At 30.6% G+C, this 57,671-nt stretch carries 47 protein-coding genes and 1 CRISPR repeat array (2 of these 48 cut by a window edge); of the genes, 16 read left to right on the top strand and 31 right to left on the bottom strand.

What is annotated here, in order from left to right; genetic code table 11:
* Nucleotides 1–345 carry the 3' portion of a hypothetical protein gene (locus V9L05_RS18505; protein ID WP_338813366.1) on the top strand. It extends 144 nt beyond the left edge of the window, so 345 of the gene's 489 nt are visible here — the last part of the coding sequence; its start codon lies off the left edge, out of view; the stop codon is at nt 343–345.
* Here V9L05_RS18505 and V9L05_RS18500 read toward each other — a convergent pair.
* The gene (locus V9L05_RS18500) at nt 310–1,134 is read right to left on the bottom strand and encodes an IS5 family transposase (RefSeq protein WP_338812380.1); all 825 of its coding nucleotides are present in this window, start codon (nt 1,132–1,134) and stop codon (nt 310–312) included. The genes V9L05_RS18505 and V9L05_RS18500 overlap by 36 nt on opposite strands.
* 193 nt (nt 1,135–1,327) lie before the next feature.
* Between V9L05_RS18500 and V9L05_RS18495 the strand changes: the two genes are divergently transcribed.
* The 9 genes from V9L05_RS18495 (at nt 1,328) to V9L05_RS18455 (ending at nt 12,659) form a co-directional block, all read left to right on the top strand.
* Nucleotides 1,328–2,872: a hypothetical protein gene (locus V9L05_RS18495; RefSeq protein WP_338813365.1), complete on the top strand. Its 1,545-nt coding sequence runs from the start codon at nt 1,328–1,330 to the stop codon at nt 2,870–2,872.
* Between the two features lie 145 nt (nt 2,873–3,017).
* On the top strand, nt 3,018–3,941 hold the full coding sequence (locus V9L05_RS18490; protein WP_338813363.1) for a type I CRISPR-associated protein Cas7: 924 nt from the start codon (nt 3,018–3,020) through the stop codon (nt 3,939–3,941).
* A gap of 86 nt (nt 3,942–4,027) precedes the next feature.
* A complete protein-coding gene (gene cas5b, locus V9L05_RS18485) occupies nt 4,028–4,813 on the top strand; it encodes a type I-B CRISPR-associated protein Cas5b (RefSeq protein WP_338813362.1) in 786 nt (261 codons plus the stop codon).
* Complete coding sequence (gene cas3 / locus V9L05_RS18480; protein ID WP_338813361.1) at nt 4,785–7,637, top strand: CRISPR-associated helicase Cas3'; 2,853 nt, start codon at nt 4,785–4,787, stop codon at nt 7,635–7,637. The genes cas5b and cas3 overlap by 29 nt, the downstream gene beginning before the upstream one ends.
* 130 nt (nt 7,638–7,767) lie before the next feature.
* A complete protein-coding gene (cas4, locus tag V9L05_RS18475; RefSeq protein ID WP_338813360.1) occupies nt 7,768–8,292 on the top strand; it encodes a CRISPR-associated protein Cas4 in 525 nt (174 codons plus the stop codon).
* Between the two features lie 185 nt (nt 8,293–8,477).
* On the top strand, nt 8,478–9,566 hold the full coding sequence (locus V9L05_RS18470) for an IS4 family transposase (protein ID WP_338811925.1): 1,089 nt from the start codon (nt 8,478–8,480) through the stop codon (nt 9,564–9,566).
* Between the two features lie 73 nt (nt 9,567–9,639).
* A complete protein-coding gene (cas1b, locus tag V9L05_RS18465) occupies nt 9,640–10,653 on the top strand; it encodes a type I-B CRISPR-associated endonuclease Cas1b (RefSeq protein WP_338813358.1) in 1,014 nt (337 codons plus the stop codon).
* Between the two features lie 78 nt (nt 10,654–10,731).
* The gene (gene cas2, locus V9L05_RS18460) at nt 10,732–10,995 is read left to right on the top strand and encodes a CRISPR-associated endonuclease Cas2 (RefSeq protein ID WP_338813357.1); all 264 of its coding nucleotides are present in this window, start codon (nt 10,732–10,734) and stop codon (nt 10,993–10,995) included.
* 263 nt (nt 10,996–11,258) lie between these two features.
* Nucleotides 11,259–11,948: direct repeats of the CRISPR family, unit length 30 nt; unit sequence CTATTAATCGAATCCATTTGGGATTGAAAC.
* Nucleotides 11,949–12,182: 234 nt separating this feature from the next.
* Entirely contained in the window at nt 12,183–12,659 is a 477-nt protein-coding gene (locus V9L05_RS18455) for a cytochrome c (RefSeq protein ID WP_338791914.1), read from the top strand.
* Between the two features lie 208 nt (nt 12,660–12,867).
* Here V9L05_RS18455 and V9L05_RS18450 read toward each other — a convergent pair whose 3' ends face one another.
* The 5 genes from V9L05_RS18450 to V9L05_RS18430 all read right to left on the bottom strand — a co-directional run bounded on the left by V9L05_RS18450 (nt 12,868) and on the right by V9L05_RS18430 (nt 17,269).
* Nucleotides 12,868–13,068, bottom strand: coding sequence for a hypothetical protein (locus tag V9L05_RS18450; protein ID WP_338791915.1), 201 nt, complete (start codon nt 13,066–13,068; stop codon nt 12,868–12,870).
* Nucleotides 13,069–13,464: 396 nt separating this feature from the next.
* Nucleotides 13,465–15,135 (bottom strand): IS1182 family transposase, encoded by a 1,671-nt coding sequence (locus V9L05_RS18445; RefSeq protein WP_338812234.1) that lies wholly within the window; start codon nt 15,133–15,135, stop codon nt 13,465–13,467.
* Between the two features lie 256 nt (nt 15,136–15,391).
* Complete coding sequence (locus V9L05_RS18440; RefSeq protein WP_338813354.1) at nt 15,392–15,616, bottom strand: hypothetical protein; 225 nt, start codon at nt 15,614–15,616, stop codon at nt 15,392–15,394.
* Between the two features lie 29 nt (nt 15,617–15,645).
* On the bottom strand, nt 15,646–16,905 hold the full coding sequence (locus V9L05_RS18435; RefSeq protein WP_338813351.1) for a DNA/RNA non-specific endonuclease: 1,260 nt from the start codon (nt 16,903–16,905) through the stop codon (nt 15,646–15,648).
* Nucleotides 16,906–16,981: 76 nt separating this feature from the next.
* Nucleotides 16,982–17,269: a hypothetical protein gene (locus V9L05_RS18430; RefSeq protein WP_338813350.1), complete on the bottom strand. Its 288-nt coding sequence runs from the start codon at nt 17,267–17,269 to the stop codon at nt 16,982–16,984.
* A gap of 477 nt (nt 17,270–17,746) precedes the next feature.
* Here V9L05_RS18430 and V9L05_RS18425 point away from each other — a divergent pair, with 477 nt between their 5' ends.
* Nucleotides 17,747–21,607: a T9SS type A sorting domain-containing protein gene (locus V9L05_RS18425; RefSeq protein ID WP_338813348.1), complete on the top strand. Its 3,861-nt coding sequence runs from the start codon at nt 17,747–17,749 to the stop codon at nt 21,605–21,607.
* Between the two features lie 283 nt (nt 21,608–21,890).
* On the opposite strand, the gene V9L05_RS18420 is transcribed toward V9L05_RS18425, so the two are convergent.
* The 18 genes from V9L05_RS18420 to V9L05_RS18335 form a co-directional block, all read right to left on the bottom strand.
* Complete coding sequence (locus V9L05_RS18420; protein WP_338813346.1) at nt 21,891–22,814, bottom strand: DJ-1/PfpI family protein; 924 nt, start codon at nt 22,812–22,814, stop codon at nt 21,891–21,893.
* A 221-nt stretch (nt 22,815–23,035) separates the two neighbouring features.
* Entirely contained in the window at nt 23,036–24,043 is a 1,008-nt protein-coding gene (locus tag V9L05_RS18415) for a DJ-1/PfpI family protein (RefSeq protein ID WP_338813344.1), read from the bottom strand.
* Nucleotides 24,021–24,527, bottom strand: coding sequence for a hypothetical protein (locus V9L05_RS18410; RefSeq protein ID WP_338813342.1), 507 nt, complete (start codon nt 24,525–24,527; stop codon nt 24,021–24,023). Before V9L05_RS18410 ends, V9L05_RS18415 begins: the two co-directional genes overlap by 23 nt.
* Nucleotides 24,528–24,901: 374 nt before the next feature.
* Nucleotides 24,902–25,303 carry a GFA family protein gene (locus tag V9L05_RS18405; protein ID WP_338813340.1) on the bottom strand — a complete coding sequence of 134 codons (402 nt, stop codon included), beginning with the start codon at nt 25,301–25,303 and terminating at the stop codon, nt 24,902–24,904.
* Nucleotides 25,304–25,499: 196 nt separating this feature from the next.
* A complete protein-coding gene (locus V9L05_RS18400; RefSeq protein WP_338813338.1) occupies nt 25,500–26,543 on the bottom strand; it encodes a serine hydrolase domain-containing protein in 1,044 nt (347 codons plus the stop codon).
* A gap of 708 nt (nt 26,544–27,251) precedes the next feature.
* Complete coding sequence (locus tag V9L05_RS18395) at nt 27,252–27,716, bottom strand: hypothetical protein (RefSeq protein ID WP_338813336.1); 465 nt, start codon at nt 27,714–27,716, stop codon at nt 27,252–27,254.
* A gap of 84 nt (nt 27,717–27,800) precedes the next feature.
* Nucleotides 27,801–28,121, bottom strand: coding sequence for a hypothetical protein (locus V9L05_RS18390; RefSeq protein ID WP_338813334.1), 321 nt, complete (start codon nt 28,119–28,121; stop codon nt 27,801–27,803).
* A 137-nt stretch (nt 28,122–28,258) separates the two neighbouring features.
* Entirely contained in the window at nt 28,259–28,516 is a 258-nt protein-coding gene (locus V9L05_RS18385; RefSeq protein ID WP_338813332.1) for a hypothetical protein, read from the bottom strand.
* Nucleotides 28,517–28,756: 240 nt separating this feature from the next.
* Nucleotides 28,757–29,098 (bottom strand): hypothetical protein, encoded by a 342-nt coding sequence (locus V9L05_RS18380; protein ID WP_338813330.1) that lies wholly within the window; start codon nt 29,096–29,098, stop codon nt 28,757–28,759.
* Nucleotides 29,099–29,225: 127 nt separating this feature from the next.
* Nucleotides 29,226–30,278 carry a hypothetical protein gene (locus V9L05_RS18375; protein ID WP_338813328.1) on the bottom strand — a complete coding sequence of 351 codons (1,053 nt, stop codon included), beginning with the start codon at nt 30,276–30,278 and terminating at the stop codon, nt 29,226–29,228.
* Nucleotides 30,279–30,303: 25 nt separating this feature from the next.
* On the bottom strand, nt 30,304–32,061 hold the full coding sequence (locus V9L05_RS18370; protein WP_338813326.1) for a hypothetical protein: 1,758 nt from the start codon (nt 32,059–32,061) through the stop codon (nt 30,304–30,306).
* A gap of 28 nt (nt 32,062–32,089) precedes the next feature.
* Nucleotides 32,090–32,785 carry a type VI secretion system tube protein TssD gene (gene tssD, locus V9L05_RS18365; RefSeq protein ID WP_338813324.1) on the bottom strand — a complete coding sequence of 232 codons (696 nt, stop codon included), beginning with the start codon at nt 32,783–32,785 and terminating at the stop codon, nt 32,090–32,092.
* A 333-nt stretch (nt 32,786–33,118) separates the two neighbouring features.
* A complete protein-coding gene (locus V9L05_RS18360; RefSeq protein ID WP_338813322.1) occupies nt 33,119–33,340 on the bottom strand; it encodes a hypothetical protein in 222 nt (73 codons plus the stop codon).
* Between the two features lie 299 nt (nt 33,341–33,639).
* The gene (locus tag V9L05_RS18355; protein WP_338813321.1) at nt 33,640–34,017 is read right to left on the bottom strand and encodes a hypothetical protein; all 378 of its coding nucleotides are present in this window, start codon (nt 34,015–34,017) and stop codon (nt 33,640–33,642) included.
* A 20-nt stretch (nt 34,018–34,037) separates the two neighbouring features.
* Nucleotides 34,038–34,640 (bottom strand): hypothetical protein, encoded by a 603-nt coding sequence (locus tag V9L05_RS18350; RefSeq protein WP_338813320.1) that lies wholly within the window; start codon nt 34,638–34,640, stop codon nt 34,038–34,040.
* A 227-nt stretch (nt 34,641–34,867) separates the two neighbouring features.
* Nucleotides 34,868–35,551 carry a hypothetical protein gene (locus V9L05_RS18345; protein WP_338813318.1) on the bottom strand — a complete coding sequence of 228 codons (684 nt, stop codon included), beginning with the start codon at nt 35,549–35,551 and terminating at the stop codon, nt 34,868–34,870.
* 306 nt (nt 35,552–35,857) lie between these two features.
* Nucleotides 35,858–36,256 (bottom strand): hypothetical protein, encoded by a 399-nt coding sequence (locus V9L05_RS18340; protein WP_338813316.1) that lies wholly within the window; start codon nt 36,254–36,256, stop codon nt 35,858–35,860.
* 28 nt (nt 36,257–36,284) lie between these two features.
* Entirely contained in the window at nt 36,285–37,322 is a 1,038-nt protein-coding gene (locus tag V9L05_RS18335) for a patatin-like phospholipase family protein (RefSeq protein ID WP_338813315.1), read from the bottom strand.
* Nucleotides 37,323–38,554: 1,232 nt separating this feature from the next.
* Here V9L05_RS18335 and V9L05_RS18330 point away from each other — a divergent pair.
* From V9L05_RS18330 to V9L05_RS18315, 4 genes are all read left to right on the top strand, one after another.
* The gene (locus V9L05_RS18330; protein ID WP_338813313.1) at nt 38,555–40,306 is read left to right on the top strand and encodes a phage baseplate assembly protein V; all 1,752 of its coding nucleotides are present in this window, start codon (nt 38,555–38,557) and stop codon (nt 40,304–40,306) included.
* 18 nt (nt 40,307–40,324) lie between these two features.
* A complete protein-coding gene (locus tag V9L05_RS18325) occupies nt 40,325–41,338 on the top strand; it encodes a hypothetical protein (RefSeq protein WP_338813311.1) in 1,014 nt (337 codons plus the stop codon).
* A gap of 19 nt (nt 41,339–41,357) precedes the next feature.
* Nucleotides 41,358–42,833 carry a PAAR-like protein gene (locus V9L05_RS18320; protein WP_338813309.1) on the top strand — a complete coding sequence of 492 codons (1,476 nt, stop codon included), beginning with the start codon at nt 41,358–41,360 and terminating at the stop codon, nt 42,831–42,833.
* A gap of 241 nt (nt 42,834–43,074) precedes the next feature.
* Nucleotides 43,075–43,368 carry a hypothetical protein gene (locus tag V9L05_RS18315; RefSeq protein WP_338813307.1) on the top strand — a complete coding sequence of 98 codons (294 nt, stop codon included), beginning with the start codon at nt 43,075–43,077 and terminating at the stop codon, nt 43,366–43,368.
* A gap of 599 nt (nt 43,369–43,967) precedes the next feature.
* On the opposite strand, the gene V9L05_RS18310 is transcribed toward V9L05_RS18315, so the two are convergent.
* From V9L05_RS18310 to V9L05_RS18280, 7 genes are all read right to left on the bottom strand, one after another.
* Nucleotides 43,968–45,296: a restriction endonuclease subunit S gene (locus tag V9L05_RS18310; RefSeq protein ID WP_338813305.1), complete on the bottom strand. Its 1,329-nt coding sequence runs from the start codon at nt 45,294–45,296 to the stop codon at nt 43,968–43,970.
* 6 nt (nt 45,297–45,302) lie between these two features.
* Nucleotides 45,303–46,751 (bottom strand): N-6 DNA methylase, encoded by a 1,449-nt coding sequence (locus tag V9L05_RS18305; RefSeq protein ID WP_338813303.1) that lies wholly within the window; start codon nt 46,749–46,751, stop codon nt 45,303–45,305.
* 64 nt (nt 46,752–46,815) lie between these two features.
* A complete protein-coding gene (locus V9L05_RS18300) occupies nt 46,816–47,370 on the bottom strand; it encodes a hypothetical protein (protein ID WP_338813302.1) in 555 nt (184 codons plus the stop codon).
* 14 nt (nt 47,371–47,384) lie between these two features.
* Complete coding sequence (locus tag V9L05_RS18295; protein ID WP_338813301.1) at nt 47,385–49,769, bottom strand: DEAD/DEAH box helicase family protein; 2,385 nt, start codon at nt 49,767–49,769, stop codon at nt 47,385–47,387.
* A 69-nt stretch (nt 49,770–49,838) separates the two neighbouring features.
* Nucleotides 49,839–51,647: an HNH endonuclease signature motif containing protein gene (locus V9L05_RS18290; RefSeq protein WP_338813299.1), complete on the bottom strand. Its 1,809-nt coding sequence runs from the start codon at nt 51,645–51,647 to the stop codon at nt 49,839–49,841.
* 2 nt (nt 51,648–51,649) lie between these two features.
* Nucleotides 51,650–53,440, bottom strand: coding sequence for an AAA family ATPase (locus V9L05_RS18285; RefSeq protein ID WP_338813298.1), 1,791 nt, complete (start codon nt 53,438–53,440; stop codon nt 51,650–51,652).
* Between the two features lie 81 nt (nt 53,441–53,521).
* Nucleotides 53,522–55,603: a DUF262 domain-containing protein gene (locus V9L05_RS18280; RefSeq protein WP_338813297.1), complete on the bottom strand. Its 2,082-nt coding sequence runs from the start codon at nt 55,601–55,603 to the stop codon at nt 53,522–53,524.
* 386 nt (nt 55,604–55,989) lie between these two features.
* Between V9L05_RS18280 and V9L05_RS18275 the strand changes: the two genes are divergently transcribed.
* Nucleotides 55,990–57,671, top strand: partial view of a hypothetical protein gene (locus tag V9L05_RS18275; RefSeq protein ID WP_338813296.1) — the start only. 1,999 nt of this gene lie beyond the right edge of the window; the window shows 1,682 of its 3,681 coding nt (coding positions 1–1,682); the start codon lies at nt 55,990–55,992; the stop codon falls past the right edge of the window.

The raw sequence follows: 57,671 nt of genomic DNA, 5'->3' as shown, positions 1-57,671 counted from the left end.
TACGTTCGTTATACAAAAAAAATGGAAAATATGAATAATTCTTTGACTAAAGAAGAAAAAGAGTTATTAGAAAAGCTAAAAATGCTTCAACAAAATGCATGGATGGTCGACACAAATAAATGTTTAGATGCTCCAGCAAAAGGCATTCATTCGGCTTCTCCTTTTTTGATTGGTTTCAAACCTGATTTTTTTGAGGGAGGAGGAAAAAATTCTAGTCGTAGGGCTAAGAATAAAAAAGAAATTCCAGAGCGTTTTCAAAAATATTTTTCTAAAGCTTTTGATTTGTTTGAAGAAGACAAAAGAAGTTGTTTAAGAATGTTTTTTTCTAGTTCTGGCAAATATTAAAGTAAAGGCTAAATAGTGTAAACTTTGCCACGTATGAATTTTAGTTTCGTACCTCATAATTAAGGCTTTGAAAGCATCTAACCACGCATTAGTTCTTTCAATAACGAATCTCAATTCATACATTTCTTCATCTTTAAATGGTTGATTATCAAGGTCTTTTTTATTTCTTTTATTAAAATCTATATTATCTACAATATCTAAATGATTACAAAAAGAACGAAAGGCTTGTGTATCAAAGGCTGCATCAGCATTGAGAAAAATTCCTCCTTCTCTAATTTGAGAAGCATTCAAATCATCTATCATAGATTGCATATTTTTTTCAAGTTCAAAAGCATCGTGATGATTGCCTGCTCTTGGAACAGACATCGCTACTGGAATACCATTTTTATCCGTTAGAAAAAGTGCATTGGTTGTTTTTCCTGCTTTTCTTTTGGAATATCCAATACCTTCTCCTCCTCGTTTAGCTGAAGTGTGGCTGCCGTCTAGCTGACAAATAGAAAAATCTAATTCTCCACGATAATCTTCTAAATACTTGATCCATAATTTCTTCCAACTTCCTAATTTTGACCATTTATTATAATGGTAATATACTGTATTCCAGCGAATTGATAAGTTTCCGAAAAATTGTTTCATAGGAAGTTCTCGCCATTGACTCCCTGATTTTAAGCGATACACAATGGCTTGGATAATACGCCAAAGAGCTACTTTTATACGACGACCTTTTGTAAATTGATGTAAATAAGGTAAAATATTTTCGGTTATAAATTTTTTTGATAAGTTTACGTACATAGAGGGAAAAATAGTTAGATTGAAAATGTGATGATTTACAAGTATAACTATTTTGACCTCTTTTTAAAAAAATAAATCACCATTCTTAAACAAGTTCAAAAAAGAATCGTTAAGCGAACACTATACTGTTTTTAAAAATTTCTTTCTACAAGAAGATAGTCCAGCTTATTATAAAACTGTTCTTGATAAAATTGTGAAAGAATATGAACAGAAAACTGAAGAACTTGAAAACCAAATTCAAGAACTAAAAGAACAAGAAAAAAACGCTGATAAGTCTGAAAAAGAAGACTTTAAAAAGAAAATTTCTGACAAAGCAGAAAAGCTAGAGCGTTACAAACCTCTTTCTGAAACGGATTATATCTTGTTTTATCTTGAGGAGGATTTAGAAACTTATAAAAAGCCATACAATAGATATTTGGCTGACAAACTTTTCAATACTCCACATTTCACAACTGCACCAAATGAAGACAATGAGCTTTTTGGTACAAGTAATTTTAGAAATGGATTTAATTCTAGTATGCCTTTTCTGTTGCATCAAACGGCTACTTTTGATATTTCTGGTCGTATTTCGGATCGGGAAGCTTTAAAGTTAAATGAGTTTCAATCTATTCTGCCTAGAAAAGTATTGCCGAATCCTTTACCCATGTTTGTTTTTGAAAATGAAACACTGAATGAAAAGGTAATTTCTTATTTCAATGAAAATGATGGAAAAGTAGGCTACAAAGAAATAATTACAAATCTTGTTGATACCAAAAACAAGGATAAAATAGGCAATTATTATCTTCTTTTTTATCAAAATACCAAAGACGGATTAGTTTTTCAAGATTTTGATTTTGTTCCTAAGTTTGATTATGACCTGAAAGACGAAGAAGGCAAAGATTGGAAAGTAGAAGAACTATTTGAAACAAAAAACTCAAACATTATTGGAAAAATATCTTCTGTGTTTGAGTTTCAAGATAAAATACTTCCTATCATTTTCAATAATAATCTGATTGTCAGAACTAAAGAAAAGGGAATTATCTATAAATATTTTGATGACATAGAAGAAAAATATTGTAAATCTTCTAGAAACTACCTTTCTATACTTAGCTATAAAAAAGCATTTTATGACTTTGTCTATAAATCTCAACATCAAGCTATTACAAAAACTATGTTTGATGATATGATGCAAGTCAGCATCTTAGAAGATATTCGTCTTGATGAAATTGCAGGTTATAAGAAAGAAGGCATATTACATCCTTTTCACATTCTTAATAAACTAAATATTTGGTTTAGTTTAATCAATTATTTTCCATCTGAATCTAAAACCCAAACGTCTATTATGGCAAGTAAACTCCCACATTATAGAGCATTTGTAGAAGAACTCGCAGTTAAAGGAGCAAAACTAGATACTTCAACTGTTAAAGTCGATTATTTTGCTTTTACAGCAGGTCAAATTATAGCTCAAATTTTCAAACAAAGTAAGTCAGAAACTTTAAAATATCAACGATTAGAGGTATATCTAAGAGTGAGTACGCTTGCTGATTTAATTAAAGTTATTTCATTAGAATTCAAAAAGTATAAGCATGGTAATTATACTACCACATTTACGAAAGTTTTACCTTTTCTGACTTCTTATGAATTAGACGATGAACAACTCAATGATTATTTACCTCAACTGTTAGCAGGTTTCTTTTCTGAAACTTTACTTAAACCTCAATCAAAACCTGATTCTGAGAAGAATGACGAAGAGGAATAAAATCCATTTTTGTTCCTCAACGACGGCAACGCCTCGTTGACGGTTCAAAAATGAGAAAAACCAACCGTCGTTGAGGCTTCGCCGTCAACGAGGTTAAAAACATTCAAAATCAATCATTTCGTAACAAATATAAATTTCAAAAACTATGAGCAAATTTAATAATCGTGTTTTCGGTTGTGCTATCATTAAAGCTATCAATTCAAATTATAATGCTGATTTTTCGCATCAACCTCGTACTCTTCCTAGTGGAATTGTCTATGCAACTGATAAAGCATTGAAATATTCTATTCGTAATTACTGGAAAAATGCACTTAATGAAAAAGTTTTTTATTCAAAATCTTTGACAGACGAAATGTCACCAAGGACTTTAGACCAAACCTATGAATATCATTTTGAGGAAGACCCTGCCAAAATGGATAAAAAAACTAGACGTGCTGCCATTCTTAAAAATTTACTTACTCGTTTAGATGTGCGTTTGTTTGGTGGAACGTATGCAGGAGCTACAAATATTTCACTTCACGGAACGTGTCAGATTACACATGGAATAAATCGTTTTCCAAGAAATGAAATTTATTCTGAACAAATTATGTCGCCTTTCAGAAATCCTAGTGATAAAAATGTAGATAGTACAATGACCACTTTAGGCACACAATCCAAACTTTCAGAAGGTCATTATGTACATCATTTTTCTGTCAATCCAAAAAATATTGCTGATGATGCAAAACGTGTAGAATCTGACGGACTTACACAAGACGACATCGAAAAACTAAAAGAAGGGTTACGAAAAGGAGTTACTTATTACGATTCGGCTGCAAAGTCTGGAAGTGAAAATGAAGTTTTATTTTGGGTACAACTCAAAGAAGATTCGAAAGCAGTTTTGCCTTCTTTTGTAGAACTAATACAAATAAACGGAACAGGATTAGACAGAGAAATTGATTTTTCGGCAATTTCTACGCTTTTAGTCAAAGAACATATCGCTTCTGAAATCGAAAAAATTGAAGTTTATTATCAGAAAGGAATTACTAAAGTAGTAAACCTTCCTGCAAATTCACAAGAATTAGATATTTAATTTTCTTCAACTATTTTTTTACCCAAACCCTAAGAGTCTTCGAAGACCCTTAGGGTTTAAATTCCACATTTAAAATCAGAATCTTTATGCAAAAACTTATTTCTATCGACTTAAAAGCTGACTTTGGTTTTTTTAGAAAACCTGATGTCAATTCGGGAATCAATTTATCTTATAATATGCTTCATAAACCTGCTCTTTTAGGGATTTTGGGAGCAATTATCGGATTAGAAGGCTACAAAAAACTAGGCGAATTGCCAGAATATTACCAAAAACTAAAAGACCTAAAAATTGGAATTGAACCTTTGGATAAATATCATGAAAGAGGAAATTTCAAAAAAACAGTCATAAAATACAGTAATACAATCGGTTATGCCAACAAAGGAACAAATTATCTAACCGAAGAAGCCACACTCATAAAACCTGCTTATCGTGTCTATTTACTTTTAGATATGGAAAATAAAGAGCATCAAAAATTACATGACTATTTGGAAAATGGAAAAGCTGAATACTTACCTTATTTTGGAAAAAATGAATTTTCGGCTTGGTGGGAAAAAGAAGATTTTAAAGAATATGATTTTGAAAAGGTAGAAAGTTTGAAAGAATCATTTGAGATAAAAACACTTTTTTATAAAGCTGAAGAATCTGTAAGAAAAAATAAAGTTTCGGTTGCTGAGGATTTTGATATTTTCAGTTTAGAAGCAAGTGTTAGTTCGTTTTCTTATTTCGAAAGAATACCAACAGGATTTGATGAAGAACTTTTTCAATATGAATTGGGAAACTTTGCTTTTACCAATTTCAAATTAAAAAAGTCAGATAAAATAGAAACGTTGTATCATCTCAAAAATGAAAACTACTATGTCCAACTTCTCTAAACTAGATAGCATTTCTAAAATTATTAAAAACCTTGATGCTTTTGATACTCTTCTGAAAAATGCTTCTACTTATCACGCTCACAGAAAAGAAGGTTTTGATTCTGAAACATTAAAAGAACACATTATTCTTGTCAATGAAAAATTTGAAAAACTAACTGAAATTCATCAATTAGATTTAGTTATTGATACTTTGATTGAAGGTTTTGCAAAGAATAATTTTGAAACTAAAACAGCTTTTCAAGCAAGTCAATTTATAAAAAAATTGTTTGTAAATACTATTGTTTTTCATGATTATGGAAAGATAAATCCGAATTTTCAAGTTGATAAAATGAATAATAAACTCTTCAAAAAAGAGAGAAATAGTGTTTTGAGTTCTCATCATTCTTCCTTAGGTGCTTATTTTTTTATTCTTAATCATTTTCAAGAGTTTTCAAAAAAGCAACATGAATTTTCTAATTCTGAAAAGATGTTGCTTTTCTATTCTATTCTTATTTTCTCTTACCCTATTTTCAAACACCATTCAAAAACACTTTCCAATAATGTTGAAGAAAAAATAAATTTTGATACAAAAGAGTTAGAAAAAATGCAATCCTATTTGAAAGAATATGACTTTGAAATAGGCGATTTTCCAAAAAAAATAATTACTCAAATAAAAACTCTTTTTGAAAAATATAATATATTAAAATCAGAATATAATGAAGGAGTTATAAAAGATAATTTCCCTCTCTACGCTCTCCTAAAATTAAATTTCTCCTTACTAACAGCTTCCGATTATTTGGCAACAGGCGAATATATGAACGGACTGAAATTAGAAAATGAGAAAGAGTTTGGCGTTTTGAAAAGGGAAGAAGTAGAAGAGATTTATAAAAATATGATTGGCAAAAACGAAGGAAAAGGAGAACTTTATAATAAAACTACTTATCAAAATTTAGATACAGATTTTGGAGATTTATCAGAACCAAATAATGAAAACTTAAATAAATTACGACAAAAAATGGCGATTGAAGTCATTAATAAAGTCCGTCAAAATGCTGATAAAAATCTGTTTTATATAGAAGCTCCGACTGGTGGAGGAAAAACAAATCTTTCGATGCTTGCAGCAATGGAACTTTTGAAAGAAAATGAAGAATTGAACAAAGTTTTTTATGTTTTTCCATTTACTACACTTGTTACACAAACTTACAAAAGCATTAAAAAAACATTGGGATTGAATGAAAATCAAATTGTTCAGCTTCACTCAAAAGCAGGTCTGACAGCAAAAGAATCAGATAACAAAACAGAAGAAAATCAGGGAGAAGTCGATGCAGATTATGGAGAAGAAAAAAAGAATTATATCGATAATCTATTTATCAACTTTCCGTTTTGTTTGATGACTCATATCAAGTTTTTTGATATTTTGAAGACCAACGAAAAGGAAACGAATTATATTTTGCATCGTTTGGCTAATTCTGTTGTCGTGATTGATGAGCTACAAGCCTATAATCCTCAGCATTGGGACAAATTGATTTATCTTATCAAACAGTACGCTCAGTTTTTCAATATTCGTTTTATTATTATGTCGGCTACACTTCCAAAACTTAGTAAAATAGAAGTTTTGGAAAAAGATACAAGTGATTTTGTTTATTTATTGGAAAATGCAAAAACAGATTATTTTCAAAATGAGAATTTTGGAAAACGAGTAAGTTTTAATTTTGATTTGTTGGAAGATAAAGATTTTGATTTAGAGAAATTAGCCATTCAAGTCGTTGAAAAATCAAAAGAATATGCTCCAAAAGATTTTGGAAAAGCCAAACCAAAAGGAAGCGTTTATACAATCGTAGAATTTATCTTCAAAAAATCGGCTACTGATTTTGAAGATAAAATTAAAGGTTATCAAAAAGAGAAAGGAAAATTCTTTGATAAAGTTTTTGTTTTATCAGGAACAATACTAGAACATCGTCGAAAATATATTATTAATTCTCTAAAAAATGATCAAAACCGAAACAAGAAAATTCTACTCATCACTACCCAAGTAGTAGAAGCAGGAGTAGATATCGATATAGATTTGGGTTTTAAAAATATTTCATTGATTGATAGTGATGAACAGCTTGCAGGGCGTATCAATCGAAATGTAAACAAAGAAAATTGTATGCTTTATCTTTTTGACAAAGACGATGCAAGTGTTCTTTATGGTTCGGATTGGAGATTTCAAATAATTAATAAAGACAAGAAAATTTCAGAAGAAGATTTAAGAAATATTCTTGAAAAGAAAGATTTTGATAGACTTTATAATCTAGTTTTTGAAAAAATTGATTTAAAAAATGAAGATACCATGACAGTCAATTTTTCCAATTATAAAAATCATTTTCAAAATTTAGAATTTACTAGCGCACATAGAAACTTCCAATTAATCGAACAAAAAAACCTTTCCATTTTCGTTCCGATTCCAATTCCTATAAAAGTGGAAAATGAAAAAGGCGAGAAATTAGATGAAGTTTTTTCAAAAGAAGAATTAAATTTTTTAGAGAAAGCAGGAAAATATTCTTTTGATGATGACGAAGTAAAAGGTGAGGAAGTCTTTGAGTTATACATTGATTTAATCAAAAACAGAAACAAAGATTTTTTGAAGCAAAAATCAGATTTCAAAATCTTGCAAGGGGTGATGTCTAAATTTATTTTTTCGCTTTTTGGAAGTAGTAAAAATGAAAATAAAGTGAGTGAGGCAATAGATACAAAAAAATCGCAGCACGGAATTTATTATTTAGAGAATTACCAAAATATTTATTCAGATGAAACAGGTTTAGATGAAAATGCTTTGGCTGATATGATTAATGATTTTATATAGGAAATGGTAGATTTTGCCCTAAACTAAAGTTTAGGGTACATAATTCTCACTCTAAAGAGTAAGCTACAATTTACAAAATCACAACTTAACTTTTAAACAGACAGGGATGTCTATTTTACTTTACTTAACTATGAAAAAAACAATTAGTGCATCACTTGTCAATATGTTTCATGTCTGTCAGCGTGAACTTTGGCTACACGCCAATCATATCAATATGGAACAAACTTCTGATTTGGTTTATGAAGGAAAACTGATTGGAGAAGAAAGCTATCCACAACGAACTAAAAATTTTCGTGAGGTAGATTTAGGAATTGCCAAAATTGATTTTTACGATTACAAAAACAAAGTCGTACACGAAACCAAAAAATCGGATAAGCTAGAACACGCTCACATCGCACAAGTAAAATATTATTTGTATCTGCTAGAAAATGCAGGCGTAGAGAGTCCGACAGCTATTTTAGAATATCCAACAGCTCGCAAAACACACAAAATCAAGGCTTTAACTCCTCAAGACAGACAAGAAATTGAAAACTGGCTTTCTGAAATTGAATTGATTTTGGAACAAGAAACTTGTCCTGCTTTAGTCAAAAAACGCTATTGCAAAACGTGTTCGTATTTTGATTTGTGTTATGTAGGTGTTTTTGAGGAAGATTGATTTTATTCATTAAACAGTATCACAGTAGTTCAGACATCCTTGTCTGAACAAAAAAATACGTTTTGCTTACCAAATACAACAGTCTAGAAGACTGCTCAGTCCTCTGACAAAAGATTTTGAAACGAGATAAAAAAAAGCCATAATTGAGTTTCTTACAAAATTTTTCTCACAAATTTTTCTCAATTATGGCAAAAGCAAAGTATGCTTCTAGTGGTAAAGTTACAAAATTAGTTACTGTTTTATCTTCTCATTTAACAGAGTTTCATTTTGCACGAGTTCAATTTATAGGTCTTTTTGTAATAGCTGTTATAAAAGTAGGATTAGGAGGGTTGATTCAAATTGCTACAGCTTTTGAACGGAATGTAGAGTGCAGCTCCTCTTTACGTCGTATTGAACGCTTTTTAAATCACTATAACCTTGATTTTAAGGCAATTACTCTTTTAATTGTTTCTTTACAAGGTATTGATAAGTGGAAGGATATTGTTTTATGTCTTGACCGTTCCAATTGGAAAGTGGGTAAAAAAAATATAAATATTTTGTTACTTTCAGCAGCTTATAAAAATGTTTCAGTGCCTCTTATTTGGTCTGTTTTTCCAAAAAAAGGAAACTCTTCTACTGAAGAACGCATCGAATTAATAGAACGTTTTTTATCTATTTTTCCTAACCTATCTATTTCTTCTATTGTAGCAGATAGAGAGTTTGTAGGTCAAAAATGGTTTACTTATTTATCAGGAAAAAACTTTGATTTTGTAATGCGACTAAAGTCTAATTTTAAAGCGACTAGAAAAGGTAAAACAAAGTCAATTGCAGCCTGGTGTAGAGGACTGGCTATTTCAGAAACGTATCATTTAGAGGGTGTTTTTATAGTCAATGGTGTAGAAGTATATTTATCTGTAAGTAGAACACAAAAAGGATATATTTATCTAGCTTCACCTGTTTTTTTAGAAAACGCTTTTGAAATTTATAAACAACGTTGGGAAATAGAAACGCTGTTTAAAGCACTAAAAACACAAGGTTTTAAGCTAGAAAATACAAAATTGACAGAACCAGAGAAAATAGCTAAATTACTTGCTCTTTGTTCTATTGCATTTGTTTGGTGTTACAAAGTAGGGGAGTGGAAACATAAAAAAACGAAAATAAGAGTCTGTTCAAATGGATATAATGAATACTCTTTTTTCCGATATGGATTACTAGAAATCAAAAAAATACTCAATAATCCAATGAGTAAAGAAACTAAATTCAATCAGAAAATTAAAGTTTTGTCAATGGAGTGAGAGAAGACTGTTATACACAACTAGCCGTAATAATCTTTATTCTAATTTTTTTCACAACTAAACTACTTATATCATGAGAGAAGAAAAATATATTATGTCTTCGGGCAGACTCTTACGCATTGATAATTCTCTTCGTTTTATTCGGATAGACGAAGAAGGAAACGAAACAGGAAAAAAAGATTTTCCCATTCATAGCTTGAGTAATCTGTATATTTTTAGTAATAATATGGAAGCTAACAATAATTTATATATGTTTTTGAATAAACATGGCGTTGGGGTTCATTTCTTTGATTACTACCAAAATTATGCAGGTTCGTTTGTGCCTAAAGAGCAGCTATTATCAGGAAAAGCACGAATCGTACAAGCCAAAACATTTATTGATGAAAAAAAACGACTTTATTTGGCTCAACAGTTTGTTATTGGAGCTATTCAAAATATGCGTATTGTCTTGAAATATTATCAAACAAGAAAAGAAGATTTTGATAAAAGCATTATAGAAAAACTAGAATTGTATTTAGAAAAAGTTCCGAAAGCCACCGATATATCTATGTTGATGGGATTAGAAGGAAATGCTAGAATTATCTATTATTCTGCTTTTGATAGCATTTTATCGACTTTTAAATTTGAAAAAAGAAGTAAAAGACCTCCTCACAATGAAGTAAATGCACTTATTTCTTTTGGTAATACGATGCTTTATACAGCGTGTATGAATGCTATTTTTCAGACTACTTTAGACAGTACAATTAGTTTTTTACATTCTCCGGGGGCGAGGCGTTATTCTTTGGCTTTGGATTTGGCAGAAGTATTTAAGCCTTTTATTGTGGACAGATTGATTTTTAGTTTGGTCAATACGAAGCAAATTCAGTCTAAACATTTCAAAAAACAGGATAATGTGTGTCATTTAAATGAAAAAGGAAGAGATGTTTTTGTAAAAGAATTTCAAAAATTTATGAAGACTACTTTTAAGCATCGTGGTTTGAATCGTCATGTAAGTAAGCGTCATTTGTTAGTTTTAGAATGTCATAAACTAACTAATTATATGATGGGAATGCAGTCGGATTATCGTCCTTTTAAGGCTCGTTGGTAAATCAGTTATCAGTGCAAAAATGAGTTTCTCTTTTGTTTTAGTATAAAAAAGACTATTTTTAATTTAATTTTTATATTTATGTATATAATTTTGATGTATGACATGGATTCGAAGAGGGTGGGGAAAATGCTCAAACTTTGTCGACAGTATTTGAATTGGATTCAGAACTCTGTTTTTGAGGGGGAAATAAGTCCACCTAAATTAAGAGAACTTTCTGCAAAAATGAAAATGATTATGGATGAGGAGTATGATAGTGTTATCATTTTCAAGCATCGTAGGAAAATTGCGATGGACAGGGAAGTGATTGGAGTAGAGCGTAATCCGTTGGATGATTTTATATAAAATTATCGATTTTGAATAATTTTTAAAATGTGTTATTTTAGGCAATAGAGAGGCATTGTGTCGTCTAGGTCTAAAAAAATGTTCTTTGACGTATTGAAAAACTAAAACATTTTTACAAACCTCTGTTAATCAGGGTTTTATGTGTGTCGTCGTACCCTCGGGTTTTTCTTATTATTGGGGTAAGACGACAAAATTGTCGAATTTCAGAAAAAAAATAGGGCTTTTCTTTGCAGAAACCAATTTTTTTTCTGACTTTGCAACGACTATTAATCGAATCCATTTGGGATTGAAACTTAAAGACTGCTACGCTTTCTGGGTGCATTGTGCCACTATTAATCGAATCCATTTGGGATTGAAACACAAATTGGTCTTTTATATTGGTTACAAAATCATCTACCTATTAATCGAATCCATTTGGGATTGAAACTGATACATCAATCAATCACAAATTCAAGTCAAAGATCTATTAATCGAATCCATTTGGGATTGAAACTTCCATTTATACCTGTTACCCCCAAGGCAAGAGTATACTATTAATCGAATCCATTTGGGATTGAAACCAGCTCATTTGCAACTCTCCATAAACTCTAATTGTACTATTAATCGAATCCATTTGGGATTGAAACAATTCCTTAGAAACGCAAACGAATGAAACCGTCGATGCTATTAATCGAATCCATTTGGGATTGAAACTCTTGCTTAATATATTTGTATGTTGTCTTTCCTTTCTATTAATCGAATCCATTTGGGATTGAAACATATTTACATTTTCCATTATGATTTATTATTTAACTATTAATCGAATCCATTTGGGATTGAAACTACTTCTTTATAGTCTAAGATTTGTTTTTTAATTTGCTATTAATCGAATCCATTTGGGATTGAAACCCTTAAATTCTTTTGCTCTTCCAAACATTTCAATTCTATTAATCGAATCCATTTGGGATTGAAACTTACTAAAGGATTACAGAGTAACTAAAACTGAAAGAAATTAATCGTACCAAAAATACGATTTACAAAAATTATTCTTACAAAGAAACTTACCTAAATATTTAAAAAACAATATTTTTTAATCAATTGCAATAATTTTATTTATACTATAGTTAAGTTATAAATTTGTAATTTATAACACAAATTTCTATGTTAAATCAAATAAATGCACATCCTAACACTTATTTTTGATAAAAATGAACACATTTAGTAAAAACATAACAATTTATATTCTTGTAATTACAACAGGAGTAGTTTTTATCTCTTCTTTGATAGATACTATTGAAGAAAGTATATTCAAGATGGAGTACTTTACTAACATGGAGGAAGGAATATACGGGAAACTAGATTCTTTAAATCTTAAACAAGAAAAATTAGTAAAAATAGGTCAAGAACTTTTTGAAGAAAACTGTCTTCGATGTCACTCTGTCAATGAAAAGGTTATAGGGTCTGCACTTGTTGGAGTAGAAAATCGTTGGGAAAGTAAGAAACAATTAATACAGTTCATTAAAAATTCTAAAGACATGATTAAGAAAAATTCACACACTCCACACGTATACAAAGAGTATGGACAAGTAATGCCAAATTATGATTTTTTGGATGATGAGCAAGTTAAAGCAATTTTGTTCTATATAAAATATCAGTCTGGAGAAAAAGTATATATCAAATTATAGATATACTTAAATCAAATTAGAGTATTGGACATTGGATATTTTTTTCCATCTGCTCGGTCGGACTCCTCAAAGGTGTCAAGACAGTTAAATATACGAATTGTCTGACACTTTAAAAGTGTACTGACAGATTCATGTCCAGTACTCTAAAATCAAATACTTTATGTGAGTAAATATTGATGCTCTTTACGTAAATAGTAGAATATCCCGTTTAATCAACATTAAGATTTGTAGAGCCACTATTAATGACTCTGTCAGGTTCTTCCATTAGGTCAATTCTTTTAGTTTCATCAGGTTCTAATATATAAGAAGCACCTGTAACACTAAACGATCCATTTTTTGTGTTAGATAAATTAGTTACAGTAATGGTAGCTGTAGAAACTTCGTAAGATTCTCCTGGTTTTAATATCATAGTTCAGTATATTTAGAAAATTAATTCCTACTCTATTAAGGCTTTTCAGAATACGCCTATCAAAAGGTTGATAATTCAAAGTTAAGGACTTGTTCACTCAATAACATCCGTAAAAATGCTCTTTTTAAAAAAACAGTAAAAACACTTAGTGGAAGCTATATTAAATAGAAGTTTTTTTTCAAAAGATTAGGTACTAAGATAGTAGCTAACCTTTTTAACCAAAGTTTTATATTTCAAGTGTGTAAGAATAACAATTGAATTTCAAATTTATCATCCATTCAATAACCTCAATAAACTATAAAAAAATGTACTCATTTCCTTTTTAGTAAGTCACATTATACCAAAAACCTCATTTAAAGCCAAAAAAAGAGGCTGTCCGAAAAGGTCAGCCTCTTTTTATGCAGCTATTTTTTGTAATTCTTCTTTTTGGTTGATTTTTTTGATGATGCAAACAAATTTTGTCTTTTGGTGATTTTTTTGAGTATAAAAAAAGGTGCAAAAAGATGATTTTTTAGAATTGAAAGTATTTTTTAGCTTATCGGCAGTTTTTGCCACCATTTTTCTAAAATTATGTCCAAGAGCCATCAATAGAAACTCCATTTCTACTTTTACTAATCCCTTAAAAGTAAATCGATTAAACTTATTATTATATTTGAGATGCCCAAAAACAGCTTCTACTTCTATAGGGCGTTTACTGCGCTGCTCTAATCCTTTCTCACTAGTTAGTAAATTTCTAGCTTTCTCTTTTAGTTGGTTTAAACGATGATTCACTTGTATTATTCTATTGCCTTCAGCTTTATGACATAAATTGCGAAGAGGACAATCTTGACACCTTTTTGCTTGATAATAAGATACTTGCGATTCGTATCCATTACTTGAAGTACGTTTTCCATCTCTTATTTTCTTCATTCTTTGCCCCATCGGACAGACATAAAAATCTAATTCTTTGTTGTAAAATAAATTCTGAACTAAAAAAGGATTATTTTTCATTTTCCTTTTTTGCTCTTTATGGAAATAATTGTACTTAACGTAGGCAGTAATTTCTTTTTTTTCAAGTAATTCATAATTTTCTTCACTTCCATAACCTGCATCAGCTACTACTTCTTTACTTTGTTTATTGTACTGATTTTCAAATCCTTCTAAATGAGAGGATAAAGTGGTGGTATCTCCTGCCGTTTGATGAATAGAAACGTGGGTAATAAATTGATTTTCTGTGGACACTTGAGCATTATAAGTAGGTTTGAGTTGTCCATTTTTCATGTGATCTTCTTTCATCCGCATAAAAGTAGCATCCGTATCTGTTTTACTATACGAGTTTCTACAACCTAAAATTTTCAGAGACTCTTCATATTTACTTAATCTAGGAAGATATTCATCTTGCATTTTTTTTAGTTCTCTTGCCTGTTGTTTACTCGGTTCTTTTAGTTTTTTATTGATTTGAGCGAGTTTTTCTTTTAATAATTCTGAATCTAATGGAGTAGATACTTCTTCTTTATTTTCTTCTTGATTATCTGATTGAATACTACTTTCAATATCAGATAAAATTTTATTTACTTTAGTTTCTAACTTTTCTTTATTTTTTTCAATACTACCACGCCAAACAAAAGTATAACGATTAGAACAAGCCTCTATTTTTGTTCCATCAATATATTGAACATCAAGACTTACATAACCCATTTCAACCAACATTTTAACAACTTCTCCAAATAAACGATGAATGTGTGCCTTCAAAATTTTACCTCTAAAGTCATTAATTGTTCTAAAATCTGGTGTAGAATTGCCTGATAAATACATAAAATGAATATTCTCCCCAAGAGCTTTAGCTATTTTACGACAAGAATAAATATTGGATAAATAAGAATAGAATAGCACTTTAACGAGCATTCTTGGATGATAAGCTGAACAACCTCCACCTTTGTATTGAGAAATCAAATCGCTAATATCCAATGAATCAACCACCTTTTCAACTAAACGAACAGGATGGTGAGCTGGAATTTTGTCAAATATATTGACAGGAAAAAGTTCGGGCTGCTTACCACTTTGGTTTTTGAAAACTACTTTTGCCATAGGCTATATAACGTTAGTATAAAAGTATATATACCTCGAAAATAAAAAAAATTAACCATAAAAAAAAGGCTATCCGTACTTTTCGGACAGCCTCTTTAGTCTTGTGGAGCTGGTGGAAATACTATACTAATTTTTAAAACACTATTTATCAACAAGTTATAAGTATTTTTTTTTTGTGATTGTCGTTTTAGTTGTCGAAAATTGCATAAAGATGTATCTATTTGTCAACTTTTAACTCCTTCCATAACTAACCACCTCACTTTTCTTCATTTATGAGTTTAGCCAACATCTCATCCTTAATCTGCTGCGTTCTATTACTCACATCAAACTGAAAAGCACTTAATAAGACTTGCTCATTTTCACCTGTTTGTTTAGATAGAATCTCAGCTTGATTTTTTAAAATGATTTCAAGGTGCGCCTGGATAGAAGCATTCGAAGCGATGGTATTTGCAAATAATTTTTCTGTAGAAATTGAAGACATGTTTTTTTGAATAAAGATGAACTACAAATTTACTCTTCTTCTTTCTCATACAAAAAAATACTTTTCCCATTCTCAATACTCATACTTGGAGTGCCATTAAATTCTGAAACTTTTCCAGTAACACAAATCGTTTTTCCTTTCAAATATTCTTCAGGTTTGTATGGAAAGTTTTTAACATTGTTTGCAAAAATTGAAACTGTAAAAACTTGATTAGGGAAGGCTCTGTCTAAGTTGATAAAAATATTTCCTTTACCTGATAGCTTGGTACTGACAACCGTTCCACAAATTGTTACGTTTTTATTGTTACCGACTTTATACTTGGCTTGATTGGTATTAAAATATCCTTTAGGCAATGACATAACAGCTATTGGTTCTACATCTTGTTGTTCATCGCTCGGTATCCATTCTTTACCATCCGTCATTAATTCTAGTTTATTTTCTAATTCATCCTCAAGACTTGGAAAAAAATCTATCTGTGTTAGTTTTTCTATCTCATCAATGGAGGTTGTGAAACTAGTCAGTAGAGAAGTAGAAGATGCGTTGGGAAGTAAAAAAGCAATTCCACGATTATTTTTTAAATCAATGGCTATTTTTACATACTGTTTCGGAATAGCTACCTTATTAACACCTCTTTCTATTTTTGGTAAATCTTGACTAAGAATAGGCAATGTAACTACATAGAGTGGAGTATTATTTTTGATAACATACCCTCTCAAAGCATCTTCCAAGTGTGCCCAAATATCTCTATTGAATTCAGCTTTTTGAGGACTCATATTAGAATATAAAAAGGATTCCGAAAGTGCTTTTTCTGACCATCTAAAGTCAGCAGATGGAGCTAAATGACCTCTGTCATATCCAAAGCCATCATACTCCAATTTTCCATTCTCTAAAGTATCTACTAAAAAGTAATCTTCTTGTTTGGAAGAGCCTGTACTAACCTTATCATCTTCTCTAAAATCATTGCTTCTACCAAAACTCGTTTGAACAATATCTGGAGTGATGATGTGAGTAACCCATCTCGCCTGTTCAAATTCCTCAGCATAGCCAAGAATCATTGCTGAATGAGTAATTATTTGATCTTTAAAATCTGATTTTGGCAATCCAACTATATTCAAATCTTCAATTATTTTTAGAAGTTTTAAGCTGTCCAACTCATTTGTTGTGATGATTAATTTTTGCTCTAAACTCTCTTGCTCTTGCTTAAAGGTCTGAATTTGTTCGCTTAATGTTTGAGCTTTTGAACTAGTAAAGCAAAAAAGTATAATCGAAAGGATAAACAATTTTCTCATTTTGAATAAGGGGTTTTGTGGTAGGAATAGAAATATACAAAAACCTTATTAGTTTATGATTTAGAACTCTGAAAATTTACTTTTTATTTAGAGACTTGTCTAGTAGATTTTGAGTAACCTCCAATTGGTACTTTAAAAATTTTACTTCATCCCTAAGAAATTCATTCTCTTTTTTTATTACTTCCAATTCTACAGAATGATTGCTCTGATAAATATCACTTAATTTTTTTGATTGATTAATAATGTTATGATGGTCTCCCATAACGTAATTTTTATTTTTAAAATTATCAAAAATGCTGTCAGCTTGCAAAAACACAATATTTTGTTGTATTGGAGGTGTTTTTTTATTATCTAAGTTTTCCAATGTCGTAAAAATGCTTGCATAAAAATAAAAAGTATTCTAAGTTCGAAGAGTTAGTGATTTGGTAGATAAAAATAAAATAAGAAAAGACCATTTAAATTATTTAAGTAGTCTTGATAAATTATACTTTCCTTATATACTTAATGACAAAAAACACTTCGTAATTACAGATTTTATATTAAAAAAATCAATTACTTTATAAGCTATTGTTTTTCAGAAACTTAGAATTATTATATTTTTTAGAGTTTGTTAAGGGGTGTTAAGAAATTTAGAAGAGTCTTATTCTATTCATACTAGATAATGATTCTTTTTTCTATAAAAAAGCATGTGTTTCTATAAATAAAAACGTAACTTTGCACCTACAAATCCCCTCTATTACTATTTATTATTTCTACACAGAATTATTCAAGATTATAAATTACATTCTCAATCCCAAGAATAGTAATTTTTAATTTCATAATTCGTAATTGAATTTCTTTGATGACAAAATCATATTCTAATTTACGCAGCCTACTTTTTGTATGTGCTGTTTTTTTGTTGAGTAGTTTTTATACTACTTCTGTTTTTAGTCAGTGTGACGGTTACACTACCAACGAAGATTTTAACCCTAATGATACTGGTTATGGAAATGGAAATGACATTATACATCACATTACAAACAATAGTTATCCAATCATACCCGAGCACATTTATGCTACCAAAATTTTACCTAATGGAAAAATAATGATAGGAGGAAGTTTCTTTTCGTATGCTATGATAGATAGAAAAGGGTTAGCTAGACTAACTAGAGATGGCAAACTAGACGAATCATTTCAAGTTGGTTCTGGCTTTGAAGGAGGATTTGTAAGGGATATTGCAGTTCAACCTAGTGGTAAAATACTAGTAGCAGGAGATTTTACTACTTATAATGGAGTAGCAGTTAAGCCCATAATTAGATTAGATATAAACGGAAATATTGATAATACATTTGACTCTCACGTATCTAGAGGTCGTATACTTGATATAGAGCTAATTTCTGGTGGAAAAATAGTAGTTGCAGGAAAATTTCACTATGATTATAATGGTCGTTCAAGACAAGCATTTGCTAGACTGAATGCCGATGGTACATTGGATTCTAATTTCGATGTTCCAGCCTATTCTGCTCTTGACTTGGAAGCTAAGAAAGTAAAAAAACTAGCTAATGGAGAGTTAGTTATATCTTTATATATAAATGGTACTTCTGAATTATTTGTTCTTCGCAATGACTTAACACTAGAAGAATTTAGCCCTTCTTTCTATGGTTCTATCGAGTATATAGAGGTAGATAATAGTGGGAAATTACTTGTTGCTGCTAGTCGAGGTGGACGTTACGCATCGGAGTTATATAAACTAAATCAAGATGGAACTCTTGATTCAACCTTTCGATTTGCCGAACCAGTTGATTATATAGCACTTCAAGGAGATAAAATATTAGTAGGAGACAGGATAACAGGTGTAAGACGTCTAAATTCAGATGGTTCACTTGATACTACTTTTTCCTTCAAAAAAGATAAAATTAATACAGGAAATTATGTCCGTTATAGAGTAACTGGCTATGAAGAGTCATATGCAGATGCACCCTATCTTATTACTACTAAGCCAGATAATACATTTATTGTGACATTTACGAATGAAGATACACCTCAAGCAGGTATTTCAGGAGATGTTCGTCTTATAATGGGTTTTAAAAAGGATGGTGATATAGATAACACTTTTAACTTAGGTACAGCAGCAGACCATCAAATTCAGTTTGTACACAGATATGAAGATGGAAAAATCTTGATTGCAGGAAAATTTACTAGATACAATGGAAAATACGTAGGGGGAATAGCTCGTCTGTTACCCAACGGTGAACTAGATGATTCCTTCTTTTTTAAAGACAATGATATTTTTGTACGTAACGAATATGAAATTCCTTACATTAACAAATACACTGATGTTTATATGGCAGATATGCATGTGCAAAAAGATAATAAAATAGTATTATCAGGTAGATTTGACTTTGAACAGAATGGAGTAATCGAAAGCACACTACTAAGATTAAATCAAGATGGAAGTATAGATAGTAGTTTTAATGTCTCAAAAAGTATTATTATTTCTGGAGATGATATTGCTGATTTTGATATTCAGAGTGATGGAAAGCTAATTGTACTTTCAGAAAATGGTCGTTTGATAAGACTTAATCAAAATGGCTCATTAGATTCTATGTATCGTACTTCTTCCTATTTAAGTTTAAAACACGACCTTTTAGAAATAGACAGTCAAGACAGAGTTTATTGTGTTTCAGAAAAAAGATATAGAGCAATCGTACGCATTGATACCACTGGTAGAAGGGATAATACATTTATCTCTCCTGACTATGATATTATTACTGATTATTCTATTCAGCAAGATGGTAAAATAGTAGTATCTTACAAGTCTAGAGCTACAGAACCTTATCCATCGTTAGTAGAAAGGTTAAATACAGATGGAACAGTAGATGAATCTTTTGAGATAAAAAATCTTAACCAAATTCTACCTAATGCTACGCCTACAACTACATTTAAACCTTCAGTCACAGTAAAAAATATAACTGTTCAGCCAAACGGAAAGATAGTTATTGTTGGAGAGTTTTATGCTAATATAATGTTAGCTACTGGGTTTATGTTGAGATTAAATCAAGATGGTAGTTTGGATGAAGAGTTTGGTATAGAAAATCTTGCTAGTTCTGTTATAAATGATGTAGCTCTGATTGATGAAGGAGATGAAATGATTGTAGTAGGTGCTTTTACGGATTTTAAAGATGTGGGACGCAACCGAATAGCAAGTATAAAGCGAAATACACCTATTGTTCCTATTGTCAAGGGTACTAGTAATCTAATTGATGCATGTCCTAACTCTACAATTACTCTTCAATCTAGTGGAATAGGTACACTATATTGGTACAATGATACTACTGCTAATCATGTAGCACAAGGCAATTCTTATATTACACCTAGACTTGCTGCCGATACTACTTACTTATTTGTTAAAGATTCAATCACAAATTGTAGTAGTGGTTCTTTCAGTAAAGTTATGATAACTACTTTGAAGGGTATTAGAGCAAAAGGGAAAACATTGGATGTGTACTTGGACGAATCTGGAAAGGCTATAGTATATGCCCAGCAATTAGATGGTGGAAGTGTAGTAGGCTGTCAAGGTAGTATCGTTTCTCATCTATATATGAATGGCGAGAGTTCAAAGATTTTTTCTTGTGTAGATATCGGCACTTTACAAAGTATAGATTTTGAAGTAAAATCGAATACAAATAGTAGTGCAATTGCAACTGGATTCGTAAATGTAAGAGATACAATAGTACCAAGGGTTAGTGTAAAGGCTCTTCTACTATCATTCGAATCATCCAACCAAGTAACAATCAAAGTAAACGATTTTATTGTCTCTTTAAGTGATAATTGTACAGATTCGGCAGCTATACAAGTAGTTTTTGATGATACAGGATTAAAAAATAAAGTAATAGATTGTAGTATTTCTTCTCAAATGCAGTTTAACCTTAGAATTAGAGACCAAGCAGGTAATCAGTTTATTCAGCCTGTAACTATTAAAAGTCCTTTTGCTGTTTCACTTTCTGCTAACAGAACATCTATTTGTCCAAGTGAAGAAGTATTACTTTCTGCAACAGTAAATACAGAATTTTTATACAACTGGTTTAGAAATGGGACAGCTATTTCAAATGAATCAGCTACTTTTGTAACTTCTGAAGTTGGAAAATACAAGGTAGAGGTTACTACAACAAAAGGGTGTAAAATAGAATCAAATGAAGTAGAAATTGTAGAAACACAAGCTCCAAACGCAATAATTACAATAAACAAAGAAAATTCTTTTGATAAAACGATTACCGTTTCACCTTCTGATTCTATTGTTGCAGTTGTTTGGTTTAAGGATGGAAATGAAGTAGCTAGTTTTGCAAATCAAAGAACCATTCAACCAACGGAAAGTGGAAATTACAAAGCGAAATTAACTTATCTTTCAGGCTGTGAGTTTGAAACAGAAGAAAAAGCATTTACTTTCGATATAGCAACTGGAATTGAAGAAGAATCTACAAAAATCTTTACGGTTTATCCAAACCCAAATACTGGTTCATTCAAAGTAGAATTTGCTACCACAACCAATCAAAAGACAAATCTTGTTGTAGTAGATGCACTAGGTAGAACTATTTACAGTAAAGAAATTTCTAGAAACGAAAAAACTACTACTATTACACTTCCAAAAATAAGTGCAGGTGTTTATGTAGTCCAGATTGTTTCTCAAGGAAAAGTATATACAAAACAACTTGTTATTCAATAAAAAAGAGTTGTCTAATCCTGAAAAAAGAAAAATCAGGCAGTCTTATAGATTGCCTGATTTTTCTTTTTTAGAGGTTCTTAATTGAATATTTCTTCTTAATAGATTGGGTTATACAAACCTCAAAAAACAAACTCATTCAATTCCTTTTTGATTTGTTTCCATTGATGGAAGTGGTGGTTCATGTAGGTGTAGAAACGTTCGTTATGGTGGAATATGCTTTATAGTTAACTTGATAACTTTTTAAATCATCTCACCTTTAGACTAAAAAAACGTATTTAATAGTTTAATTAAGCTTTTTAAAATACTCTGACACACTATCTCCTATTTTATAATCTGTAATTATACCCTTATCGTCTCGCATAAATTTGACGGTATCTTCATTTAAGTCAGTAAAAACATCTCTTTCTATGTAAAATAAGGGATAATCCTGACTATCTAAACGTGCATATAGTGAAGAATCCTTTGAGTCTACATAGAGTTGAATACTCTTTCCGTTAGTGTATTCATATATCCCTGTATAGTCATTAATATAATTTATATCTATATAACCTTTGTATGGGTTTTCAGATAATAATAATCCTTCTTGTGGAATCCATTTATCATATTCCATGTGATAAGCAATTCTACGAGCTGTATTAAATCCTTTTATTTTTGCTACTACATGTAAAGCTCCATCTATTCCAGCAGAAATACCTGCTGTAGATATGACTTTTCCGTTATCCACAAAACGAACACTTTTAACAACCTGTATTTTAGGAAAGTCTGTCTCTAGTCTATTAAGAGCATTATGAAAAGTTGTGGCTGTCTGGTCATCTAGTATATCAGCTTTCGCTAATGCAAATGCTCCTGTACAAACAGAAAAATGATATTGTATATCTTGTTGCGCTTTAATCCATTTAACTACTTCATCTGAAAATGCAGCTTCTGAGTTCCCTCCAAAAAAAGCTAGAATATCAGCTTTAGGCGAATTTTGAATAGAATATTGTGGTACTATTTTTAAAATACCTTGAGAAACAATAGGTTCTTTAGTTTCTGAAACTGTAAAGACATCAAACCCTGCATAGGCAAAAACCTCCATAGGTCCAGCAAAATCTAGTACTTCTACTCCATCTTGAAGATAAAAAGCAATCTTCATATTCTCTTTTTTTTCATAAGAGAGTTCACTTTTCTTAATTAACATCATTCCACAGTGTTCACATGTACCCATTGAAGAGTACTCTAGATTATCACATTGACTATTACAAGGTGGGCATACATAAGTATCATGCCTTTGAGAAATGTTATTTAAAGTATAAGCAGCTGATACAATGACCACTAAAAATATAAATATTAATTTTTGCATAGTTTAGAAATGGTTTAGGAGTGATATAATTTTTATACAAAACTATATAGTTCCTTGCTAGTTTAATAGGACAACTATACGCAGTATTAGGACATTTTTTTTGTAGCAATGAATGCTGAAGGAAGTATATTTTTATATTTTTTTATTAGTGTTCTCAGTTGGTTTGTACTCTTTAAACCTACTTGCTGAGTAACATAGTCTACTTTATGCCCATCTATTAACAACTGGGAAGCCTTTTCTACACGAAGCTTTTCTATATATTTTCCAATAGTTATTCCTGTACTAAATTTAAACACTCGTGTTAAGTTTCTAGAGCTTATACAAAAAATTTCGGCAAGTTTATCTATAGTTATAGAAGCATGTAGATTTGAAATAATATAGTCTTGCATTTCGTGAATACGATTATCCAAATGATTTCTATATTGTAAAAAAATACTTAGTTGTGGGTCAGTATTACTTCTTCGAAAATATACTACTACTTCTTTAGCTATATCTGTTGCTAACTTAGCTCCATATAGTTCTTCTAAGATGAACAAAGAGATATCTATACCTGAACTTACCCCTGCGCTTGAATAAATATTTTTATCTCTAATAAACAGTCTATTGTGAAACAATTTAACTTTGGGATAATGCTTTTTAAAAGTTTCCAAATATTTCCAATGTGTTGTGCAATTTCTGCCACTAAGAATACCTGATTCAGCTACTAGAAACGCCCCTGTACAAATAGAACAAATTTGAACTCCTCTTGCATGTTGCTGACCAAGCCATTTGAGAAAGGGTGTTATGTGATTTATAAAATTATTATTTGAAATCAGCGAGTAATCTATACCTGGTATAATAATAAAGTCTGTTTCTTTAAGATAGAATTTACTAAAATGAGTAAGTTTATTTATAGATAAACCAGCACTGCTTTTAATCTCAGTAGACTGATTTATGCTTGCATAGTTTAAGACTAAATCTGCTCCATATTCCTTAGCCTCATAGAATATATGAGCAGCACCACTTAGATCAAGTAGATGAGTATTTGGAGGGACAATGAATAAAATACATCTCTGCATTATAACTGTGTTACTAGCTGGCTTTTTGTTTTTCAAATCTTTTCATCATTTTAAATAAATCATGTCTACTCCTTTGATCAAGTTCTTTTTTCTCAATAATCATTCGAGTAATATCACATAATTCTTCATCAAATTCTTCTTGTCTAATCCATGTAGCTGCTCTTATACCCCAGTGTCTAGTCGAAGTCAAAGAAAACTTAATGATTTCTTTAATAGGAAAAGTATTAAAATTCTCAACAAGCATACCATTTAATTTTAACCCATTTTTTACTAGTTCTTCAATCTCAATCCGTTCTTTATCAATAATTGCCATTATATGATAGCAGTCTTCTCGATTTTTAATAATATATAAACCTTCGGTTCTGGGTGGCTCAAATCCATTAATCCAAAATTCTTCCTTAGTCAGACCAATTATCCTTTTATAATCATCACCAAATGCAACTGAACAAATAGGAATCCATTCGATAGTGACATCATTTATAGTTGTTCCTAATTTCCAGTCTATTTTAGAATTAATCATATAATCTATCTATTTGGCAATACATTTTTTTTAGGTGGCTGGTAAGTTATATAAATGCAACTGCATTCAATTATTTCAATTTGTTCTATCAGGCTGGAGTCAGCATCTTTTATGTACTTGCGAAGTTCGGCAAAAGACTTCCTAAGTTTTATTCTTGAATTGTTCTTCCATACCATCGTTTCAACTTTAACATCTTGCCCTCTGCTAATTTTTGGCTTGTCTTGAATTTCTTGTTTTATTAAGTCATCACAATAAGTTTCAAACTCTTCTAAATGTTGTTATTAATTAAAAAAAATCACTTGTATATTAATCTTCATTAAGTTGTTTCTCGATGTATGTCTATTCGTATCAAAAAAATAGAGCTAACCTACTTCTTATTCTGGGAAGCGTCCAAATTTATTTATTTCTTCCAACGAATCATCCCAACTTGCTTTGTTTGAGATAAAAATATGTGCAGTAGGTCGTTTTTCTAATTTTGTATCTAAACACCCTGCTGGAACTACTAAAAGTTTACCGTCCATTTGTAAATTGGGTAAAGCTGAACCACAATTTGTACAAAAGGCTTTCACATGATTACTCTTGTGGGGTTGAAATATTTTAATTTCAGTTTCCGTTTTTATCCATTCAAGTTTAGCTGTAGTAGAAAATAAATTTGCAGCATGAGCAGACCCTGTATCTTTCCTACAATATCTACAATGGCATAAATAAAAACTCTCAAAGTTACCTATAACTTTAAATTTAACTCCTTTGCATAAACAAGAACCCAAGTATTCCATTTGATAACTCCCTTTTTAAAATTATGATTTGAGTTGAAACCAATTTCTAGTGTTTTCTTTAAGCAGATCGTGTTTCTGTGTTAATTAAGCACAACGGTTAGTATATGAAAAGTAGACGATTTCGAAGCACCAAATTTTCGGTTAAGAACAAAGTTTGATATGATCCAAAAACGCTGATTTTATTGTACTAATTCGCCTATTTTTTATATACATTGTTGTGTGTTCGTTTTTTTATTAATTCCATAATTTCAGTATGTACTTTAAATGTCTGTTTAAAGTCATCTAAATTGTTTGCAGTATTTTCCAAAACAATAAGGTTCAAATTTTCCTGTGGATAATAGTAGCATGCAGATACAAATCCAGATGCATAACCCAATGCGCCAACTTGAACATTTTGTTCTCCGTCTTTGAAAAGTAGTCCATAACCATATTCAACCCTTTCAAAAATCGGATGGATTCGAGTTGCGTATTTGGTTGTCATTAATTTCAGAGTTTCTTTCGCAACTAATTTTCCCGAATATAAATTTTCGTTCCATTTTTTCAGGTCGGCTGCATTTGATATGAAACTACCAGCTGGAACATAATTGTCTAAACTATTCGTAGCAAAAACCAAAATTCCATTTTCGTTTTCTTCATAGCCTTTTACTAGGTGTTCGTATTTTTTGTTGCTAGGATGAAATGTATTTTTAAGTCCATAATTTTCAAAAAGTTCGGTCGATAATTGTTCAAAAGATTTTTCAGTAACCTTTTCAAGGATTTGAGCGAGTAGTTCATATCCCAATTGGGAATAATGAAATTGTGAACCTTGTTTAAATTTCAATGGTTTGTTCAAATCAACAATTCCGTGAGTGTGAGTTAATAAGTGATGAATGGTTACTTGTTTTGTCCAAGGCTGATTTATTTGAGTTAAGTATTTTCCAATTGAATCGCCAAGTTCAAGATTTTCCTTTTCATATTCTCTTAAAACCAATACGGCTGTAATTTGTTTGCTTATGGAACCTATTACAAATTGGTCGTTTAAGTCAAGTTTCGTTTCGTTTTCCAAATCAGAAAAACCAATTGCTTTTGAATAGATGTCGGTTGAGTCAACGGAAACTAAAATTACTCCATTGAATTTTTGTTCGCTAATTATTGAGTCAATTCTTAACGACAAGTCAGAATCGTTATTTTGTTTTTTCTGTCCGTTGGTTTGACAGGAAATTAGAAGGTAAAAAGTTATGATTATTAAACTATATTTCATTAAGTGTTCTTCTGTTTTTCAAATTACGCACAACTTGTTTATAAACGCAACTGCGTTCAATTATTTAAAAAACTTGCGTATACTCCTCCCAAAGATAGAAATAAACGCAATTATATCACTTGTCCTTTCTACTTAATGTCAAAAACTATCAAAATATGACAAATTTTTCAAAAAAACTATTTATTAATTTTTTTTTACAAAAGCAAACTTTTAGTAAACTTGTTAATATTTGTTAACAATAAGTATCATTTATCTAATACATTTGTAGGAGAATCTATTTGAGGTTTATTTTTTTAAATCAGATTTGAGCAATCCTAATCCTTTCCAAAAATCATCAGGACATTCAATATTCTCTGACTTTCCTATCCAACCATTGGTTAAATCCAATTCATATCCGTTATCTAATCTTTTGTATTTAACTGAACTAAAAATAATTTTATCCCAATCCCCAAGATATTTCAGACTATCTAATGTTGATGGATATTCTCCTTCATGAAGTTTATATAATTCTATTAGTGATATAGCAGTCTTAAAATGCTGATCACCAAACTTTTGATTTGCTTACTCTTGGAAGCCTTCAGGAAAGCAACCTGATACTATCAAGGTTATTGAAAATATAAAAATTAGCCTAATTACTTTTGTCATTACTCTCTATTTTTAGTTAAAATAAGCTCATTTTTCACGAAACTAATTCTACTTTTATTGTATCTATTGTATCAACATCGTTATTAGTATTGCCACGACGAAGTAGACAAAATAACTTGCAACGATAACACCAACCACTTTTAGATAGCTTAGTGTAGAAGAGTTTTGACGAAAAATATCATAACTAATATATACTCCAAGCATACCGATTAAGGCACCAAGTGCTCCACCAACAATTACTAATAACATAGGGAGTCCACCTAGAACATATTGAAACCACTCTAACTTAGAAGCTACGTGATGTTTGACACCGTCAATCTCCAATGTAGGTGTAAAGTCAGAGGCTGATCTAGGGTAAGCTTTAACTACCTGCCCTGAATCTGTGGGAATGAGAAAGGGTTTGCCTTTTTCCTTGGAACGTTCAACGAGAACATTGTCCTTGTGAAGCTTAGATTTACCTGTCCAGATAGATTTCTCAATTTCAAAAATTGAGTTTGGAAAGTTTGGAAGTTGAAATTTGTATTTCATAGGTGTTGTTAAGTATTTCTATGTTAAAAAATCTGTGTCAAAATGTTAAGCCTATTTTTGTTAAGCCAATGTTATAGCCAGTTTTTATTTCCATATTTTCCACCAAGATTTTTTAGTCTGTATTTCACTTTCATTTCTCAAGTCGATTGTTACTGTTCCACCTTCTTCGACTTCCCAAATTGTCGCTGTTTCAATGTCAATACAATTTAAGTTTAAAAAACTGTCTAACTGTTGAGAAATGAATTCTGTCTCCATAGCATTTGGTGAATTACCTAATCTTGGCAAAGAGATAATTGTAGTGTCGTTGTTTTCAATTTTCCTTATTCTGTCAATAAGAGTTTCAAGATTTTCTTTACTATAAGTTGTTGTTGTATCATCAGCAACATTCAAGTTTTCATCAAGCATAAAATAGTCTGTTACAAGAATTTAGAAAAATTCGTTATCCCTTTTGTCGAAATAAAATATTTCCGAAAGTCGGTTAGCTGGTTGTTGAAGTCCAGTCGTTAGCCAATTATATATTTGTTCTTGTCTACTCATTCCTACTACTCATAAATTTTAGCACCTTTAAAAAAGTCGGCAAAAGTTGACCATTCAGGCTTGTCAGCGTTTACATTTAGTTTCATATTGTCGTAATAACCTTGAACGTCTTTTGTGTATGCACTTAACGCTTCCAAAAAGTCAGGCAATGTTTTGTTTTCCCAATTTTCTGGATTGTCCAAAAAATCCTTGCGTAATAAGTCAAGGAACTTAATAAAAGTTTGTCTGTCCGTTACTATAAAGTCGTTAAGTGTGTCGTTCATAAAATTGGCTATAACTTATATATAAACGCAACTGCGTTCAATTATTTAAAAAACTTGCGTATACTCCTCCCAAAGATAGAAATAAACGCAATTATATCACTTGTCCTTTCTACTTAATGACAAAAACCACCCAAAAATGACAACAAATCTTAAAAATAAATAAATCAATTTTTAAATGATTGATTTTAAGTAAGTTACAAACGCAAAATTTTAACATATTTATTAATTTTTGTTAAGATATTAATAACTATTATCAAAATTAATTCTTTTTACTTTATCCTCTTTTCTGATTTCTAAGATTTTAGTTCTAGGAAGATAGTCTTCAATAGTTCCTAATTCATAAACTCCAGTAGGAGGGTTTTCTAGGGTAAGACCATCATCTATTACATCATAGTAACCACCATTGATAAATAGAACAGAACCTTCTATATCATCGTTTTTCAAGAAATAATCTATTTGATGTGATTTAATGGGTTCTCTAGCGACTTCTATGATAAGGGAGTTATTGTTTTTTTCTTCTATCAATAAATAGGATAAAACAGCCGTTGAAAAGGCTAAGATTAAAATGAGTAGATGTTTCATAGTTTTTTTTGATAAGATACAGATTAGTTGCAATTAAAATAAACAAAAAATAGAATACAAAAAAATCCTTCAAAATTTTAGTTTTGAAGGATTTTTTTTGATACTTACACACTTTATGAGTATTTATTTAAAACTCAACTTCTACTTCATTTCCATCCTCATCTATCTGATAAAAAACACCTTCTCTACCTTTAAAAAGGTAACGAAAATTCCCTGATTCCAAATACCATACTTTTCCCTGTACGTGTTTTATATTTTTATACATTTCACTATCTAGTACTTTTCCTTCTTTATCGAAAGTATAGATAGAAATAAGCTCTCCACGCCTATCAAAATAAGAGGCTATTTTAGGAATAGGTGTAGGTTTACCGTTCGTCAGAGAATCTATAAAAGATACTACTCGTATACTTCTAAGTAATCCAGTAGAATAATACGACTGTATTACCCCTTTTTGATAATCTGTTGAACGAGCAAGTGTTCCATTCGGATGAAACTCCTCTAAGGGATAGCCTAAATCCTGCACTCCATCTTTAAAATAGGTAATACGATACAATGAATGTTCCCTTGTTCCATATCTATTTCGATACATCTTTTCTACTCCTGTTCCATTCTTGAAGGTAGTTTGATACAAAGTACTATCTTCTTTTTCTTGAGTATATACTCTGTACTCGCCATCTCTCAACCCTTTAACATAATACTCCTCTACATTGGCTAAGTTGTAAGAGTCATATACCCATTTACCCTCTCTACGTCCTCTAAAAACTTGACCTTTAGCATTTGTTTTTCCTTTTCTGTCTATCCATCCATTAGTAATGCTAGGATTTACCTTAATACAATCTCCCTGTTCAGGTTCATGGCAGCCCCTTTCATCAGCTATTATATCATCATAATATGGTTTTTCGTTTGTAGAAAAATTTACTTTACCATTTGCATATATAGAATCAGTAGGCTTAAAATGTCCTCTGTTTATGTAGTATAAAGTAATATTTCCTGTTTGTAAAACGTAATAATCCTCATCATCAAATAGATAACTATTTTCTTTCATACATAGTTCATCTTTGTAACTATTACGACAATCATACAAAGTATCATTTATATAAATAGCGTATCTGAAGTGATTATCACGAGGTATTTTAATTATTAATGTATCTGTTTGTTGAGCAAATAAATTATTGAACATAAAACAAAAAACAATAAAAAAAAATTTATGCATAATATTTTGATACCTCCCTCTTCAACATTTTAGATTGGAAACGGAAAAAATATGTTTTTGTATTGTCATAATCCATGTAATTGGTAGTTTTACCTTTAGTAATTTTGAAAAAAGGACTTGCATATACATTTAACTCATGCAGGCTCTCATTTAAGTCTTTTTCTGCATTTGTTATAATCTTTTCATTAAAAGCAATATCATCTTGTGCAGAAGCAATATTATCTTGTAGAGTTTCTAAAAAATCAGGGTCAATTTTAGCTTCTGTTTCTTCTCCTATTTGCTTTTCATAAAGTGCTATTGCTGTTGTCTTTTCTTCTATCTTCTTTTTATAAAGAACTATCGTATCTTTATATTCTTGAATAGCTACCTTTAGTTTTCTTATTTCTCCACTATTATCATTTGTATCTTCATCAGCAAAAGGGTGTGCTAGTCCCAACATATGCCCTAGTTCGTGTATATAAGTGCCATCATGAGTTATTCCAATATCACTTTTATCTGTTGTAAAAATAAGAACCCCTTGATATTCTAAAGGACTACTACTAGAAACTCCTCCAAGTCTTTCTTCAAGTCCTTCTTTTGTTCTCTCAACATGATATTGGTCTGTTACAAAGACGATAGCTCCTTTATAGGAAGCATCAAACAGTTCTTTATATCTTTCTACCAGTTTGCTATTTATTTCCTTGTCAAACATTCCTACATCTTTATATATTTTAGAAACTTCTCCTACCGCAGGTTTCTTTTGATTATTTGTTGCAATAATATCAATTATTCGATCCTCGTAATAATGACCTGCCAACTCATCTGCCTCTTCAGCAGAATCTACCTTATTTCTTGCCTTACTAGGGTCTATTACAATATATTCCAGTTTTGGCTCTTTTGCAGGTTCAATAACACACTTAATACCTGCTTGTGCAAAACCTTTGTTTAGCTTATTATCCCTTTCAGTAGCTTTCAAAGCCGTTTCACGGAGTAAAACAGCATTTTTTAGCTCAGCTTCTTTCTTCTTTTCTGCATTCTCATTAGTAGAAGCAATTACAACAGGAATAATCCTAACTCCTAACTCTACAATGTTATTGGCTTCCATCTCTATTTTACCAACTTCTATGCCTTTGTCATCTACTAAAATGATGTCTTGTGGAGTGCTAAAAGTAGTGAGAGCTTTAATGTATATTTTGTCATGACTTTTTCCGTTTACTAATTTTTCTAAACGAATGTTATCATCTTGGTCTTTTCCTTTTGTGATTTCAAAATTCTCATTCTTTTTAAAGGTAATATATCCATTTTTTCTCTCCTCTCCTTTCACTAAAAATTTGACCTCTACCTTCACAGTTTCCCCCTCAGGCAAATTTATCCACGTAGGGATATAGTCCACTTCCTCTAATTTATCTTTCTCCTCTGTTGTTTCTGATTCAGCATCAACTGCTGTCTCCTTTACAAATCCCTTCTCATTAATTTTTGTAGTAGCGTAAAGAGCTTTTATAAGTTCCTCTCTTTTATCTTCTGTGATTCCATCTGAGATAAAAGTATTGGAAGTTTCATCAAAGATATGTGAAATCTCAGACGGCTTTACGTCTTGGAATTTCTCTATTTTTGCATCTTTTATTTCGCACCAGTCTATGCCATATCCACCCTTGAAATTTCCATCAGGTAAAACATAGGCAATTGTAAAGTTTTTTTCATCTAAAATAGTAATAGAAATACTTTTTTTATATCCTATAGAAGGAGCTGTAAGCGTGAATATATTAGGCATTTTTTAAAAATTTAAGTAATAAAGTAGTTTAATTTTCAGGAGCAAGAACCACAAGTTCAATTTTGTTTTGTTCTCCTGTAATTTGATAATTAGCAAGTCGGTCATTAGGTAAACGATTTCCTTGATATTCAAAATCGTGGTCTTTATCAGCTAAATCAATATCGATTGTTTTGCCTTCCATTCCTTCTGATTCTATTACTAGCATAATATGCTCTCCTATTTTAAACTCTGTTATTCGTGTTCCATCTTCTCCAATTGCATAATAGTCTATTATTTTCCCTTCCTCGTCTTCATTATTTAAAACAGTAATAGGAGCATTTGCACTCAAATCGGTTTTCTTCCAATAATGGTCTAAGACTTTATACCCATCGTCTATCATAATCGCAGGTGTGAGATGAATAAGTGTTGTCATTGGTTCTCCATTTTGAGCATTGAAGTTATTTTTGAAATGCACACAATGAACATCGTAGAGTTCTATAATTCTACTTTTACTTGCTGCTGTAACAGGAGAAACTACTATTTTGACATGTTTTGTCATATCCGTAGCAATTGACCATTGCATAAAACTTTGGTCTGAAGTAGTTTCGAAAATAATTTCAAAAACAGTTCCTCTAGGTTTTCCCATCGGCTTGCCGTGTTCATCTGTTGAGCGAGTAAAACGAAATTTGAAATCTAAAATATTGATTTCTTTATCTTCTATATACATTTTGGCTATTAAGCTCATTTTTCAGTGGTATTAAGAAAAGTAAAAGTTGTATTTTTCTGTAAAAGTAGAATTAATCATTTACTAAAGCAATAAAAAATTACATTAATGCTATTTTTTAACATTAGAAACATTTTTTATTAGTTAGGAGAATAAATTAATACTCATAACTCAAAAAAGTACTATACTAATTACAATTCAAATAGATGTAAAACTAAAAAAGCCATCAAATTTACAGTTTTGATGGCTTTTTTAGTGGTTATAACTTCGTGTCTTATAGGTTTTATTAAAGTATATTAATAAACTACTTATTTTCTTCAAAATATCTTGAAGAAGCACTTGCGTAAACTCCAATCACTTTTCCAAAAAATCATAAAGAGCTAAAGCTTCATTTTGCGTAACTTCCTTATGCACAGCAACAATATCTTGGAGTTCTTTATTAAACTCAATCGAACTCTTACCTTCCAATTTTGTCAGAATACGGACTTGTAATTCCAAACTTGTGCGTAGCAAAGTTTGATTCATTTTTAATAACTCAACGATGAGTTGATTTGCGTCTACTTCTTTTTCAGGCATAACTTAGAATTTTTTCTTCTGTTTTTGTAAAATTTTCTTTGCCTTATTTTTTAAAGCAATGTTTGAATTAGTGAAGTAAATATTTACAGTCAAATAATATTATTTTATAAAACAATATTATTGGGTTTTAAACACATTAAAGAAGATTTAAACCATTCTAAAAAGTGTGCTTCTTAATACTTCATTTTTTTTGAGCAAGCACTAACACTCCATGAGTTTTATTATAAACCATAAGTGATACAAAGTTTAGTATCAAGATATTAAGTCCATTTTCACTGAGCTGATGTTCGTGGCAATTTTTATTGATTATTCCACATTTCATATCCAACAAGCTCGTCTTTTGTAACCTCTTCAAATCCCACAATAATTGGTTTCCAATCGTCAAATCCTTTTCGCTCTAAAGGAACGTGTCCAATACCAAACCCACCTTCTGAGTCATTTATAGAACCTAAATCTAGTGTCTTAATATCAACTTTTGTTGGTCTTTGGTCATATTCATTTTTATAAATTTTCACGTGTGCTTCTTGGTCGTTAATAACAAGAACTTTTACCATACCAAATTTTCCTTCACCATTTTCAATTGTACAAATTGAACCTGCTTTAATGTTGTTAGCTTGGTTTTCACAACTTAATATCAAAATAGCTGTGATAATAAATAGGATTGATTTTTTTTTCATTGATTTTCTTTAAATTAAATTTAGTTCGTAATATTAAACACATTGTCGTCTATTTTCTTTTCTTTAATTTTCTTGGCAGTCATAATAAAATCAGATTTTGTGTCTGAAATAATAATTTTCAGGTAAATTGAATTTGTCTCTTGGGCATATCTATCATAGGAAAAATGCTTATGTTTTATAAATAGAGTAGGGTCTACATACAAGTCTTCGGTATAAAAATAAGTCACCGTCTTCGTCTGAAAATGGAATATTATTGACTTGCATTTATGCTTCAATATTTCAGTTATTGTATTACTCCTTTCAATATTAATAAGTGTGTCATTTGAAACAGAACAGTCAATAGCTCGTATTCTATCTGTGTTTTTAAAAAAATAATAGTATTTATTGTCGTATCGTCTGTAGATTATGCTTTTTAACTCCTTTGCAAGAGGGTATTCTTGTTTATAATTTCCTTGTTTTATAAAAACGACAGCTTCATTTCCACAATATTCATTTACTTTGGATGTGTCCTTGCTTATATATTTTATGTCATAATTAATAACCCCCTCAAAAGTTGTCTTGTTTTGAGAATATGATATTGAAGGAATTATCAATAATAAGTAAAAAATAATTTTTCGTTTCATCGTTTTCTTTTTTTAATGGTACTAAATGCTCGTCTGTCTACAACAAAATTGTCAAGTTTTATGCTTGCCCTAAAATAGCCACTAACGGTATGGCTTGGCGAAAGTGGGATTTCTTAGCTCCTTACCTCGCTAAACCTCAAAAAGTTTATTTTATGTTTAAATGTCTGTGTCAAAATGTTAAGCCTATTTTTGTTAAGCCAATGTTACCAATAGGCGTTTATTTTTTATTATTCAATCACTATATTTTGTTCAGTTATAATAATCATTTTCAATTTCATAGTCATTTTTTCATTGACCTCAATTATCATATCCATTGGTACTTCAGATTTGTATTTTGTCAAATGATTTTCTTTAATATCAAATTCTGATGCTCCAGTTCCAGTTCCACTTGCAATGACATTTAATTGCTCTTGACTCATATCCAAACCTATAGTTTGTTTAATATCAAAAAATGCTTTTCCATCTTTAATTTCAGTTAGTAAATATTCCATATTTATTTTCACGGAAATAGGATTCATACCTTCCATCGGAATTGTCATTGGAATTTCGTTATTGAATGTTTCTCCAACTTTCATTGGTTTTTCAGGAAAGTTAATTGTTTGTTGAATACTTTCTAAAGTGGTTTTCAATACATCTCTCATTTGTTGAGAAACTTTGTCTCCAATTATAGTATCTACTTTGAATTTACTTTCAATGTCATATTTTCCTAAAATTTTCATTCCAGAATATGGCTTTTCTTCTGTAGTTGTTTTTCCACCAATTGTTGTGGTAGAAATCATTTTACCATATTCTACCGTTGCAGCCAGCTCTCCATTTTCGTCAAGACTTTGAGTGAAAGTATTAGTTTCCATATTCATTTCACTTTCATTAATCATTGGCAATTCAATTCCTCGACTCTTTATTCTATCCATTATTTCTTGATCAGCGATGAATTCAATTTCGGTGTATGAAGTTGTTTTAAGTTGACTTCTATATATTTTATTTGGTTTAACTTCAATTTTAAAAGTGATACTTTCTTGAGCGAAACTTTTTATTGAAATCAATAATAATAAAATGAATGTTAATTTCTTTATCATAGTTTTTTAGTTTGCTGATAATTTGTTTTATAAACACAATAGCGTTCAATAATTTTCAAAAAACAAGTTAATTATTTTTCAAATACTTGATTTTTAGCAAGTTGTGAGATTATAACTTTATTTGGTTTAATTATTTTTTAATCAATTATTTAATTGCTTAATCCATATTTTAGCATTGTCTAAATTTTCAAAATACTGAACAACAAATTTACCTTTATCCATTTGGTTTACAATGTTTTTTACGGCTACTTTGTTGAAAACATCTGTGGATACAACGACTGCTGAAGTACGATAACCTTCTTCGTAAGCTCTAGGAAACCAATCTTCCATCAGCCAATTTTGATTTTCGACAGACACCACTTTTGAGTTTGTATTATCAGCAATCATTTTATTTACTTTTTTATCTCTAAGTAGCTCTAAAGAAAAATCACAAGCTTCCCTAAATTGATCACCTTTTACAAATCCACACCAATCAAGATGAACACAAGAAAGTTCTTCGTAATAATAGATTTTGCACCATTTTTTATCGTAAAAAAGCATAATAAGTTAGTTGTTATGTAAGTGGATATTAATTATTGACTACTTCTTTAAAAGAATTTATCGCATCTCGGTATCCTTGTCTTATCCTAAAATCCATTGCTTCAGGAGTAAAATTATCAGTACCTTCTACACCTTCTGCCTCATACTGAAGTAGAACAGGTGGATTTATTTTTTCATGGTCTAATAATTTTTTGAAAGTTTCATTATTACGAATAGGACTATTTTGATCTAAAACTTGGTCAATTTCTCGCATCAAATCAATTGTATCATTCATTTGCTCAAAAGTCTTATAGTCAAGTTTGAGTTTACTTTCAAAGATAATCTCTTTTACACGCTCAGTAATTTCTGAAATAGTAGTAGGTAATACAGCACCCTTTCTAAATAAACTTATCACAATTACTTCTCTTTCAGTAATTGCAATTCCCTTTTTTTGTTCTACTTCGGTAGGTCTATATTTTTCTAAAAAATTGATAGCAGGACTTAGAGGCATATTTGCATATAAACCACCATCCCAATAATAACCATTCTCTACTTTCATAGCAGGAAAATTGGGTGGAATACTCACACAAGAAATAATTTTATCAATATCTAATCCTTCTTTATCATGATTAGAAAATTGCTTTAATTCCCCACTTTCTACATTTACAGCTTCTATGACTAATTTTGTTGTTTTTTTATCATTCAGTTTGTCAAAATCAATTAACTCCAGTAATAATTTACGGAAAGGGCTGATATCATAAATACTATCAGCTGTTAAAGGAGAAAACATCAAGGTAGGATTGATATAGTACATATTGGGATTACCAAATTTAGAAACTTTGGCTTGCCAATCTTGAGGAATAAAAGGAGTTGGTGGAATTTGAAGCGCATTCCACAATCTGTCTAATGATTCTAATGCTCCATATCTCCCTCCTAGCATAACCGCTCCATTGACAGCTCCAATAGAAGTTCCTGTTACAATTTCAGGACTAAAATTAGGATTTATTTCATAGAAGCCTTTTAATGCTCCATATTGATAAGCTCCAAGAGCTCCTCCTCCTTGTAAGACTAAACCTGTAATTTTCATATTTAATTATTGATTGTAGTGAGATTTTTAAAGAAAGTATAACACTTTAGGTGAATAAAAGAATGATGTGTTACTACTTAATGATAAAAAGTATGGAAGTATTACAAGGTTTTTACAACAAAGGTTAATTTATTTTTAATCACCTGACTTTCATTAAGTTATAAATTCCTATTTTCATGAAGGTTATTAAAATATGTTAATAAATCACTTACTTTTTTAAAACATCTTGAAGAAGCCTAACCCAAACTCCTCAATTCCCTCTCCATCACCTTCAACCTAAGATTCAACTCCATTTTTTTTATTAAACCATTTCCTTTTTCAAACAGCTTATCTTTTGTTGATTCTTTAGGATTGATTTCATTTAGAATCAAGGTGGTTAATACTCAATGCGCCTTGGGTATTTTACTCATTCATCTTCCTATATATTTTCATCATCATTAATTCCTTGACCAAATCCCCAAACATTTTATCTTCAAGTATTTTCTCAAAAATATCTTGGTTTTAATCCCTTCTACTAATGAGTTTACGTAAGAAGACTAGACCTCAAAAAACAAACTCATTCAATTCTTTTTTGAGTTCTTTCTATTGAGGGAGATGGTGAGTCATGTAGGTGTAAAAAGTTTGTTGTGATGGAGTTCAAAGAGTGGAATAGAACTTTTAATAGCTAAAAAAATACTCACCTAAGCCTTATAGGAAGTAAAGAATATTTCTCTAGATAAAATACAAAAGTTTCAAAAATACCAAATGAAACTATTTGATAATCCACCATTCAATCACAAAAATACACATAAAATCTGCTGTTCTTGTAAACTCAAAGAAAGGCATTAGATAATTTTTTCTAAAACAAATAATTGAATTTTTCCAATAATAGCTTTGACGTAATGTTAAAAAGACGTTTTTTTACTGTAAATATTTGCATACATTTTTTTTTAAAGTACATTTGTAGGTATAGTTTAAAATTGTCACTGTTTAAACCTATAGTATTTTATGAGTTTAGTTTCCAAAATGTGTATAGAATAGGAATAAATCACTATTTTTCACTCTAAATTTTGTTTTTATAGAGTTACAGGAACAACTTAACAGAATAATAAATTAACATGTTACACAAAAATAAATATGTATTTCACAATTAAAATACTAGGCAATAGTAAGAGAATATAGTAAACATGGCTGTTAAATTTTTAAAAAGATAAATTTCACTTACAAGAGTTTTTTCACTATCATCTCTATTTATGTCTAAAGCTGTTCACACTAAAGTATTTATTGCAGGGCAACAAATACTTAAAAATATTTCCTTTAATATTGAGGCAACACAAAAAATGGCTCAACACCAAGAACTCAAACTAACACATGATTTCTATGGAATTAATGACACTAGTTCAGATTTTGCTCAACAAACATTAAATCTTATCGGCTTTCCATTCAAACTAGAAGTTTGGGAAAGTTCAAAACGTGATACTAATATAGGTAAACTCCTTTTTATGTACCAAGGGGTAGTTACTGATGTGAGTATCATAAAAGATGATGGAGGACAGGGACACATAGTTGTTCTTGTGAAAAGTCCTACCGAACTACTCACTCATGGAAAAGATTCTATGAGCTATGAGAAAAAGAATCTGAATGACATTATTTGTGAGGCTACCCGAGAGTATCCTAACAATATAGTCGATATAAGTGTAAATCCTCGTTTTACAGATACCATACCTTATACAGTTCAGTACAAAGAAAACGATTTCGATTTTATTTGCCGTCTAGCCAAACGCTATGGAGAGTGGTTTTACTATGATGGACATACTATCAATTTTGGAGCAAACAGCTCTTCTAAGGTAGATTTAATACTGAATGCTGGTTTAGATAAATTTACATTTAGAGCAAAGTCAAGACCACAGAACTACAATTACTTAGGGTATGATTATCAATCTTCTGAAGTTCATACTTCTAGTATGAAGGATGAGAATCAGAAAAGCAAAAATCCTTATATAGACAGACTCATAGGTGCGTCAAAAAACTTGTACGCTAAAGAACCTATAGGAAGTTACAATAATTCTAGCTTAGAAGGAGGAAAAAAAGAATTAGCTGATATGATAAAGCTCAAAGCCAAGGCAGCTCATAATATGCTATATGTTCAGGGAGAGAGTGAGAATACTCAAGTAAAATTAGGAGGACTAATAGATATAAAAGGAAAAAATATAAATGATCCTTCTAAAGAAGATGTTTATGGAACTTATATTGTTACTTCGCTTTCTTATAAAATTACTCCTAGTGAAGAGTACTCAAATGAATTTGAAGGTGTTCCTCAAGAAATAGATGTACCTGATTACTATGATGAAGATGCAGTTCCTTTGTCAGAAGAACAGTTTGCAGTAGTAACAGACAACAACGACCCAAAAGGAATGGGTAGAGTGCGTGTTTCATTTCCGTGGCAAGCTAAGAATGGAGGCAAGACACCTTGGATACGACTATCTACTGGACATGGAGGTGGAGGGAAAGGATTTTATTTTATTCCTGAAATCGGAGAAGAAGTATTAGTTGTTTTTGAAGGTGGAAATGCCGAAAATCCGTATGTAATCGGAACACGCTACAATAGCAAACAACAAACGCCTGTAAAAGATCCTTCACAGAAAATCATTCAAACTAGAAGTGGAAACAAAATCGTGTTGAATGATGCTGATGGATCTGTTTCAATTTATGATAAAGGAACAGCATCTATCAAAATGGATGGAGCTGGGAATATTGAAGTGAATGCTGATAAAAAACTTACAATAAATATTAGTAAGGACAAATCTACATTTGAAATGAATGAAGGAAACGTAACTCTTAAAGCCAAAGATTCTATAAAATTAGAAGTAGGTAAAACTAAACTAGAACTAAAAGCAAAGTCAGCTTTACTTAAAACAACAGATGCTGAAATAGCTACAACTAAATCCTTTTTTCACTCAGACGGAACAACAATTATTACAGGAAAGCCAGTTGCTATTAACTAATCCCAATTATTCGAATATATGAATTCTCAACCCACTGATCCGACCAAAAGAAAAAGTCTTCTTTTTGATGATGAACCTGCTACAGACTACGGAAATTCTAAACCTGTCTCTTCTACATTTACAATGACCGATTCAGAAGCTGTTGTTTTTAGACACAAGACATTTGGCTCTGAAAAATATACGAGTTCGCAGGCAACATATGTCTATGTCAATGGTAGGAAGCTAGTGAATTTTTCACAGAAACAAGAATTTACTCTTTCTCTTACTCAAGCAGGTACTACCCCCATTTTTGAGTTAGATATTTTGAAAGATGATATGGACGATGGAATGAATTTGAAAGAACAAATGAATGGCTTGTTAGAAAAGATTGTTTCTCTCAAAAGTAATCTTCATCTTGCTTTGACAGGTCATGGCAAAATTCTCAATGTAGTTAATAAGGCAGCGATTCAGAAAAAATGGTTTGCTTTAAAGGAGGAAATGAAAGAAGATGAAAACATAAAGTCATTACCTGAAAATCTAAGAAAACAAACCTTCACTAAAGGGGATGTTGAGTTTTCTCCTGATTATCCTTTGCAAAATGAGCTAAACAAACAGCTTTTTTATTTTGGTCTTTTCTTTCCTTTGTATGGTCGTGCTTTTACAGATAAGTCAGTTACAATTACAGATTTATCTATTGTTTCTACTCTTTTTGGAGAATTATCTATTCCTCTTCGTATTAGCATGGATTTGATGTACGACGAAGAGACAGAAGAGTATGCTATTCGTTTGGATGGTAATGTAGATAAAGGCAGACTTAGCCGTCGTGTTGTAGAAGAATCGTATAAAAAAAATTATCCTTTTGTAAAAGATAGCTTTTCTAAATATACGTGTCATATTCAAGCTCTGTATATCATTGATAAAAATACCCATCAGATAGAAGAGGTAGAGATGGAAATAGAAGAGAAAGTCAATGACAATTTGATAGCAATTCAAGAATTAGATATTGAGCGATTTTTGGAAGAAGAGGAGGAGGAAGAATTAACCAATGTTTAACCAGAAAATACAGAAAACAATGCCTAGAGAAAGTTATGTACACGAAGATGTTACCCTTGTTTGTACAAGTGGTATGATGACCTCAAAAATGGGTGTTACTGATCACCAAACCACTGTAGCTGGGAAAAAAATGGCTAATGAATTAGACAAGCCCACCAATTTTATGTGTAAGTGGGCAGGAATTCTGATGGCAGTAGCTATGGGTATTTTATGTGCTCTGATGGCAGTTCCTTTTTTGGCAGCTCTTCTTATCGCTTTTTTGGCAGGCATGGCGAGTGCAGCAGGTCATGGTTCTCTTTTGTGTTGGCTTTTGCTCCAGTCTAGTAAGTGGGTCAATCCTCATCCAAAAACAATAGTAGGAGGCATTCCTGCTCTAACAGAAAAATCCCAACTATCCTGTCCTATTGGAGGAGGAACAATTCAACTGTTTTTTTCTCCTGCGATGGCAGCAGAACAAAATAAAATCAATGTTATCAAAAATACTACTGAGATAGCAGGTGCAGCACTGATGGGTAGAGGCATTCCTGCCTTGGTTACTTCTATAGTAGGAGCAGGAGGCTTTTGGGCAGGTACATGGGTTTTGGCTAAGGAGGCAATAAAGTTTTTTGGTCTGGGATATGCCCTATCTGAAAGTGCTAATGCTACAGCTAATTATATAAATGATGGCGATATGAGCAGAGACTTGGGAGCTTCTATACCCTTTGTTCCCTTTGCTTCTACTACTAAAGATGGAAAAGAGGTAGGTTATGGTTATCTACATAATGATGCAACCGATGCCTTGAACGATGATAAGAAAAACTGGATGGAAAAATCTTACGAAGTATCTAAGGAGGTTTCACAAACTGATTATCAAAGACTATTTACAGACCCTTTGAGTCCATCACAGGAAGCTAAGGTAGGTGCAGCTTATACACAGAAGGGACAGCAACACCTGTATGATAACAAACAGTTTTATGAAACGCTTAAATTTAAGCAAGAAAATCCTTTAAGTAATTTCCGTCAAAATGGTGCAGGAAGTAATTTGGATCCCAATGAGCTAAATAGATATGCAGAAGCACAAAGGCAGCAGTATATAAAAGACAACCCTGTTCATAAGTACAAGAATAAGAGTAATAAAAAGTTGCAAGGTCGTCAGATACGCAACGAGCAGAAGCTGCGTAATAGAGCAAAGAAACATGCCGCAGCTCAACGCCAAGCCAGACAACAGCAATTGCTAAAAGAAGATATAACTGCTAGTAAACAACGACAACAAAGAGCAGCTACAGAAGCTGGGAAAAACTCCCGAGACAAGCTCTTTAAAGCTGTAGAAAAACGCTTACAGGCTAAATACCAAAGACAATACAAAGGTATGCAATACGGGTTTTTTGCTGCTTTCTTTGGGATAGATGTTTTCTCTAAACTTAAACAAAAAAGACTAGAAGATGCACTTAAAGAAACAAATAATCCAGAAAGTAAAGCAAGAGATGCAGCGAGAGTCTTTGCTATTGATAAGTAAAAATATTATTTTCTGCATCCTATTTATTATAATATATGCTATATCTTATTTTTATACTAAAGATGAAAGCATATACATAATCATTAAGGAAGAGTATAAAATAACGTATTCTCTACCTTACTCGCTATTTGTATGCATTATTTATTTTTTCTTATTGTATAGAAGACAAGCTAGTGAACTGTTAGGTAAATATGCTGCTTTACATTTTTTATTTTTAATAGGTATTTTTCTTATTAATACAATGATTTTCAATGAATTATATGACCATGTAAATGAGTTGAATAATGAATCATATAAATCTGAATATGCTATAATTACAAATAAAGAAGTAGAGACTAAAGAGCATGGTGGAGCTCGTGGTGGAGCTAGCAGTACTACAACTTATGTAATTAATTATAAAACTAGGTTAGGAAAAATTTCTAATATTGTATACGGAGGTAATAATTGGGAATATTTCAATGAAGGAGATAGTATTTCCATTAATTATTATGAAGGTAAGTGGGATAAATATCATAAAATACAGAAAATAGAATAAGATTCTTGATGAACCAAGTAATCCAGAAAGTAAAGCAAGAGATGCAGTGAGAGTCTTTGCTATTGATAAGTAAGAATATAGTTGGTTCTTCCGACAATTTAGCGATAATTTTTTAATTCACTCAAACCAACCTCTCCTTTTTCATCTGATTTTCTACAGAAATAATAATATCTTGCTCAAGATTCTGAACTCGGCTTAGGATTATTTCTAAGTAATTATTACCTAAACGACGACGAACGTCTTCAATACTTTCAATTGTTTTTTTGATTCCTTGATTAGAAAAGAGTTTTTGTGTTAGTGTAAGTCCCTCAATTCTTTCTCAACCACCTTCAATTTTAAATTTAATTCCACTTTTTCATTGAACTGTTTACTATACGACTTTTAAAAAATTACTTCGTCCAATTCAAGAACAAATTGAGGTAGGAAAAGGAAGGTTCTTTTTTCCTCCACAACTACGTATCATTAGAGAGTTTTTGGACGGTGTGCCTGTGGAATATTGAGCATAAAAAAACTACTCTTTTGGGAGTAGTTTTTTTGTTTGACTGTGTGTCGTCCTAGATTGGATAAGATGAAATTATTCAAAAAATAAACTCATTTTATTACGCCACCTCAAAAGCCTCTTTCAAAACCGATTGCATAAGTAAAGTTGCGTGTTTTTCACTCTTTTCTATTTCTTGTTCCAATAAACTACACTTTGACATCGCTTCCTCTACCTTTTCTACTATGAGTTTAATTTCATTTACAGGAGGCAAAGGAACTTTTAACATAAAAATAATTCCTAAATTAATATTTTTTTGAGCAGTTGCTGGAGCATATTTTTCAATATCTGAACGAGTTGCTTCTATAAAGTATCTAACATATTTTGAAATAGATTTATCACTTAAAGCTGTAAAACCTACGACACTATCAGGAAAACAAGCATCAATATTTAAAAATCCTGTTTGTGCTATATTTGCAGCTATTGTAATACACATAGTTCCTTTTTTCCATAAACGACTTTGTTCTAAGCCAAATTCATTATAATAGGTGGAACAAGAATCAATTAAATAACCATTATTTTTTGAACGTGCTACTTCTCCTGTTTGTACAAATGGAATATTTCCATTTTTAAATAATTTACTATCATTACGAGGTCTATGTTTTGATTTTCCTCGTTCAAATAAACCTGTCTCTTGCATTCGACACCACACCCAATTATCAGGAATTTGAAAAGGAATTTCGTCTTTTGTAATCTTAGGTAATGGTTTTTCTTTTTTGATTTTTTTGTCTTTGATGAGTTGTTTTTTTTCTTCTTGAATGCGTTTTAATAACTCACTCGCTGATTCAGTTGTGTTTTGGCTGCGATAATCGGCTGTTAGTTTGCCTTCAATGGCTTCTTGGAGAATGGATTGTTTTAAGTTTTGAAGGAGCTTTTTTTGAGTTTTGATTTCATTATTAATTTTTGATTGCTTCTCTTTTGAAGTTAGAAGTTTATCTAAAAGTTTGACTTGTTCTTCTATTTTTGGCAATGAAATTTTTTGATTAAAAAATTTATCTTTTTGTAATCTAATTCTTTGTGTAGTTCCATCGCTACCTCTTTTACATATTGTATCAAACCAACTTGTAGCTGTTAGTTCTAAAAATAACTTTTTAGAAATAATATTTTCATTTATATCAAAGTACCAAAAATCATTTGTTACTATTGCCCCATCTAATTCTTTTGGAATAATTCCGAAAGCTCCATTTCTAGCATCAATACCTGATAAAATAAAATCTCCTTCTTTTACAACATACATTTTTGACTTTATCTTATCTCCTTTTTTCATTTCTCTTAAAGTTACTCCTCTATGATTCATTTTGATAGTCACTAATTTGTAGTCTTTATTATCATCTAAATCTATAGGACGTTTGATTCTTTTTAAGAAACTGCCTATTAAATGTTTTTCCATTTTTACTTAACTGATTAAATTTTCTAACTCTGAAATAAGTTGGTTCGATTTTTCAAATGACACTTTCATTCTTGTTAAATATTCTTTAGAAGATTTCAATTCTTCTTCCTCTTCTTGTATAGGATTTTTAATATCAAGGTCAAAGTTTTTGAGGTTTTTGGCTTCTATTTTCCAAGCGTTTTCATTTTCTGTTCGGTTGTTCCACCATTCCAAAATAGGTTCGAATTCTTTAAACTGAATAGGTTTTGTTTTGGAATAGCTTTTTTGTCCTTCGGGAAGTTTGTGTTCGTAATACCAAATTTGTTTTGTAGGCGTTCCTTTTTCAAAGAAAAGTAAGTTTGTACTTACGGTAGCAGGAAAAAATGTGCTTTGAGGCAGACGAATAATGGTATGCAAATTGGCTTTTTTGAGTAATTCTTCTCTAATTCGTGCCTTTACGCCATCACCTGTAATCGAACCATCAGGCAAAACAATGGCAGCACGTCCTTTTTCATTGAGTAGTTGCAGAATAGCGACCACAAACAAATCAGCCGATTCTTTGCAACGAAACAGAGAAGGAAAATTACTTGTTATATCAATCTGACTATTAATACTTGCTCCAAAAGGAGGATTTGCCAAAATAACATCTACTTTACGGCTCTTCGAAACATCAATATAATTTTTATTCAAACTATCAAAATATTCATAGTTAGGCGTATCAATGCCGTGCAAAATCAGATTGGTAAGCCCAAGTACAAAGGCAACAGGTTTGAGTTCCCAACCGATAATATTTTGTTGTAGGTTTTGTTCGTCTTCTACTTTTTTGACGTAATTTTCCTTAATGTGGTCTATGGCAGCCGTCAAAAACCCTCCTGTTCCTGCTGCTGGGTCAAGCACTTTTTCGTTTAGTTTTGGGTCTGTGAGCTGTGTCATGAGCTGCGTAATTGCTCTAGGCGTATAATATTCGCCTTTGTTTCCTGCATCACGGAGTTCTTTTAAGATAGATTCATAGACTGTTCCGAATACTTGTTTGTCAGCCAGTTTGTTAAAATCTATTTTATTTAGTTCGTTGATAACCCTACGCATCGCATAACCACTTTTCATGTAGTTATTCAGATTATCAAATACATTTTTTACAGTAGTGAGTTGTTTGTTTCCCTCCAAACTCTGCAATTCTCTAAGCGTTGTAAAAAGTCCTTTTTCTCCTGTTTCAAGATTTCCATCAATAAAAGCAAGTAAATCATCTCCTGTAATTCCTTCGCTATCTTCTGCCCAATTTCGCCATTGAAATTTTGTAGGAATAAGAGAAGTATAATTTTCTTTGGTAACTTCAAATTCTTGTTCTTTAGCATCAAGAATTTTCAAGAAAAGCATCCAGCCTAATTGTTCTAATCGCTGTGCATCTCCAGAAATTCCTTTATCATCGTTTCGCATGATATTTCGGATACTCTGAACGACTGCTGAAATATTTGTCATTTTTTTTGTTTAGTTTTTTACCATCAATTAGGCTTTGCCGTTGTTGAGGTTTTAAGTTCGTTTTTTATATTTTAAAACCCATTTCTTCTTCAAATAAAACATAGAAATCTATTTCATCAATTCTGAAATAAGGTGCGCTAACCTCTTGGTTAAATTCAAAGATAGAAGCAAATAAGTTTATAATTTTAGATTTATCTACAAAAAGGTTTTGTATATCTGTCGCAATTTTTCCTCTATAGAAATACATGACTTCCCAAACTATATCATTTAATGGATTCTCTTCTTCGTCCTCATCATATTCTAAGTTCTCATCAATTTCAATTTTTTGTTTTTTAGCTATTTCTATAAGTTCGTCAGCATGTTCTTCAAATTCCATATCTCCTACAAACAAACCAAAGTCGCCATGTTCAGACATTCCAGCCATAGATATTAAATAGGTAGAAACTAAATGAGCAAATGCAGCCGAATAAAGTTTTCCTTCTAATACAGAATATTGGTCATCATCAAATGTATTAGGATAATCAAAAAGAGATTTTATTACGCAGTATAAATTATGAGATTCTTCACTATACGAATCTAGCAGAATTTCAAATGCTCTATTGTTATATATTTTGTTCATATTTAGAGTTTTGGTTATGCAATATTATATAATTCATTTTGTAATTCCTTGATAGCTTCAAGGTATTTTTCTCTTCCTCCAAAAAGCTGAATAAGCTGTAAGGGTGTTCCCAACTTATTAAAAGGGTCAAGTCTTAGAAGACTTGTATCTTCCAAATCGCTCAAACCTTCATCAGCATATTTTTTGAGTAAATTCTGAATTACTTCTTGTGTCTGTGCTTCATATTTAGCAAAATAATTTCTTTTTACTACATTATCAGCTCTTTCTTTTCGTGTAAGTGGCTTTGCTTCAAAGGCTACATGACAAATCAAATCAAAGGCATCGTACTCTTTTCCTACCGAACGTTTCAAGTCTTTAAAATGGATTCCTTGTTTTTCCAATTCTTCAATAATGACTTTTTTCTTCTCGGTTTCATTCCATTTAGTCAAGAAATTTTCTAGGCTTTTGTAAGAGTTTTTGATTTTCTTTTGACTGTATTGTTTTAGGTTTTGAGTAATTATTTTTCCATCTTTTCCTAAATATTGCTCTCTTTCGTTTAGAATTTTGGGCGTTATGCCATCAATTCTTATTTTTTCTTTTCTTCCTCCTACAATTTCTCCACCTCCTAAAATGTCTGTTTCTGTTTCGTTTTTAGAATCAAAATCAGTTTCATTAGTATTGCTAGTTTCGTTTTCTTCTACGGTTGATAAATCTTCGTCTTGGTCGGCTTGTTTTATCATGACAGGTTCTCCGTCGAAGTCTTTATCAGCAAAAAGGTCGGTTGCTCTTCTAAAATCCATTATTGTAAAATACATTTTTTCGTATTCTTCATTTACACGAGTTCCCCTTCCAATGATTTGTTTGAACTCAGTCATAGAACCGATATTACTATCCAAAACAATAAGCTGACAGGTAGTTGCATCTATTCCAGTAGTAAGCAGTTTTGAAGTCGTAACAATGACAGGATATTTCTGACTTGCACTTGTAAAATTTTCTAGTTCTAGTTTTCCTTCTTTGTCATCGCCAGTAATCTTCATGACGTATTTATGATTTTCTTTTACCAAATCTTTATTTTGATTGATAATAGCTTTTCGCATTCCTTCTGCGTGTTCGATATCAACACAAAATACAATCGTTTTGGCAAAACGTCCGTGTCCTTTCAAAAACTCTGTAATTTTTTTGGCTACTAATTCTCTACGTCCTTCAATGATTATATTTCTATCAAAATCAGTTTGATTGTACATTCTATCCTCTACAGGTTGTCCTTTTTTGTCTAAAAAACCTGTTTCTGGTCGCCATCCTTCTGCATCAATATCCAAAGTAACTTTTACCACTTTGTAAGGAGCAAGAAACCCATCATCAATTCCTTGTTTGAGTGAATAGGTATAAATAGGCTCTCCAAAATAATCCATATTCGAAACCGTAGCTGTTTCTTTTGGTGTTGCAGTCAGTCCGATATGTGTTGCCGAATCAAAATAATCTAATATTTCACGCCATTTGCTATCCTCTCTTGCACTTCCACGATGACATTCATCAATGATAATTAAATCAAAAAAATCTCTACTAAATTCTTTATAGGCATCATTTGATTCTGTAAGAGGAGAATTATTTTCTGTAAGTCCTTGATAAATAGCTAAATAAACATTGAATGCTTTATCAATTTTTTTGTGTTTTATTCTCGTCATAGCTTCTCCAAAAGGTAGAAAATCTTTTTTTGCAGCTTGGTCTATGAGCGCATTTCGGTCTGCTAAAAACAAAATTCTTTTCTTTGCACCACTTTTCCAAAGACGATTTATGATATTATAAGCTGTAAATGTTTTTCCTGTTCCTGTTGCCATTACCAACAGAACTCTGTCTTGTCCTTTTGCAACTGCTTCTACGGTTCTATTTATGGCAATTTGCTGATAATAACGAGGTTTGTTTTTACCTAAGTCATAATCTTGAGTAGCAATTTTTTCTACTTCCTTTGTTTCTATTCCTTTGTACTTCTTGTATTTTTCCCAAAGCAACATCGGACTTGGGAAATTTTCTAAAGAAAGTTCTTGTTCTATTTGTTCGCCTTTTTCTGGGTCTGCTGTTTTGTCGTGAAAATAAAATCCATCTCCATTACTAGAAAAAACACAAGGAATATCTAAAATAGCAGCATAATTTAAGGCTTGTTGAATGCCTGATTGTACAGAATGTTTATTACTTTTTGCTTCTATGATAGCAATAGGAATATTGGGTTTGTAGTACAGAATATAATCAGCAAATTTTGCTTCTTGACGGTACGACATTTTCTTTTCTACCTGTATTCTTCCTGCTGTGAAATAAATTTCTCGTCCAATTTGTGTATGCTCATCCCAACCACTTTGTAAAATAGCAGGAGTTATGAATTTTGCTTTTATGTCAGCTTCCGAAAGGTTCTTTTTATCATTCATTTTCTATTCTATTTTGATTGGAGATAGGCTCAATTATAAAACAAATTTAGCCCTATAAATTTTGATAACTTATATACTTTTTGGGGTACTAGTACTCCCTTGTAAAGCGTCATATTTTTCTAACTCCTCAATAATATCATTATGTAGTTTAGTATGAATTCGTTTATGAAAATCTGATGATTTTGTATATGTTCCATAGATAAAACGATCTATTTCATGATCTAAGTTTTTTCCATTTATTGTTTTATCAAAACCTTCAAGCATTTTCTTGATCTTATCTCGCCAAGTATTATTGTGTTTATAAATATATCTTTTTGCGTATATTTCTTCTATGATATCCTTATGAAGGGTATAAATCTCATCCAAAGCAAATTTCTCTTTATGCTTTTCTACCTTTTGAGAATTAATTTTATAATCAGGGTTGTCTTTGCCGTTAGCTAGTTTTTTAGAAACTGCACAAGAAAGGCTTAATTTAGAGTTTTTTAGATCCTTTTTTTTACTTAGGTCATATATAAAACCTCCCTTTTTATCCAATAATTCAAACTTAGCATTATCATGAAAACTCTCTGAATATGGATTAAAAAAATCTTCATAAGAATCTCCTTTTGCTAAATTACAATTTGCACAACTCGGAACAAGATTATACAGCGAAATAGCTAGATGTGGAAATATTGATTTAGGTTTGATATGATCAAGCTGATATTTGGGTTTAAGTTTGCCTTTATCATCTTTATCAACCGACAATACCCATTGATTATTACAGTAGGGACAAGCTTTTATACCTAACTTGTCAGCAAACCATCCTCCATGCATTTTTTGGAGGTCTGTATATTTGAATATTTTTTCATAAAGTAATGTTGATAGAGTATTATCAAATATTTTATTAATTATTTTTTTTATTTCTTCTTCTAGCTTATCGTTTGGTATTTTATAAAAATAGTCAATATGACCTTCATGAAAAATTTCAGATATTAAATTTTTGGATATTGTTTTTTTATTCTGAATACCTTTTTTTTCAATAAAATTAGCAAAATCATTTTTAGCTTCGTTTTTATTTGTTTTGGTTTTGCTGATAAACTTAGACGTTTTTATAAAAGTGAAAATTTGCTCCTTTGTAACTAAATTTTGAGGGAAACTTGATAATAAATCACTAACCTTTATGTCATATAAACTTTCTAAATCTCTGTGTATTTGTGTTTTATATTTCTCTGTATTTTTGCTATTGCAAAATGTTTCTTTGATTTTTATTTTTGTTTGATTTGCTTCAGCCCCAACAGTAATTTCTTTATCAAATGCACTAATATTTTTACCTAATTTATCAAGTAATGATAAAAAAGAGGAGTTTTTTATTAAATTATCATATATGCTTTTTTTAAAGTCATCATGATTTTTATTTTTGTCTGTAATAATATTTTGCTCACTCCATTTTACCATATCACCAACACAGCTTTTAAAATATGATTGTTGAAAAAAGTAATCTTCTAAAACTAATTTAGGGAATAGCAATAAAAAAACTTTCCTACTCTCATCTATGTTAATATCCATTTCAAGATTATTATAATCAAACTCTTCACTAGTTAATAAACCTTTTAAAATGCCCTCATCTTTTTTAAGATCTTCTATTAAAAATGTGCTTAACTTTTTGATAGTAGGTTGTGTATTACTTTTATTATATGATTGAAGCTTCTTTAAGAGAAATCCTTTTTTCTCATAGCCAATATAATTGCAACTAGAACAAGACTTCTTTTGCTTAACTTTGCCATTTTCACAAGATTCACAAACAGGCAATATAAGATTAATATATTCTGTTTCAATATTCTCCCACTTTTTCTTATCTCTAGGATTGCCATTTTTGAATTTCTCTTTAATTGCTTTCATGATTATAAGTCCTCCTCGTCGTTTGATTTAGAAAGTTTATTACGAATGTTTTTAGCTTTGTCCTCAACTTCTTTAAGTTCTGAGAGTAGTTTTTGTCGCCTAGATTTAGGTGAATTATCTAATGCTGTGATAATAGAGGTATAATATTCATTGAATTTAAAACGAATAAAGTCATCCCCTATCATATCAATCTCATCTATTAATTGATTAAGTTCTTTTGAAGTTATAGCTTCCTCTTTTTCAACTTTTAATTTTAGTTCGCTGAGTTTTGTAGCTATTGCTTTGATTTTATTATCAGCAAATTTCCCAATTAATCCATCTTGAACAAAGAATGAATCTGCAAACAACTCAAAGATATTCTGACCGAAAGTTCTTTGTTGATTTACTAAATCAGCCACTTCACATTTTCCATCATCTCCTTTTTTAAGAAAAATAATATTTTCTTTTGGAAGATCAGAGGCTAGAAATGGAGAATGAGAAGTTAGAATCAGTTGAATATTTTTATTTAAAAATATCTTAGGCAAGATATCAAGTAATGTGTTTAGATATTTTTTTTGCCATTGAGGGTGTAAGCCTGCTTCGCCTTCGTCAATTAATAAGAGAATATCACTTTTGGTGATAGCTTTATCATTTAATATTTTTATGTTTTTATTCAAATCATACAAACGAGAAAATAAAGTAATACAAGCTGATTCTCCAGATGAAAAATAAAATTCTTCTAGTGAGTTAGGAAGTACTGCAAATTTTACATCTATTATTTTAAAAGCATATAAATCAAAAATAGCATTATCTTCATTTTCTATATTTTTAAATTTTAGAAACAAAGCATCATTATATCCTTGGTTAAACTCAAAATCATCATTATCCAAACCTTTTATAAAATTTTCAAATTCACTAATTTTCTTATCTATATATTCTTTTAGTTTATCTATGCTGTGCTTATTCTGAGAATGAACATTTAAATATCTATAAAAAATATTATCATTTTCGATATCATCTTCTGTATTTGTTGACTCTTGCACTTGTTCCGTCTCCCCTATTTTAGAGATAGCTTCTTTATAATCATTAGAGAGTGTATCTTTTATTTTGTTTACAAAATCATCTCTATCCTTCCAAGTAATTGTATTTTTACCATTATATGTAATTTTCAGTCTTAAATATTTAGGAATCCTTCTTTTATCTAAAAATATTTTGTTATCTGAAAAAGCTGTTAGAAATAAGATCTTTGCCCATAAATCACGTCCATTGGCATTGCCTCTTTCATTTTTATACAAAAGAGCTTGTATTATTTTTTCTGACGATAAATTGTAAACTGAGGAATAATTATTTTGAGGTAATGAAGAGATGGATACTTGTGATGAATAAAATAAAACATGTGTTTTACTAAAGTATTCGTGAGTTGTATTAGAACTACTAATTGAATCCATACTTCTTTTATCTACACTAGCAATTTTTAGTTGTTCTGAGATTTTATATCTAATTATAGCTTTATTATAAAAATGATTATCAGACATTGTAAATATTGCTTGAAGTATCGAACTTTTACCTGTACCATTCTCCCCAATAATAGCTGTAACATTGGTTATTTCTCCAAGCTGTTCTGAACCATCACTACCTGTATCTGATGTTTCTTTTAATTTAAAAAAATCTTTATAAAAATCCTCATTTCCTTTTTTATCAACACTGAGTTCTTTCGTATCTTCATCATATTCAAAATGATACTGAGGACTAAAGTTAAATCCCTGTTTTTCAATATTTTTATATTTTTCGATCCAAAGATATAGTAGTTCCATAGTAGTTAAGTTGAGGGTTGTTTTGGGAAAATTATGTTATTTGATATTGTTATTATTTACCTTTATCTAAGGATATATCAATTAAGACACATTTGTATCCTCTTGTCTCAAATGATCAATAAACTTGGTTTCATTAGAATAAGGATCTAAGTATTTCCAAAACCTCCATCCATTCACAGTTGCTCCTTCAGGTGCGCCTAAATCTTGTTTGGCTTTCATTCCTGCACTTGAGGGAGAATCAAAGAGTTCTCCATTGTACTGAATTGTTTTTGATTGAGGATTAAATACAGCATCTACTTTTTTATTATAATAGGTAGCTGAAATTTTTACAGACGTGACATTTACATTTTGAGGTTCTTGATAGTGCATGTCTTTTATTTCTTGAAACTTATCTACAACTTCTGTTTTTATCTGGTTGAATATTTCTCCAGCTCTTAATTCTAAGAAAAAACCAAAATTATTATCATATTGACCATTTAGAATGTCAGTATCAATATAATGAGTTTTTAAACTCTGTTCTATAGAAGGATTTCTCTGTTTTATCTCTGATAAATATGCAGAAGGTGCTTTATTACCTATTTTTATATTTGTTATTTTAGGAATTAGAGTTCTATTTACTACACTGTTTATAAAGTCTTTATTAGGATCATCATCGGACAAATTCTTGTCAATAAAATCTCTTGGAAAAATATGATGATCATCTATATTATCCATAAAATTAATTTTTGAGGTATTATTCCAATCTAAAAGCCCTTTTACTGAATAATTTATAAAATTTAAGATACCTCTATATACAGCATTTTGTCTTTTATCATAGCTATATAAATCACCCCAAGATGTAATTGCTATTTTTGAAAGCTTGTTCAAAAAAGTTCTGTCTTTGATTTTTTCACCTTTTGCTATTAGACTCAATATGTTACAGTCTTGTATTATTTTTTCATTGGAAGAACCTGTATAGCGTTGTGAAAATATAGAACACCAATACCAATAAAAAATAAATTCTCTTTGATTATCATTCATTTGGTCAAATCCATAACCTAATTCCTTCTGAAAAATAATTAAAGGAATAATCATGTTTGGATAGGGTATCCAGTATTGACTGATAGCAAGATGATTATTAAATAAAAACTCTAATGTTTTTTTATACCAGTTAGAAACCTTTTCCCAATACAAATTAAAATGTTCGGCATTTAATTCAGTTAAAATAAATGTTCGGTGTATTTCCATACCTTTTCCAGATTCTTCAAATCTATCTCGGCTGACTATATAAGCTATTGCACGAACAATAATTTCAGGTGATATTTCATATCCTGAATTTTTACTTTCAAATTCTTTGATCTTCTTCTTTAGGTTAAAACCTTCATACAGTTTGGCTGTCAATATATCTATAAAGTTCAATTGAACTCCTCTACTATTACTCCGTTCAAAGAATAATACAAAACGATCCAACGACATATCTAAAAGATAATACGAGAGTAATTTTTCAGCTTTAAATAAATTTTGAATCTTTTTTTGAAGGGATAGATAAATTCTGAATTCTTCTATCTCATTAAAATTTGAATCTTCTGAATTTGCCTTATAGTAAGATGTTTTCTTGAAAAACGTATTTTTTAATTCATCTTCAAAATAGTCTTCATTCATTGTTTTCCACACATCAGATAACTTGATAGACATCCTAGTATCATCTTCTTCTGTATCAAAATTATAGAGAACCTCCTCTAATGTTTGTTCACTTAATTTTTTATCACTTAAATCATTATCTAATTCTGAATCATTCTTCCGAATGAAATATATATCATCAACTCCTTCTAATGCACGATACATAGAGGTTATGCGCTGTTGACCATCAAGAATTAAACGAAAATTACTCTTATCAATCTTTTGTTTCTCATCTATTTGAGCCTTTGAAAAATGCTTAACTAAGAGAGTATTTCTTCTTTTACCTCTTGTTTTTCGCTCTCTATCATCAACAGCTCTTGTTGTGATTTCAAATGAAGGTACTCCATAGATAATAGCTCCAATAAAAATATCTTTAACAATTGAATCAAAAAGGTCAACTGTTTTGGCTATTTCCCAAACAAAGTCTCGTTGAAACTCAGGCAAAACAGCATATTCATTTTGCACATCTTTAATTAAGGATTCTATTGAATGGGTGCGTTCCATTTAAAGTATGAATTATTAGTTGGAAGTTTATTTTTACGGACAAAAAACAATAAGTCCTATCACTTAATGACAAAAACACTTAAAAAATGACAACTATTTCATAAAAAAAGTCAATTATTTTTTAAGTGGTTGATTTTTAGGGAGTTGTAGTTTTTAGGTTTTAAGGCTTTTGTTAAATTTTGTTAATAAACATAACCACTCTTTTGATTAATTATCTAATAGAAATTCTATCCTTTTTTAAATAAAATTTGTACTTTGCTAGTGAATGTTTTTCATCTCAATATTGAATAGTAAAGTTGCTAAAAAATATAAGAAGATTTCAACTTCTAAAAGTTTTACTAAAACAGATTTAATAAAATATTCTTCGACATTAAAAAGGATAAAAAATGAGTGTATCTATTAACGGAGTAAAAGGCTATGAGTATCAATATAAAGTGACTCTCTTAATTGCTTTACTTCACCATAGTGAATTAAAACTTGTAAAATTATTTGTAGAGAACGAGGGTAGAGAAGATGCTTCACTAATTATTAAGTCTGAAAATGAAACAATAATTTTTGAAATACAAGTAAAAAGAGAAAGTAATAGTATAACTATGTCTAAATTAACTAATTGGCTTTCTCATTTTAAAGAAAGAAGTGCTGATAATAATCTTCTCAACAAGTTAATAACAAAAAAGAACATTTGTGCATTATTTGTCACTCATTCTAGATGTTCTGATGATGTGGTCAAACTAAAAGCAAATTTCCCTTCTTTTAGTAAAAATAGCATTTCAATTACTAAAGATTGGAAAAAATCTTTTAGTCTAGAATTGAAAAGTCAGAATTGGAAGCCAACGAAATTAAATAGAAAGCGTGAATCTTTTTGCTTGGCTCAAGCTAATAATATTGAACAAGAAAATAAATCTTTTTTGGAAGAAGCTCTAAGTAAATGCCTAATATGGGAAGAGCTATCAGATGAAAAAGTAGATAGTTACATACTAGGTTTATTAAATACTAAATATCATATTGCTCAATCCAATACAGAAAATGTGTATTTATCTTTATTAGAAATAATAAAAATAGGTAGAGATAACTCTAAAGATGTTTTTGAGAAGATACATGAAAAAATTCAAAAAAATAAGATAGGCAGACCACTTATTGGCATCAACTATAAAGAAAGAAAAGAAGAAAAAATACTTTTAGATTCTTTATTAGAAAAAAAAGTGTTGTTATTAACAGGCATCTCTCAGTGTGGCAAAACCGAACTAGCTCGCAAAATTGCAACTTATTTTTTTGATAAAGGATTTAGTTTTCAACATACTGATAATATAGAAGATGTTAAACGATTTTTTTCAATAGATAATGTTTCAGATAACAAGATAGCAATACTAGAAGATCCTTTTGGACATGTAGAAGTTGTTAGTGAAAGTGAAAAGTATAAGAGAAAATTAGAAGAATTAATAAAAGGATTGAGTAACCATCATAAGTTAATAGTTACTAGCCGAACAGAAATTATATTGGAGGTGTTTAATGAGAGTGAGATTAAAAATTGTAAGATTGACACACATAGTTGGCAAGATGTAACAATTACAGATAGTTCCTATATAGATAATTTTTGGAAATATTATGCTGGAGTTAAATCTATAAGTAAGGAGGTAACACGAACAATTTCTAAAGGACTTACAAATACTCAAAATAATCACTTGCTACAAATTGGTCAATTAGTTTATCTAGCTAGTGAAAGAGATTCTCTATATTCAACATCAAGTTATGACAGTCTTGAACACATTGCGAGAAAAAATTCCAAAGAAATAGCAATGGCTCTTAAAACAACAAAAGAGGAATTTGCACAAGTACTATCTATATTGTCTATATGTTCTAACACAATTCACTCAGTATCATTTGCTGATTTAGCTTATATTTTCTCAAAGAATGAGAAACACTTATCATTTGTAACGTATGATCAATTTGGTCAATTACAAGAATACTCTGAATATCCCAAGTATCCTCAATTAGATTTAAAACCTGATGATGATATTTTAGCTGCTATTGAATATTTTGAAGAGAGGCAATTTATAACTATTGAAAA

Origin of the sequence: Bernardetia sp. Wsw4-3y2, from assembly GCF_037126295.1 — a bacterium.
Lineage (GTDB): Bacteria > Bacteroidota > Bacteroidia > Cytophagales > Bernardetiaceae > Bernardetia.
The sequence above is the reverse complement of the archived record's forward strand: the minus strand, read 5'-3'. Positions and strand labels throughout refer to the sequence as shown.

Coding starts and splice junctions, on each gene's coding strand:
- V9L05_RS18500 (WP_338812380.1), bottom strand. CDS start 1,134: ATGTACGTAAACTTATCAAAAAAATTTATAACCGAAAATATTTTACCT.
- V9L05_RS18490 (WP_338813363.1), top strand. CDS start 3,018: ATGAGCAAATTTAATAATCGTGTTTTCGGTTGTGCTATCATTAAAGCT.
- cas5b (WP_338813362.1), top strand. CDS start 4,028: ATGCAAAAACTTATTTCTATCGACTTAAAAGCTGACTTTGGTTTTTTT.
- cas3 (WP_338813361.1), top strand. CDS start 4,785: ATGAAAACTACTATGTCCAACTTCTCTAAACTAGATAGCATTTCTAAA.
- cas4 (WP_338813360.1), top strand. CDS start 7,768: ATGAAAAAAACAATTAGTGCATCACTTGTCAATATGTTTCATGTCTGT.
- V9L05_RS18470 (WP_338811925.1), top strand. CDS start 8,478: ATGGCAAAAGCAAAGTATGCTTCTAGTGGTAAAGTTACAAAATTAGTT.
- cas1b (WP_338813358.1), top strand. CDS start 9,640: ATGAGAGAAGAAAAATATATTATGTCTTCGGGCAGACTCTTACGCATT.
- cas2 (WP_338813357.1), top strand. CDS start 10,732: ATGTATATAATTTTGATGTATGACATGGATTCGAAGAGGGTGGGGAAA.
- V9L05_RS18455 (WP_338791914.1), top strand. CDS start 12,183: ATGAACACATTTAGTAAAAACATAACAATTTATATTCTTGTAATTACA.
- V9L05_RS18450 (WP_338791915.1), bottom strand. CDS start 13,068: ATGATATTAAAACCAGGAGAATCTTACGAAGTTTCTACAGCTACCATT.
- V9L05_RS18445 (WP_338812234.1), bottom strand. CDS start 15,135: ATGGCAAAAGTAGTTTTCAAAAACCAAAGTGGTAAGCAGCCCGAACTT.
- V9L05_RS18440 (WP_338813354.1), bottom strand. CDS start 15,616: ATGTCTTCAATTTCTACAGAAAAATTATTTGCAAATACCATCGCTTCG.
- V9L05_RS18435 (WP_338813351.1), bottom strand. CDS start 16,905: ATGAGAAAATTGTTTATCCTTTCGATTATACTTTTTTGCTTTACTAGT.
- V9L05_RS18425 (WP_338813348.1), top strand. CDS start 17,747: ATGACAAAATCATATTCTAATTTACGCAGCCTACTTTTTGTATGTGCT.
- V9L05_RS18420 (WP_338813346.1), bottom strand. CDS start 22,814: ATGGGTACATGTGAACACTGTGGAATGATGTTAATTAAGAAAAGTGAA.
- V9L05_RS18410 (WP_338813342.1), bottom strand. CDS start 24,527: ATGATTAATTCTAAAATAGACTGGAAATTAGGAACAACTATAAATGAT.
- V9L05_RS18405 (WP_338813340.1), bottom strand. CDS start 25,303: ATGGAATACTTGGGTTCTTGTTTATGCAAAGGAGTTAAATTTAAAGTT.
- V9L05_RS18400 (WP_338813338.1), bottom strand. CDS start 26,543: ATGAAATATAGTTTAATAATCATAACTTTTTACCTTCTAATTTCCTGT.
- V9L05_RS18395 (WP_338813336.1), bottom strand. CDS start 27,716: ATGAAATACAAATTTCAACTTCCAAACTTTCCAAACTCAATTTTTGAA.
- V9L05_RS18390 (WP_338813334.1), bottom strand. CDS start 28,121: ATGCTTGATGAAAACTTGAATGTTGCTGATGATACAACAACAACTTAT.
- V9L05_RS18385 (WP_338813332.1), bottom strand. CDS start 28,516: ATGAACGACACACTTAACGACTTTATAGTAACGGACAGACAAACTTTT.
- V9L05_RS18380 (WP_338813330.1), bottom strand. CDS start 29,098: ATGAAACATCTACTCATTTTAATCTTAGCCTTTTCAACGGCTGTTTTA.
- V9L05_RS18375 (WP_338813328.1), bottom strand. CDS start 30,278: ATGTTCAATAATTTATTTGCTCAACAAACAGATACATTAATAATTAAA.
- V9L05_RS18370 (WP_338813326.1), bottom strand. CDS start 32,061: ATGCCTAATATATTCACGCTTACAGCTCCTTCTATAGGATATAAAAAA.
- tssD (WP_338813324.1), bottom strand. CDS start 32,785: ATGAGCTTAATAGCCAAAATGTATATAGAAGATAAAGAAATCAATATT.
- V9L05_RS18360 (WP_338813322.1), bottom strand. CDS start 33,340: ATGCCTGAAAAAGAAGTAGACGCAAATCAACTCATCGTTGAGTTATTA.
- V9L05_RS18355 (WP_338813321.1), bottom strand. CDS start 34,017: ATGAAAAAAAAATCAATCCTATTTATTATCACAGCTATTTTGATATTA.
- V9L05_RS18350 (WP_338813320.1), bottom strand. CDS start 34,640: ATGAAACGAAAAATTATTTTTTACTTATTATTGATAATTCCTTCAATA.
- V9L05_RS18345 (WP_338813318.1), bottom strand. CDS start 35,551: ATGGATAGAATAAAGAGTCGAGGAATTGAATTGCCAATGATTAATGAA.
- V9L05_RS18340 (WP_338813316.1), bottom strand. CDS start 36,256: ATGCTTTTTTACGATAAAAAATGGTGCAAAATCTATTATTACGAAGAA.
- V9L05_RS18335 (WP_338813315.1), bottom strand. CDS start 37,322: ATGAAAATTACAGGTTTAGTCTTACAAGGAGGAGGAGCTCTTGGAGCT.
- V9L05_RS18330 (WP_338813313.1), top strand. CDS start 38,555: ATGTCTAAAGCTGTTCACACTAAAGTATTTATTGCAGGGCAACAAATA.
- V9L05_RS18325 (WP_338813311.1), top strand. CDS start 40,325: ATGAATTCTCAACCCACTGATCCGACCAAAAGAAAAAGTCTTCTTTTT.
- V9L05_RS18320 (WP_338813309.1), top strand. CDS start 41,358: ATGCCTAGAGAAAGTTATGTACACGAAGATGTTACCCTTGTTTGTACA.
- V9L05_RS18315 (WP_338813307.1), top strand. CDS start 43,075: ATGATTTTCAATGAATTATATGACCATGTAAATGAGTTGAATAATGAA.
- V9L05_RS18310 (WP_338813305.1), bottom strand. CDS start 45,296: ATGGAAAAACATTTAATAGGCAGTTTCTTAAAAAGAATCAAACGTCCT.
- V9L05_RS18305 (WP_338813303.1), bottom strand. CDS start 46,751: ATGACAAATATTTCAGCAGTCGTTCAGAGTATCCGAAATATCATGCGA.
- V9L05_RS18300 (WP_338813302.1), bottom strand. CDS start 47,370: ATGAACAAAATATATAACAATAGAGCATTTGAAATTCTGCTAGATTCG.
- V9L05_RS18295 (WP_338813301.1), bottom strand. CDS start 49,769: ATGAATGATAAAAAGAACCTTTCGGAAGCTGACATAAAAGCAAAATTC.
- V9L05_RS18290 (WP_338813299.1), bottom strand. CDS start 51,647: ATGAAAGCAATTAAAGAGAAATTCAAAAATGGCAATCCTAGAGATAAG.
- V9L05_RS18285 (WP_338813298.1), bottom strand. CDS start 53,440: ATGGAACTACTATATCTTTGGATCGAAAAATATAAAAATATTGAAAAA.
- V9L05_RS18280 (WP_338813297.1), bottom strand. CDS start 55,603: ATGGAACGCACCCATTCAATAGAATCCTTAATTAAAGATGTGCAAAAT.